The following is a 56171-nucleotide window of genomic DNA, read 5'->3' on the forward strand; positions in this document are numbered from 1 at the left end:
TGCTGCGCAGGCGTGGCAGTCCGGTTCGGGCCGTCCACTGGATCGGCGGACCCCGACTGGGGCTCCGCCAGACGTATCTCTCGCATCTGGAGCGATGCGGCATGGTGCATGCCGTGGAGGGCCAGATGTGCGGGGTGTTGCCGACGACTCGCTACCAGGCGACGGACACGGCGATCAGTCGGGAGATCCGTTCCCGGCTGGACAGTGCGATCCGCACCGGCGTACCGCCGGACCCGCGGACCGCGGCGCTTGCCGCGCTGGCCCACGCGGTCGGACTCGGGAAGCACCTCTACCCCGGAAACGAAGGACGGTCGTCGCGGTCGAGGCTGCGCGATCTGATCCGGCACGACCCGATGGGCGGACTCGTGGCGCATGCCGTGATGGACGTCCAGAACGGCGCGGCGGCACAGCCGCGCCGGAGCGCCGCGGGTGTCCCGGCGCAGCCACACGGCGGCAGCATGGCCCGCGTGGCGGCGCACTAGGCACCGGCGAGGGCCTGGGCGCAGGCACTTCGCGCTCCACCTCGCACGAACCCCACCGGGAGCCGCACAGGTGTGCGGGGCGGTCAGGACGGCCGCCCCGCACATGTGCGTTCCCGGACGCATATGTTGTGGTCGTTTTCCAGCGCACACCCGACCATTGGTGGCAGTCTGCCAAGCGGTAGATACTCACAGCTACGCAGCAGACAGCCGGAGGTGCAGTTTCCGTGGCGTCCAACGTCAACCCCACAGTCAGGCGACGCCGATTGGGCCAGGAGCTGCGAAGGCTCCGGGAAGCGAAGAACATGACGGCGGAGCAGGTCGCCGAGCGTCTCCTCGTCTCCCAGTCCAAGATCAGCCGGCTGGAGAACGGCCGCCGTTCGATCAGCCAGCGCGATGTCCGTGACCTCTGCGGCGTGTACGAGGTCGAGGACGAGCGCATGGTCGACTCGCTCATGCAGATGGCCAAGGACTCGCGCCAGCAGGGCTGGTGGCACGCCTTCGGCGACATCCCGTACAGCGTCTACATCGGCCTGGAGACCGACGCGGAGAGCCTGCGGATGTACGAGCCCCAGATCATCCCCGGACTGCTGCAGACGCACGCGTACGCCGAGGCCGTGATCTCCGGCGCGCTGCCGGAGTCGACGCCCGCCGAGATCGAGAAGCGGGTCACGGTCCGCACCCGCCGCCAGGAGCGCATCCGGGACGAGGAACGGCCGCTGCGCCTCTGGGCGGTGATCGACGAGGGTGCGCTGCACCGGCTCGTCGGCAACCGGCAGCTGATGGTGCAGCAGCTGGAGCACCTGATCGAGCAGTCGCACCTGCCGCACGTCACCGTGCAGGTGCTGCCGTTCGACATGGGCGCGCATCCCGGGATCAGCGGGCAGTACTCGATCCTGGAGTTCCCGGACACCTCGGACTCGAGCGTCGTCTACATCGAGGGCGTGACGAGCGATCTGTACCTGGAGAAGGCGCAGGACGTGGGCAAGTACAGCGTCATGTACGAGCACCTCAGGGCGCAGGCGCTGAACGCCGAGCAGACCAGGGACTTCATCGCGGAGATGGCGAAGAAGCACGCCAAGGGCTGAGCACCGTACACCTCGGACTCGCTCCCACGGAAGCTCAGTTGGAATATGCCACTCGGACGTGTGAACGCCGGTCCCGCCGGAGGGGACCGGCGAGTAGCGTCGATCACGCCGGCAAGAACGTTGGCGCGACACCACTGGCAGAGCAGAACCGGAGCTGAGCAGCATGGCGATTATTCAGGGTGGCACGGACACCTGGACGAAGTCCTCCTACTCCGGAGGGAACGGGGCCTGCGTCGAAGTGAAGTCCCCCCTCGTGACCGCTGTCGCGGTGCGGGACTCGAAGGCCCCCGAGGGTCCGTCCCTCTCTTTCGGACCGGGAACGTGGACCGCGTTCGTCGGCGAGGTGAGCAACGGGGCCCTCTGAGCCCCGCCGCTCAAGCCGTCACCGGCACCACTCGCACTCCCCGCACGACCAGCACCACCTGCACCACCAGCACCACCAGCACCACCTGCACCACCTGCACCACCTGCACCACCTGCACCACCAGCAGTACCTGCACGACCTGCAGTACGAATGAGCCCCTTCGACCGGTCCGCCGTCCTGGCCGAGGGGGCTCGGCCTTTGCCCGGAACGGACCGGGGAGGGGGCAGCTCAGCGCAGCTCGTCCACGTACCGGTCCGTCCCCGGCACCGTCGGGATGAACGGCGCCACCAGCTCCACCCGGCCGCCGGCCCCTCCCCCGCCCGAGGAGCCCAGCGACTCCAGGTCCGCGAAGTGCTCCGACCAGCACTCCCGGGGGTCCCGCTCCAGGAACCACAGCAGGGTCAGCCGGGTGTCGACGCCCTCGACCTGCTTCACGTACGTCATGCGGTCACCGGGCAGCGGGGTCGGCCGGAAGACGGTGACCATCGCCGCCGGTGAACCGGCGAGCCGCCGGGGCAGCTCCCGGTTCCGCAGCCGGTCGAGCAGCGCGTCCCGTTCCTCCGGGCCCTCGGCGTCGATCACCTGGAGGATCAGCCCGGCGTAGGGGTGGTCGAGGGCGTGGAAGTCGCGCGGGCCCGCCGCCCCGTCCCGGTAGACGGTCGCCGCGTGGTCCTGGAACGCGGTGAAGACATGGGTCCGTTCCTGGTGGACGCGGGCGTCGCGGTTGAGCCGCTTGTTGATGCCGACGGTCCACTTCATGTGGTCGTCGTAGCGGCCCTCGGTGATCCAGTACGTGGAGAGGTAGCAGCCCGTGGTGACCGGCCGGGCGACGGCGGACTTCTCGGGGCCGCGCAGGTCCTGGAGCTCGCGGGTGGCGACCCAGCGGCGGCCGGCGTACATCCAGGGCATCGCCATCGCGCCGGCGTAGTAGTGGTCGTCCTCGTACCAGCGGTTGTAGGCGTACTCGTGGCCCGGGTGCGGCTCGACCATGGTGATCAGCGCGTGGCCGGGCCGGACCCCGTACGGGCCGACGGACGCCAGCTCCGCGTACGTCTCGCTGCGGGTCTCCTCGCTCACTCTCGTACCCCTCTCCCAGGTGTTCCCAAGTCGGTGACAGGGACCTACTCTGACGGGCCGTCAGATGATTGGCCAGGGTCGGGAAGGGGTCGGATGATGCTGCTCCAGGGGAAGACGGTCGTCGTGTCGGGGGTCGGGGCGGGGCTCGGGCACCGCATCGCGGAGACGGTCGTACGTGACGGGGGCAACGCCGTGCTCGGCGCGCGCACAGGGGCCAACCTCGCCAAGTCCGCGGCGGAGATCGACCCGGAGGGGAGCCGCACCGCCCACCGGGTCACCGACATCACCGACGAGGCGCAGTGCGAAGCCCTCGCCGCGCTCGCCGTCGAGCGCTTCGGCGGGATCGACGCGGTCGTCCACGTGGCCGCCTGGGACTCCTACTTCGGGGGCCTGGAGGACGCCGACTTCGCGACCTGGCAGGGGGTCCTGGACGTCAATCTGCTCGGCACGCTGCGGATGACCCGGGCCTGCCTGCCGGCACTGAAGGAGCGCGGGGGTTCGGTGGTCCTGATCGGGACGCAGTCGGCGGTGGCCGCGCCCACGCAGGTGCGGCAGGCGGCGTACGCGGCCTCGAAGGGGGCGCTGACCTCGGCGATGTACTCGCTGGCGCACGAGCTGGGGCCGCACCGCATCCGGGTCAACACCGTGCTGCCGGGCTGGATGTGGGGGCCGCCGGTGCAGGCCTTCGTCCAGTTCACCGCGCACACCGAGAAGGTGCCGGAGGCCGAGGTGCTCGGGCGGCTCACCGAGCGGATGGCGCTGCCGGAGCTGGCGACGGACGGGGACGTGGCGGAGGCGGCGGTGTTCCTCGCCTCCGACCGGGCGCGGGCGATCACGGGGCAGTCGCTGCTGGTCAACGCCGGGGAGCTGATGCGCTGAGCCGCCCCCGCCCCACCGGGGCAAGTTCACGGACATGAACGAGGGTCAGCAAGCCGAACGATTTTACTGCCCCTTGACCCTCCCCTGCATTGTCCGCGCCTTCCAACTCCCCACACCATGAACCGCGTTCACAAGGCGGACCGGACCTCAGGGAGGGCGCAATGAACAGTCTCGACTGGGCCGTGCTCATCGGCTATTTCGGCGTCATGGTCGCGATCGGAGTCTGGTCCCACAAGCGCGTCGACACCGTCTCCGACTTCTTCACCGCGGGCGGCCGGATGCCCTGGTGGCTCTCCGGCATCTCCCACCACATGTCGGGCTACAGCGCCGTGATGTTCACCGGGTACGCGGGCATCGCCTACACCTACGGCGTCACCTCCTACGTCACCTGGTCCTTCCCGATCGCCATCGGCATCGCGATCGGCGCCCACCTCTTCGCGCCCCGCCTCAACCGGCTGCGCTCCCGCCTCCGGGTCGCCTCCCCGCTCGAGTACCTCAAGGACCGCTACGACCTCCCCACCCAGCAGGCCCTCGCCTGGTCCGGCGTCCTCCTGAAGATCGTCGACGTCGGCGCCAAGTGGGCCGCCATCGCGACCCTGCTCTCGGTCTTCACCGGCATCTCCCTCAACCAGGGCATCCTCATCACCGGCGTCGTCACCGGGATCTACTGCACGGTCGGCGGCCTCTGGGCCGACGCCCTCACCGAACTGGGGCAGTTCGTCATCCAGCTCCTCGCCGGCGTCGCGATGCTCGTCGCCGTCCTCGGCAGGCTCGGCGGCTTCAGCGCGTTGTGGACCGTGTGGGACCGGCCCGAACTCCAGGGCCACACCGCACCGACGGCCGGCCCGTACACGATGACGTTCCTGCTCGCGTACCTCTTCATCAAGACCTTCGAGTACAGCGGCGGCATGTGGAACCAGGCCCAGCGGTACATGGCCACCCCGTCCGCCCGCGAGGCCACCCGCTCCGGGCGGCTCTCCGCCGTGCTCTGGTTCGTCTGGCCGCTCGTCCTCTTCTTCCCCATGTGGTGCGCGCCGCTGCTCGTCGACCCGAAGAAGCCCGACGGCTCCGACGCGTACGCCCTGATGACCGAGCAGCTGCTGCCGCACGGCCTCCTCGGGCTCGTCGTCGTCGGCTTCTTCTCGCACACCATGGCCATGTGCTCCTCCGACGCCAACGCCATCGCGGCCGTCTTCACCCGGGACATCGCGCCCGTCCTCAGCAAGGCGGCCCGGAGCTGGACGCAGCGGGCCGGGCTGCTCGCCGCGCGCTGGTCGACGATCGCCTTCCTCGGCCTGTCGATGGCGGTCGCCACCCAGGTCAACTCCCCCGCCTTCAAGGACATCATCACCGTCGTCATCAAGTGGGTCGCCGGGCTCATGGGCCCGATCGCGATCCCCTTCATGCTCGGGCTGCTCCGCGCCTTCCGGAAGTCCGGCCCGACCGCGGCGCTCGTCTCCTGGGCCGCCGGGCTCTTCGCCTTCTGGCTCACCAACTACGGCCTCGACGGCGTCGAGCTCCAGATCCAGATCGTCGCGCCGCTCGCGACCTCGCTCGTCCTCTACGTCCTCATCGGGTACGTGAAGCCGGAGGACACCCCGGAGCGGGACGCGCTGCTGGCCACGATCGGCTCGGACGGGGGCGGGGACGGGGCGGACGGCGCCGCCGCTCTTCCCGCCCAGGCGGGCGAGCGGACCGATCAGCCGCTCGCCTGAACCGGGCCCCCCGGCCCCTCGTCCCGGGCGCCGAGCGGACCGGTCGACCCCTCGTCCCGGGCGCCGAGCGGACCGGTCAGCCCCTCGGGTAGCGCGCCAGCCAGCCCGGGGAGGACTCCGCAGGGCCGTGCAGCGCGGCGCCCTGGGTCATCTCCATCGAGAAGTCGTCCGCGAGCTCCAGGACCGTGGCACGGCCCTCCAGTTCGGCCAGCCAGGCCGGCGGGAGGGCCGTCTCGCCGTGCAGGGCCCCGAGCAGCGCGCCCGTGAGGGCCCCGGTGACGGACGAGGGCCCGTCGTGGTTCACCGCGAGCCGCAGCCCGTGCCGTACGTCCTCGCCGACGAGCGCGCAGTAGACCGCCGCCGCCAGCTGCCCCTCGGCCCGGTCCTCCGCCGCGCCGAGGGCCGTCACCCGCTCCGGGTCCGGAGCCCCCTCCCGTACGGCCGCGAGGGCCCGGCCCAGCGCCTCGGTGACCGGCTCGTGGCCGGGGCGCGCCGCCAGCTGCTCCCGGGCCAGGTCGACGGCCGCGCCCACGGAGGCGCCGCGCGCCAGGCCGTGGACGGTGACGGCGAAGGCGCCCGCGGCGAGGGCGGCGGCGGGGGCGCCGTGGGTCTGCGCGGCGCACTCGACGGCGAGCTGGCAGACGAGCTGCGGCTCCCAGCCGACGAGGAGGCCGAAGGGGGCCGAGCGGACGAGCGCGCCGGAGTCGGCGGCGGTGGGGTTCTTGGGCTTGTCGAGGGTGCCGAGAACGTCGTCGCCGAAGCCGGTGAGGCAGGCGCGGGGCGGGTTGCGGCGGGCGTAGAGCCATTCCTCCCTGGCGAGCCAGCCGTTGTCCTTGCGGCGCTCGTCGGGGCCCCAGTCGCGCTGGGTGGCGGCCCAGCGCAGATGCGCCCGGTGGACGTCGGTGGGCGGGTGCCAGGCGCCGGTGTCCCGGCGGACCTGGGCGCGGATCAGGCCGTCGACGGTGAACAGGCCCATCTGGGTCGCGGCGGTGACGGCGCCGCGCCGGCCGAAGGCGGGTGCGGGCTCGGTGAGTCCGTCAGGTCCGTGGGCCTCGTGGACCTCGTGGAGGGTGAGTCCGTCGGCGGGCGCGCCCAGCGCGTCGCCGAGGGCGCCGCCGAGCAGACAGCCCCGTACGCGGGCGCGGAAGTCCTGCTGTTCGGCGCGGCCCCACACGGCCGCGGCTGTCGTGGCCACTTCGTGCCCTCCCCCGTAGACCGGTCTGCGCAGCACTGTAATGGACCGGGTACGTCGGTTCGGGGGCCGGAACGTTATGTGATCCGACGCCCTTCAGGCCGCTTTTGACCGCAGTTCACCCAAGGTTCGATCACGACTTGAACGATCCGCGTCATGAACCCCGTGACACGAGTCAAGTCCCTCTCCGCCGCGGTCGTCGCCGCCGCCCTGCTCACCGGGCTCACCGCCCCGGCCGCCTCCGCCCGCGGCCACCAGCACCACGGCGGGCAGCGCATCCCCTTCACCGCCGCGACCGTCACCGAGAACGCGGGCGGCACCTTCACCGTCACGTGGTCCGCCCCCGGCACCCGCGGCGTCACGGTCCGCACCGGCGGCCGTACCGTCGCCCGCGGCGGCGCCACCGGCTCCGTCACCGTCACCGGCCTCGCCGCCGCCGACCGGCGCTGGTTCGACCTCGTCCCCGACCGGGGCGCCCCGCTCCACCTCGCCGACCGGCTGATCCGCCTCCAGGGCACCGTTAACTTCCGTGACGCGGGCGGCTACCGCACCTCCGACGGCCACTGGGTGAGGATGGGCGAGGTCTACCGCTCCGACGCGCTCGACAGGCTCACCGACGCGGACCTCGCCGAGCTGAGGCGCCTCGGTGTCCGTACGGTCTTCGACCTGCGCATGGAGTCCGAGCGGAGCACCGCGCCCGACCGCGTCCCGGCCGGCGCCTCCCGGGTCGTCGCCGACGTCCTCGCGGGCTCGGGCACCTTCACCGGCCTGCCGAGGACCCCCGGCGAGGCCGAGGCGATGATGGTCGAGGGCAACCGCTTCATGGTGAGCGGCGACACCGCCCGTACCGCGTACACCGCCGTCCTCGACGGCATCGCCGACGACGACCGGCGCGGCGTCCTCTTCCACTGCACGGCCGGCAAGGACCGCACCGGCTGGTCGAGCGCCGCCCTGCTGACCGCCCTCGGCGTGCCCGAGGAGACGGTCATGGCCGACTACCTGGCCAGCAACACCTACCGGGCCGCCGCCAACGACGCCGTCCTCTCCCACCTCCCGGCCGCGCAGGCCGCCGTCTACAAGCCGCTCCTCGACGTCCGGCCCGCGTACCTCAACGCGAGCTTCGACGAGGTCGAGGAGGAGTTCGGCTCCTTCCGCTCGTACCTGCGCGAGGGCCTCGGCATCGACAACCGCGAGCTGAAGGACCTGAAGAAGGAACTGCTGGTCGGCTGAGCCGGAAGCCCGGACGCGCGGAGCCGGGAAGCCCGGGAACGCGGAGAGTCCGGACGCCCGGACGCCCGGGAACGCGGAGAGCCGGGGCGCCCGCACGCGGGTGCCCCGGCCGTTCACTTCACCCGCGGTCCGTCAGCGGCGGACCTGGTAGGCGCGCGTCACCGTCTGGTCGACGGAGTTGCCGTCGGCGTCGGTGGCGGTGACCCGCAGCGAGACGAAGCCCGCGGTCGCCGGGTTGGCGACGCTGCCGTTCAGACGGTCGTCCAGGCGGACCTGCCGCCAGGTGGCGCCGTCGTCGTACGAGGCCCACAGCTTCACCCCGGTGACCGCCGGGCCGGCCAGGCCCTTGGGGTGCCGCACACCGAGGCCGACGGTCGTCCGGGAGCCGGTCCGGGCGCTGTTGGCCAGGTCGGTGCCGAGGCGGTAGTCCACCGACAGGACGGGCAGCAGGGTCCGTCCCTCACCCTGCGCGGAGTGGAAGCGCCAGTCGGTGCGCACCTTCGTGGAGGTGCTCCAGGAGGGATCGTCGCGCTGCACGTCGGCGACCACGCGGTACTCGGCGCGCTCCGGGACCACCGGGAAGGCGACGCTCGCGGAGGGCGCGGTACCGAGCAGCACACCGTCCCGGTAGACCGTGGTCAGCTCCTTGTCGGCGCCGTCGCGCATCACGGCCCACTGCCCGGTGGAGCTGTCGAGCAGCCCCGCCGCACCGATCCCGCCGACACCGCCGTCACGGACGGCCGCGAAGTCCAGGCCGTCCGGCAGCGCGGTGCGGACCACGGCCTTGTTCCAGTCGCGGCGCACCTGCTGGCCGGGGGCCAGCGTGGTGGGGGCCGTGATCTGCCAGCTGCCGCCCGCCGACCACACGGGGCCGATCTTCATGGCCTCGTAGGTCCGCACGCCCGCGGTGACGTACTCGGTCAGGGTGCGCTGGAGCGTCATCCGCCCGAAGGCGAAGTTGGCGACCGGCTGCATCGGCGAATGCATCAGCCTGCTGTATCCGGCCTCGGCCCCGGCGGTCGCGCCGTGGAACCTGGACTCGACCGTGGCCAGTTCACCGGCGCGGACGCGGTAGCGCTGGTCGGCCGGGACGGCGCCGGCGCGGTACTCGACCAGCTCGTAGGCGTACGGGCTGACCGCGGTGCCGGAGAAGGTGATCCGGGCGCCGGACAGGGCGAGGAGCCGTGCGCCCTCGGCGCCGGAGACCGTCATCGCGGGGATGCGGGTCTCCTTGGAGCTCCAGTTGCCCGCCAGCCAGCCGCCGGGGGTGTCGTTGAAGACGAGGACGGCCAGCGCTCCGGCGTCGGCCGCCGCGTCGACCTGTGCGTACGTGGTGGTGTCGGGGTCCCGCTTCACCAGCGCGAGCTTGCCCCGGACGTCCTCGCCCGGCCGGGCGACCCGGAGGGTGCGGCTGCCGTCGAAGCGTGCGGAGCCGGTCCAGCCCTGGAAGTAGGAGACGTCCAGGGCGCGGCCGCCGGGGCCGGCGAGCCGGGCCGAGAGCGCGGGGGCGCCGAGCGACCAGCCGACGCGGGACTCGAAGAGGGCGGGGTCGGCGGTGGCCGACGGCACGGAGTAGACGGCCGTCTCGCCGCCCAGCCACATCTCGCGGTCGTGGACGAGGGCCAGCGAGGAGGGGCGGGAGGCGATGCCGACGCGGAGGCGGTTCGTCTCCGACGGGCGGGGCGTGCTCATGCTGACCCGGCTCGCCCGGGAACCGTCGAAGGTGAAGGTCCGGTCGGAGTCGATGAGCGTGCCCGGCTGCACCGCGTAGGTGTACTCGCCGAGCAGGCTCCAGTCGGGGCTGTAGTGGAAGATCTCCGCGACGAAGGAGTGCTCGCCGCGCGGGAGCCGCACCACGACGGTGCCGTCCTCGCCGACCGGGTACGTCTCCGGGACGACCGCCTTGTCCAGGGTGGTGTCGGTGACCGCGGCGATGCCGCGGGTCGGCCTGCCGTCGCGGTCGAGGACCTTCAGCGTGACGTCGAAGCGCTCCACGTCACGGCCGAAGCCGATCGCGGTCACCGCCGTCGTCCCGTCGGTGGCACGGGCGGTGACGTGCGCGCCGTGCGAGCCGGTGGTGACGCCGGCGCTGTCGAGGGTGACGGCGACCTCGGCGGTGCCGTGCGCGGGGACGGTCACCGAGTCGGCGCCCAGGGCGAGGGTGCCGGCCGGCAGTGCCTCGCCGGCCTCGTCCAGGGAGAGCGCCAGCGTGACGGGGGCGTCGCCGTCGTTGACGTACGCGATGCTCTTCTCGACGGTGGCCCGGTCGTCCCAGCCGCGCAGGCCGAAGTCGACGGTGCCGCTCGCGGACACCGGCTGGCGGACCGCGCGGGCCACGTCGACCCGGCCGGCGCCCTGGGCGTACACGGAGGTGTCGGCGGTGGTCCTCGCGGTGCTGATGAGCCCGCTCTTCAGCCGGGCGGGCGACCAGTCGGGGTGGCGCTGGGCGAGGATCGCCGCCGCGCCCGCCACGTGCGGCGTCGCCATGGAGGTGCCGCTCGCGGTGGTGTAGAGGTCGCCGACCGGGGTGCCCATGGTCGTGCCCGCCGCGCGGGCCGCGACGATCCGGACGCCCGGGGCGGTGATCTCCGGCTTGAGGCCGCCGTCGCCGCGCGGGCCCCGGCTGGAGAAGCTCGCGACGGCGTCGGCCGCGTCCACGGCGCCGACCGTCAGGGCCGCGGCGGCGGCGCCGGGGGTGCCGACGGTCCGCGCGCCGGGGCCGCTGTTGCCGGCGGCGATGGTGAACAGGACGCCCGTCTTCGCGGTGAGTTCGTTGACCGCGAGCGCCATCGGGTCGGTGCCGTCGGCGCCTTCGCCGCCGCCGAGGCTCATGGAGACGACCTTCGCGCCGGAGTGCGCGGCCCACTCCATGCCCTCGATGATGCCGGACTCCGAGCCGGAGCCGCCGTCGTCGAGGACCTTGCCCACGAGCAGCTTCGCGCCGGGGGCCACGCCCCGGTACTTCCCGCCGGAGCCGGCGCCGCTGCCGAGGATCGTGGAGGCGACGTGGGTGCCGTGGCCGTGACCGTCGCGCGCGGTCTCGCCGGGGACGAAGCTGCGGCTCTCGACGATGCGGTCGGCGAGGTCGGGGTGGGTGGCGTCGACGCCGGTGTCGAGCACGGCGACCTTGACGCCGGTGCCGTCGTATCCGGCGGCCCAGGCCTCGGGGGCGCCGATCTGCGGGACGCTCTTCTCCAGGAGCGCCTTCACCTTGCCGTCGAGCCAGAGGCGCTGGATGCCGCCCGAGAGGCGGGCTCCGGGGGTTCCGGCGCGGGCGCTGTCGTCGTCGACGGCCTCCCAGAACGTGTCGCCCCTGGACTTGTCGGCGGTGACGGCGGCGCCGCGGACGCCAGGGAGCTCGCGGGTGAGCCGGGCCCCGCCGGGGGTGGCGGCGGTGGTGGAGTCGTAGCGCACGATCAGCGGGGTCGACGCGCGGTGGGCGTCGTCGAAGCCCTGGGCGACGAGCTGGGTGACGTTGAACAGGCGCTTGTCGACCCGGCCGTTGTGGATCAGCGGCTCGACCTCCCGGGGGATCACGTACACGTCGGTGCCGACGGTGTACGTGCGGAGTCCGGCGGCGCTGCCCCGGAACGGGGTGACGTCGACGGCGAGGGTCCTGCCCGCCCGGGTGGCCACCGTCACCTTGTCGCCGGTCACCAGGGTGACCGTCGCGGTGCGGACGGCGTCGCGGGGCGCGGCGGTCACCGCGTCCTCCCCGGCGGCCGCCGGGAGCGGGGCCGCGCCGTACGCGAGACCGCCGGCGGTCATGGTGGCCGTGAGGGCGAGGCCGAGCAGTGCGGTTCTCCGTCTGCTGCGCATGCTGAGGGCACTCCTTCCGCCGGCGGAGGGGGATCCGTGTCCGGCGGAACCAAGAGTCAACAGAAACGATCACCTTCGCTACGGGCTGCGACTGACGAAGAAGCGACATGTCCACTCGCCGCCACCTTGCGCCGCGCACGCGCCCGGTCCGGGGCCCGCGTGGTAATGCGGACCCTCGTTTCCGACGGTCCTGATGTGGTTTGATCACGCCGGGTACGGGGGTGGTCACGGCAACCGGGGTGGGGGAAGGCGTCGTGGGAGAAGGCCACATGTTGGAGGCGGCGGGGGTCGGCGCCGTGGAGGAGCGGGTGTACCGCTTCCTCGTCGGGGTGCGGGAGGCCGACGCCGCCGGAATCTCCGCCCAGTTGGGCCTCGACGTGGCACGGGTCCACTGGCTGCTCGCCTCGCTCCACGACAAGGGCCTGGTGGGGCGGGTCGCCGAACCGCCGGAGGGCGGACCCGAACGGTACGTCGCGATGGCACCCGACGCGGCGCTGCGCCCGCTGCTGCTGCGCGGGCACGAGGCGCTCGAATGGGCGCGGCGGGGTGTGGAGCAGCTCGCCGAGGAGTACCGGGCGGGCGGGCGGCGGCACGACGCCGGGCAGCTCGTCGAGGTGATCACCGGGGCGAGCGTGATCCGGCAGCGGCTGCGGCAGATGGCGTACGGGGCGGGCGAGATGCGCTGGCTCTGCAAGGCCCGCCCGGTGGCGCTGGCGGCGGCGGAGAACGACGAGGAGTGGGAGCTGCTCGCCCGGGGCGTGCGGTACAGGACGATCTACGAGCGCGAACTCCTCGAAGGCCCCGGGATGGTGGACAACGTCGCCCGGAGCATCCGGGCGGGCGAGCAGGCGCGGGCCGTCGGGACGCTGCCGGTGCGGCTGGTGATCGCGGACAGCTCGATGGCGATCTGCCCCCTGGTGTACGAGAGCGGGGAGGACGGCGATCCCGTCGGCGGGGCGGGTCCGGCGGACCGGGTGGGCGAGCCGACGGCCGCCGTGGTCCACAGCAGCAGTCTGCTCGACGCGCTGATCGCCCTGTTCGAGAGCCAGTGGGCGGCGGCGACCCCGCTGCACGTGACCGACTCGGGCGAGCTGGCCGATGTCGACGGCGGCGGCCCGCGCCCGGCGGTGCACCTGGCCGACGACGAGCGGTATCTGCTCTCCCTGATCGTCGCCGGGGTCGCGGACAAGGCCATCGCCTCCCAGCTGTGGGTCAGTCAGCGCACGGTGCAGCGCCGGATCCAGGCCCTGATGCAGCGCGCGGGGGCGCTGACCAGGACCCAGCTGGTGTGGCAGGCGGCGCAGCGGGGGTGGCTGGCGTAGGGCTCGTCCGGCCGGGTGCCGGGCCCCGGCCGGACGCGGTCGCCCGTACGCGTGAGCCCCCGGCCGGACGCGGTCGCCCGTACGCGTGAGCCCCCGTCTCCCCTCAGGCGCCGCCCTCCTGGGGAAGGACCGGCAGCAGCTCCGGGAGGTGGCCGTCCGAGGCGCGGGCGGCGCGCTGCCGCTCCTCGGGGACCTCGCCGTACAGCGTCGTCCGGGGCTTCGCCGGGCGGCCCGCCGCCTCCGCGATGGCCTCCAGGTCGCGGATCGAGCGGTACGAGCCGTAACTCGACCCCGCCATGCGGGAGATGGTCTCCTCCATCAGCGTGCCGCCGAGGTCGTTGGCGCCCGAGCGGAGCATCTCGGCGGCGCCCTCCGTGCCCAGCTTCACCCAGCTGGTCTGGATGTTCGGGATGTACGGGTGGAGCAGCAGCCGGGCCATCGCGATGACCGCGCGGTTGTCGCGGGTCGTCGGGCCGGGGCGGGCGATGCCGGCGAGGTAGACCGGGGCGTTGGTGTGGATGAAGGGGAGCGTCACGAACTCGGTGAAGCCCTGCCGCCCCGACTCCAGCGCGGCCTGCTGGATGCCGGCGAGGGTGCGGAAGTGGCCGAGCCAGTGCCGGGGCTGGTCGACGTGCCCGTACATCATGGTCGAGCTGGACCGGATGCCGAGTTCGTGGGCGGTGGTGACGACCTCGATCCAGGTGGCCGTGGGGAGCTTGCCCTTGGTGAGGACCCAGCGGACCTCGTCGTCGAGGATCTCGGCGGCGGTGCCGGGGATCGAGTCGAGCCCGGCCTCCTTGGCGGCCGTCAGCCACTCGCGGATGGAGAGCCCGGTGCGGGAGGCGCCGTTGACGACCTCCATCGGGGAGAAGGCGTGCACGTGCATGCCGGGGACGCGCTTCTTCACCGCGCGGGCGATGTCGAAGTAGGCGGTGCCGGGCAGGTCGGGGTGGATGCCGCCCTGCATGCAGACCTCGACGGCGCCGACGTCCCAGGCCTGTTCGGCGCGGTCGGCGACCTGGTCGAGGGAGAGGGTGTACGCGTCGGCGTCGGTGCGGCGCTGGGCGAAGGCGCAGAAGCGGCAGCCGGTGTAGCAGACGTTGGTGAAGTTGATGTTCCGCGTGACGATGTAGGTGACGTCCTCGCCGGACACCGACTTGCGGACGTCGTCGGCGATCCGGGTGAGCGCGTCGAGCGCCGGCCCGTCGGCGTGCAGCAGGGCGAGCGCCTGGGCGTCGGTGAGCTCGGTCGGGTCGTCGGCGGCCGTCCTCAGTGCCTCGCGGACGTCGGCGTCGACCCGCTCGGGCACCATGCCGGGCGCGGCGGCCTCGCGCAGCGACTCCCAGTCGCCGTACACCTCGTCGAAGTCGTCGCGCCGGTCGTGGGTGCGGCCGGTGGTGTCGATGGTGGCGTGCAGATCGGTGCGGCCGGCGGCGGTGAACGCCTCGTCGGGCTCCTGCCAGGGCAGTCCGCGCACCGGCGCGTCGGGGTTCGCGAGGCCGGTCTCGGGGTCGGCGAGGGCGCGGACGTGCGGGAGGAGCCGGGGGTCGAGCCAGGGTTCGCCCCGGGTGACGAACTCGGGGTAGACGCAGAGCCGTTCGCGCAGTTCGAAGCCGGCGGCGCGGGACCGCTCGGCCAGCTCCTCGATCCGGGGCCAGGGGCGCTCGGGGTTGACGTGGTCGATGGTGAGCGGGGAGACGCCGCCCCAGTCGTCGATGCCGGCCGCGATCAGCCGCTCGTACTCGGCGTCGACGAGGTTCGGCGGGGCCTGGAGGCAGGCGGCGGGGCCCATGATGTGGCGGGCCACGGCGACGGTGGCGACGAGGTCGTCGAGTTCGGCGTCCGGCATCCCGCGCATGGCCGTGTCCGGCTTGGCGCGGAAGTTCTGGATGATGAGTTCCTGGATCGAGTGGTACGCCCTCGACACCCGGCGGAGCGCGAAGAGGGACTCGGCCCGCTCCTCCAGGGTCTCCCCGATGCCGAGCAGCAGCCCCGAGGTGAAGGGGACGGAGGAGCGTCCCGCGTCCTCCAGGACCCTGAGGCGGACGGCGGGTTCCTTGTCGGGGGACCCGTGGTGGGGGCCGCCGGGCTCCGACCAGAGGCGGGTCGCGGTGGTCTCCAGCATCATGCCCATGGAGGGCGCGACGGGCTTGAGCCGCTGGAAGTCGGTCCAGGACAGCACGCCGGGGTTGAGGTGGGGCAGGAGGCCGGTCTCCTCCAGGATGCGGATCGCCATGGCCCGTACGTACGCGAGGGTGTCGTCGTAGCCGTGCGCGTCGAGCCACTCGCGGGCCTCGGGCCAGCGGTCCTCGGGCTTGTCGCCGAGGGTGATGAGCGCTTCCTTGCAGCCCAGTTCGGCGCCGCGCCGGGCGATGTCGAGCACCTCGTCCGGCGACATGAACATCCCGTGCCCGTCCCGGCGCAGCTTGCCGGGGACGGTGACGAAGGTGCAGTAGTGGCACTTGTCGCGGCAGAGCCGGGTGAGGGGTATGAACACGCTCTTCGAGTACGTGATGACCCCGGGCCGCCCGGCCGCCGCGAGCCCGGCGTCGCGCACCCGCCCGGCGGAGGCGACCAGATCGGCCAGGTCCTCCCCGCGCGCCCGCAGCAGCACGGCGGCCTCGCCGACGTCGAGCGCGACCCCGTCCCTGGCCCGCTTGAGGGCACGGCGCATGGCGTTCGCGGTGGGGCGGGCTTCCTGGTGATCCGTCATGAAACGAGCATACGAGCGGGTAACCCGGGGAGGGTTCGGGTCCCCGCAGGAAGGCCGGTCAGTCGGTGTCCTTGGGATGCCGGGGTGCGGCGTGCACGAGGTGCACGGTCCTGCGCGGCTCGTCGACGAGATACCGGACCCGACCGCCGGACGTCACCTCGTACTCCCACTGCGGATGGACACGCCCACCGAGGACCCCGGTGGCAAGACGGCCGCGCAGCCTGTGCTGCCGGTCCGGGTCGTCCTGCCGGAGCGGATCGCGGCGCAGGGCTTCGAAGCAACGCCGGGTGTTTCCGGGAGCTTCGGCGGCAAGTTCACCCCAGCCCTTGGCCGCCTCGTTCGTCGCGAAGCGCAGACGCCACTCCTCACCGACCGGTGGTGGGGCGACGTCGTCGCCGCGCTTCGGCGTCACGGGGCGGTCACCTCTCCGTGGTCCTCATCGGGGAGGGGCCGGGTGAGCCGGGCGGTGAGTGACGGGTCGGCGAGGATCCGTGCCGTCGCCCGCCACTCCACGATCGTGCGGTGGAGGGTGGCGTGGACATCCAGCTGCGCGGCGTCGTGCGTCGCGTCCACCAGGTCCTTGAGGAACTCGCGCAGTTCGCCGGAGGACAGGTGCCGCACCCAGGGGAAGACCGACGGGAGGGCGCGCCCTATGACCCGCGCACCGTCGTCGGCGGCGAGGAGCGCGGCGAGAAGACGGGCCGTGACGTCGGCCGTCTCCTCGCGGTCCTGGTCGTAACCGGCGGTGGTGAGGTAGAGGTCCTGCCCGTCCCTGCGCGTGACGAGCAGGCGGTGCGAGCTGTCGAGCCGTTCGGCGACCCGCTTCGAGTTCTTGGAGAGCTCGGAGAAGGAGACAGTCTGGGTCAGCATGCATCGACGGTACTTCGGAACGTATTCCGAAGTCAATCGTTCAGAGGTACCGGGCGTACGCGTCCAGCACCCCCAGCACCTCCTTCTCACCCCCCGGCGGCAGCTGCAGGACGATCTCCTCGCAGCCCAGTTCCGCGTAGTGCGCCACCTTGCCCGGGCTCGGCAGGACCGCGTACGGGACCAGCTGGAGGGCCTTCGGGTCGCGGCCCGCCGCCTCCCAGGCCGTGCGCAGGACCGGGAGCGACTCCGTCAGGCCCCGGCCGCCGATCGGCATCCAGCCGTCCGTCTGCGCGGCGATCTGCGCGAACAGCTTCGGGCCCGCCGCGCCCCCCAGGAGGATCCGGGGCGCGCCGCCGGCCGGCTTCGGCCAGGCCTCGGAGGCGCGTACGGAGTCGCCGAGCGCCCCCTCGTACGCCGTCGGCTCCGGCGCCCACAGCGCCTTCATCAGATCGAGCCGTTCGCGGCCGAGCTCCCGGCGGGCCGGCCAGGCGACGCCGTGGTCGGCGGCCTCCTCGCGGTTCCAGCCGAAGCCGACGCCGAGGGTGAAGCGGCCGCCCGAGAGGTGGTCGAGGGTGGCGATCTGCTTGGCGAGGGCGATCGGGTCGTGCTGGGCGAGCAGCGTGACCCCGGTGCCGAGCAGCAGGCGTTCGGTGACGGCGGCGGCCTGGCCGAGGGCCACGAAGGGGTCGAGGGTGCGGCCGTACTCCCGGGGCAGCTCGCCGCCAGCGGGGTAGGGCGTCTCCCGGGAGACGGGGATGTGGGTGTGCTCGGGCAGGTAGAGCCCGCCGAAGCCGCGCTGCTCCAGCTCGCGCGCGAGCCGCACGGGGGTGATGGTCTCGTCGGTCAGGAAGATCGTGGTCGAGATCCGCATGACGGCACGGTAGGGCGTACGGCCCGGATTTCCGAGGGGTCCGGCACGGGCGCGTACCGCCCCGCCCCCGCCCGGCCCGAAATCCCCGGGCGTCCGCCCGGCCCTCCGCCTACCGTGGCCGGGTGCTGAAGCAGATCGAGACGTACTACGACGCCGTCCCCCGTTCCTCCGCCCGCGCCGAGGCGTTCGGGCCGCTGACCCTCTTCGTGCAGGAGGGGCAGGGCTGGCCCTATTACGCCCGCCCGGCGCTCGGGCACGAGGGCGGGGTGCCCGTCGACGCCGTGGAGGAAGTGCGCTCCCGGCAGCGCGCGTTGGGGGTTCCCGAGGCCTTCGAGTGGGTGGCGGAGACGACACCGGGGCTGCGGGCCGCCGTGGAGGCGACCGGGCTCACCGTGCACGAGCACCCGCTGATGGTCCTGGCGGGCGAGCCGCTCGCCGTACCGGGACCCGAGGGCTTCGCCGTACGGATGGTGGGCGCGGACGACCCCGCGCTGGAGACCGCCGTCGCCGCCCCGTACGCCGCCTTCGGGGCGGAGCCGCAGCCCGGCACCGCCGCGCGGATCGCCGAGCGGATCACGGGCGGCCTGACCCGGCTCGCGGCGGCCCTCGACGGCTCCGGGAACGCCCTCGCGGCCGGACAGCACCAGCCCGTCGGAACGGTCTCCGAGGTCGTCGGCGTCGGCACCGTCCCGGCGGCGCGCCGCCGGGGCCTCGGGCTCGCGGTCACCGCCGCCCTCGTCGCGGACGCCCGCGCCCACGGCACGGAGCTGGTGTTCCTGACGGCCTCGGACGCGGACGTGGCCCGGCTCTACGGCCGGCTCGGCTTCCGTACGGTCGCGACCGCCCTGATCGCGGAGGCCCCGGACGCTTGACCTTGACACGGTGACAAGCTCTTCACTGGGCGCCGAGGAGGTGCTCCCGATGAGCATGCGAGCAGAGGACACGGCCGGGGCGCGGGCGCTCCGGGGCCTGGCGGACGGCAGTGCCCCGGTGCGGCTGCGGGCCGCGCTGGAGGTCGGTACGCGGCCGGACCCGGCGTACGTCGGGGAACTCGTCGAGCGGTGCGCGGTCGAGCCGGACTTCTCCGTGCGCGAGACGCTGACCTGGGCGCTCACCCGTCACCCGGCGGCGGTGACGGTGCCGGCGCTCGTCGACGAGGTCCGCTCCGGGCGGACGCAGGCGCGGAGCCAGGCCCTGCACACCCTGTCCAAGATCGGGGACCGCCGGGCCTGGCCGGTGATCACCCCGGCGCTGCTGTCCGACGCCGACGACGAGGTGGCGCGGTGCGCCTGGCGGGCGGCGGTGGTCCTCGTACCCGAGGGTGAGGAGTACGCGCTCGCGCGGGTCCTCGCGTCCCAGCTCGGTCGGGGCCCGCGCGCCACGCGGCTCAGCCTCAGCCGGGCGCTGGTCGCGCTCGGCGAGGTGATGCTGCCGGTGCTGGACGCCGCCGCGGACGGTCCCGACCCCCGCGCGCGGGCGCACGCGCTCGCCACGGACCGGCTGTGGCACGACCCGGACGCCGGGTTCGAGAGCGCGGTCGAGGAGGCGAAGCGGATCGTGGCCCTCGGCGGGGACGGCCGGTAGGGGCCGGTGGACGGCCGGGAAGGGCCGAGGACGGTCGGGAAGGGCCGGTGGACGGCCGGTGAGGGCCGAGGACGGTCGGGAAGGGCCGGTGGACGGCCCGCAAAGGCCAGGAAGGGCGGTGGGCGTTGCTGATCGGCGAGGTCGCGCGGCGGTCCGGGGTGAGCGCCCGCATGCTCCGGCACTACGAGCGGCTCGGCCTGGTGCGGCCCACCGGCCGTACAGGGTCCGGCTACCGGGAGTACTCCGAGGAGAACATCCGGCGCGTCTTCCACATCGAGAGCCTGCGCTCGCTGGGGCTCTCCCTGCACGAGGTGGGCCGCGCGCTCGACGACCCCGGGTTCGCGCCCGCGCGGCTCGTCGACGACCTCGTCCGCCGCACCCACGAGCGCATCGCGGCGGAGACGGAGCTGCTCACCCGGCTGCGCCGGATCGACGCCTCGGAGCCCGCCGGCTGGGAGGACGTGCTCCGGACGGTCGCGCTCCTGCGGGGGCTGGGGTCGGCGAGCCCGGGGACGCGGCAGCGGGCGGCCCTGTCCTCGGCCGAGGACGTGCCCGTGCCGGCGGAGGCGCTGGTCGAGGCGGTGCTCGGCGAGCCGGACCCGATCGTCGCGGGGGCCCTGCGCTGGGCGCTGGCCCGGTCGGGCGGGGACGTGGCGGCGCTGCTCGCGGAGGGGCTCGGCTCGCCCGTGGCGGAGGTGCGCGCGCGTGCCGTCCTGTCCCTCACGGAGATCCCCGGGGAGGAGGCGACCGCACTGCTGCGGGAGGCCCTCGCCCACCCCGACGCGGCGGTCCGGGCGTGCGCGGCTCCGGCGCTCGGGGCGCGGGGGGTGGCCGAGGCGGTCCCCGCGCTGCTCGACATGGTCGTCGCGGAGCGGAACGACGCCGACGCGGCGGACGCGCTGGGCGTGCTGGCGGGCGATCCCGCGCTCGCGGAGGAGATCGCCGCCGGGCTGGTCGGCCGCCTCGCCCGCGCCGCGGCGGAGCCGTCCGCCCGCCGCCGGCTGACGCAGGCGCTCGCGGAGGTCCCGGGGCCCACGGCGTCCCGCGCCCTCGCGGAGCTGGCCCGGGACGAGGACCGCGCGGTCGCGCTCACCGCGGCGTACGTCCTCACCCTGCGGAGCCCGCCGGAGGCCGGACCGGCCTTCTGAGAAAACTTCCCGGAACCTGTCACACGTTCCGCGCGCGCTCCGTCAGTGCAGTGAGAGCGACGGACGAACGAGAACGAACGACACCGAGGAGCGATCACCATGGCGCACGAGACCAAGGCCCGGATGACCAACCCCGCCTACGTCCTTCCCGAGGCCGGCCCCGCGATCCAGAACCTGATCAAGGCCACCCGGCAGGGCGGGGTTCCGGAGTCGACCCTGGAGCTGGTGCACCTGCGGGCCAGCCAGATCAACAACTGCGGCTTCTGCGTCGACTACGGCGCGAAGAGCGCCCGCAAGAGCGGTGTGAGCGACGAGAAGCTGTTCGCCGTCGCCGCCTGGCGCGAGGCCCCGTACTTCTCCGACGAGGAGCGCGCGGCCCTCGCCCTCGCCGAGGCGGCGACCCGGCTCGCCGACGCCTCGGACGCGGTGCCGGACGACGTCTGGGACGCGGCGGCCGACCACTACGACGAGAAGCAGCTCGCCGCGATCGTCCTGATGGTCGCCGTCACCAACCTGTTCAACCGGCTCAACGTCACCGTGCGCCAGCCGGCCGGCGTGGGTCTCTGACCGCGCCCGTCACAGCCGGTCCCGTGACGCGGGACGGGGAGACCGACGAGCGGCTGCACGCGGTGGCGGCCTGGCGGGAGAACCCGTACTTCACCGGGGCGGAGCGCGCGGCGCCGGCCCTCGCCGAGCACGCGACCCGGCCGCCGACCGCCGCGACCTGGCGGTCGTAACCGGATCCGCTCCGTCCGCGTTGGTGCGGGCATGAAGAAGATGCTCACCGCAGTCGCCCTGACCTGTTTCGCCGCGACCGGCGGCCTCTCCGCCGCCGGTACGGCCGCCGCCGACACCGGTGGCGTGAACCTGCCCTCGGTGGTGCCGCTCAGCGGCGTCCTGACCCCCAAGGCCAAGCCCGCGGCCGGCACCCCCCACCTGCCGCCCGCCAACACGGCGGTGGAGCGCCTGCTCCCCGGCCACTGAGCCGTACGCGGGGAATGACGAAAGCGGCGGACCCCCCACGGGCCGCCGCCTTCGCGTCTCTGTGACTCAGGAACTCACGGACTCAGGAGCTCACGCCTCCGGATCGCCTCAGTCGGCGACGACCAGCGACGGCGTCTCCTTCGTCAGGACCTCGCCGCGGAAGAACGCGGGGCTCCTGCGCTGCATGACCAGCATGATCACCACGCCGAGCAGCAGCAGGCCGACGCCGATCACGAAGACCGAGCCGACGCCGAGGACCGCGGAGCCGGAGCCGTACGCCGGGTCCCACATGTCGTACAGCGTCTTGCCGAAGACGGCGGTGAGCATGAGCCCGCCGAGCGCCGGGAGGAAGCCCTTGAAGGCGAAGTCGCGGGCGGTGCGGAACAGCTCGCCGCGGAAGTACCAGACGCAGGCGAAGGCCGTGAGCGCGTAGTAGAAGCAGATCATCAGGCCGAGCGCGTAGATCGTGTCGACGAGGACGTGCTCGCTGACCAGGGTCATCACCGTGTAGAAGACGCCGGTGGCGACGCCGGCGACGACGGTGGCCCTGCCGGGGGTCTTGAAGACCGGGTGGACCTTGGTGAAGGACTTCGGCAGGGCCTCGTACGTGGACATCGCGAGCACCGTACGGGCGACCGGGATGAACGTGGTCTGGAGGCTGGCGGCGGCCGAGGCGAGGACCGCGACGAAGAGCAGGATGCCGAGCGTCGGGCCCATGACCGGTCCTGCGAGGGCGGCGAAGACGTTGTCGGAGGTCTCCGGGTTGGCGAGGCCGAGGCCCTTCTCGCCGGAGCCGACGACCATCTGGGCGGCGACGCCGGTGGCCAGGTAGGAGCCGACCAGGACGACCATCGCGATGAGCGCGGCGCGGCCGGGGGTCTTGGCGCTGCCAGTGGTCTCCTCGTTGGTCGCCATGCAGGCGTCCCAGCCCCAGTACATGAAGATCGAGAGGGAGAGACCGGCGGTGAAGGCGGCGAAGGACTGGACCGCGAAGGGGTTCATCCAGGACCAGGAGAAGTCGACCGAGGTCTCGAAGGAGCCGGCCTTCGACAGGGCCATGCCGACGAAGACGGCGAGGACGACGAGTTGGAGGCCGACGAGGGTGTACTGCACGCCCTTGGTGGCCGTCATGCCCCGGTAGCTGATCGCGGTGGCCGCGGCGATGAGCGCCAGGCAGGTGACGATGTGGACGGCCTTGTTGTCGTCCAGGGCGGCGATGGACTCGCTGCCGCTGATCTCCCCCGCGAGGAGCCAGAAGTAGGAGGTCGCGACGCCGGCCAGGTTGGACAGCACGATGATCGTCGCGATGACGAGGCCCCAGCCGCACATCCAGCCGATCTTCGGCCCGAAGGCCTTCACGGTCCAGGTGAACGAGGTGCCGCAGTCGGGCATGACCTTGTTGAGCTCCCGGTACGCGAAGGCGACGAGGAGCATCGGGAGGAAGCCCGCGAGGAAGACGGCGGGCATCTGCAGTCCGACCTCGCCGGCGGTGGAGCCGAGCGTGGAGGTCAGGCAGTAGACGGGGGCGACGGTCGAGATGCCGATGACGGCGCTGCCGAGGAGGCCGACGGAGTTCCCGCCGAGGCCTTTGGTGCGCACGCCGTTGGCGTCGCCCGGGGCGTCGACGCCCCTTACCGTGTCTCCGGCCTGGGGCCGGACTTCCACCTGAGTCATGAACAGGACGTTAAATGCTGCGGTTTCCACATCCGGAAGATCAGAGTCCGCTCACTTGATCGATCATCGCCTTGCATTGCGAGGCGAAAACCGGCCATCGGCCAATGATTGAAAGATCGACCACCTCGGCCGACCGACCAACTGGTAGGTCGGTCGCCGGGTGTCCGATATGCGGGAACCGCAGTCGCGCCCCAAATGTCCGTTTCCAAATTTTCCCGAGGAATTTTCCGGAGGCGCCCCCGGACGCCTCCGCGCCGGGCTCAGCCCGGCCACACCACCGCCTGGAGCTCGCTGTAGGCGTGCAGCGCGTACGAGCCCACGTCCCGTCCGACACCGCTCTTCTTGAATCCGCCGAACGGCGCCTCCATGTTCCGGCCGATCGTGTTCACGCCCACCCCGCCGGCCCGCAGCCGGGCCGCGACCCGGAAGGCGCGGGCCACGTCGCCCGACCACACGTAGTCGATCAGGCCGTAGTCGCTGTCGTTGGCGAGCGCGATCCCCTCCTCCTCCTCGTCGAAGGGGACGACCACCACGACCGGGCCGAAGATCTCCTCCCGGACCACCCGCATCTCGTTGGTGCAGTCGGCGAGCAGCGTCGGGGCCACGTAGAAGCCCCGGTCGAAGTCCGGGCGCTCGCCGCCCACCACGACCCGCGCCCCCTCCTTGCGGCCGAGCTCGACGTACGACTCCACCCGGTCGCGGTGGGCCGCCGAGATCACCGGGCCCACCACGGTGCCCTTCGCCGCCGGGTCGCCCACCTTCATGAAGGCCAGATAGCCGGTGAGCTTCTCGATCAGCCGCTCGTAGATCCCGCGCTGCGCGAGCACCCGGGTCGGGGCGGTGCAGATCTGTCCGCTGTAGAAGGCGAAGGTCGTACCGATCCCCATGACCGCCGAGTCCAGGTCGGCGTCGTCGAAGACCAGCGCTGCCCCCTTGCCGCCCAGCTCCATCAGCTGCCGCTTCAGCGAGCGCCCGCAGACCTCGCCGATCGCCTGGCCGACGGCCGTGGAGCCGGTGAAGGACACCATGTCGACGTCCGGGGAGTCCACGGCCGCCTGCCCGGACTCCACCGAGGACCCGGTGACCACGTTGACCACGCCCGCCGGGACCCCGGCCTCCGCGAGCGCCCGGGTCATCGCGTACACCGAGAGCGGGTCCTGCGGGGCCGGCTTCACCAGCACCGTGTTGCCCATCGCGAGCGCCGGGGCGATCTTGCCCGCCGGGTTCGCCCAGGGGTTGTTGTACGAGGTGATGCAGGTGACCACGCCGACCGGGCGGCGTACCGCCACCGCGCCGAACACCCCGGCCTTCCCCATCGGGCCGGCCTCGTTGATCTGCGGGGGGAGCGCCTGCTCCACCGGCTCCATGGCCCCCCGCGCGTACCGCCGGAAGCGGGAGGAGCCGACCGCGACCTGCATCCCGCGCGCGGTCCCGGTCGTCGCGCCCGTCTCGGCGCGGGCGAGCAGGGTGTTCGCCTCGGCGTCCCTGGCCATCAGGTCGGCGGCCCGGTCGAGGATCGCCGCCCGCTCCTCCGGTTTCGTGCGGGACCAGGTGGCGAAGGCCTCGCGGGCGGCGGCGGCCGCCTCGTACACCTGGGCCCGGGAGGCCTCGGGCGCGAGGCCGACGACCTCCTCGGTGGCCGGGTCGATCACCTCGTAGTGGCCGCCCTCGGGCTCGACCCACTCGCCGCCGATGAAGAGCTTCTCGGTTCTCACGTCGCCGGTCATCGCGTCGCCACCGTCCTCGTGTCGCGGCCGGAGCGCAGGACCTTGCCCGGGACCGCTCCGGTCACCTCGTCGTCCCGTACCGTCTCCACGCCGTTGACCCGCACCGACACGATCCCGACCGCCCGCGAGTCGAGCCGCGGGCTGTCCCCCGGCAGGTCGTGCACGAGGGTCGCCGGGCCCGCGTCGATCCGCTCCGGGTCGAAGAGGACCAGGTCGGCGTGGAAGCCCTCGGTGATCCGGCCGCGCTCGCGGAGCCCGAAGAGCCGGGCCGGGTCGTCGGTCAGCATCCGGACGGCCCGCTCCAGGGGCACCAGCTTCCGGCCGCGCAGGCAGTCGCCGAGGAAGCGGGTCGTGTACGGCGCGCCGCACATCCGGTCGAGGTGCGCGCCGGCGTCGGAGCCGCCGAGCATCACGTCCTCGTGGTCCCAGGTCTCGCGGCGCAGCGCCCAGGAGGCGGGGTCGTTGTCGCTGGGCATCGGCCACAGGATCGTCCTGAGCTCGTCGTTGGCGCAGATCTCGACGAGGCACTGGAAGGCGTCCTGGCCGCGTTCGGCCGCGATGTCCTTCACGACCCGGCCGGTCAGGCCCTCGTTCTCCCGGCTGTACGTGTCCCCGATGACGTAGCGGCCGAAGTGGGCGAGGCGCCGGAAGACGCCGGCCTCCTTCGAGTCGGCGCGCCGCAGCATCTCGGCCCGCACCTCGGAGTCGCGGAGCTTCGCGATCCGCTCGGGGACGGGGAGGGCGAGGACCTCGCCCCAGCCCGGGATGAGGTTGAGCGCGCAGAAGGTGCCGAGGGACATGTTCATGGGGGTGAGGATCGGCATGGTGAGCGCGACGATCCGGCCGCCGGACTTGCGGGCCCGCTCGGAGGCGGTGAGCTGGCGCGGGACGCGTTCGGGGACGGTGGCGTCGATGGTGAGGACGTTCCAGTTGAGCGGCCTGCCCGCCGCCGCCGTCATCTCGACGAAGAGGTCGATCTCGTCGTCGGAGAACTGGTCGAGGCAGCCCGCGAGGATCGCCTCCAGCTGGGTGCCCTCGTGCTCGCCGACCGCCCGGGAGAGGGCGATCAGCTCCTCGGGGCGTGCGTGCCGGGAGGCGACGGGGGCGCCGTCGCCGTCGGAGTGGGTGGCGGACTGGGTGGTGGAGAGCCCCCAGGCGCCGGCCTCCATGGCCGCCTTGAGCAGGGCGACCATGGCGTCCAGCTGCTCGGGCGTCGGCTGCCCGCCGACGGCGTCGGCGCCCATCACGTAGCGGCGCAGGGCGCAGTGGCCGACCATGAAGCCGGCGTTGACGGCGATCCGCCCGTCGAGGGCGTCCAGGTACTCGGCGAAGGACGACCAGCTCCAGTCGACGCCCTCCTCCAGGGCCTTCAGGGCCATGCCCTCCACCTTGGACATCATCCGGCGGGTGTAGTCGGCGTCCTCGGGCCGGTCCGGGTGGAGCGGGGCGAGGGTGAAGCCGCAGTTGCCGCCGGCGACGGTGGTGACGCCGTGGTTCATGGAGGGGGTGGCGTACGGGTCCCAGAACAGCTGGGCGTCGTAGTGGGTGTGCGGGTCGACGAAGCCCGGGGTGAGGACCAGGCCGGTGGCGTCCTGGGTGGTCCGGGCGCGCTCCTTCGTCGTGCCGGGTTCGGCGACGAGGGCGATGCGCCCGTCGCGGATGCCGACGTCGGCGGTGAAGGCGGGGGCGCCGGTGCCGTCCACGACGGTGGCGCCCGTGATGAGGTGGTCGAGCATGACGGTCCCTTTCACTTCTGCGCTGGACGCGGGGCGCCCTGCGCCCTGACGTGCCCGGACCCGGGGGTGCGGTTCCGCGCGGGGTGCGGGCACGCCCGCGCCCCGGTGTGCCCGGACGCGGGCGTGCCCCGGCCGCGGGCCGCCGCGGTCGGGGCATCTGCGGGCGGCGGTCCGGGAAGACGCCGCCCACGTGGGGGTACCCCCCTGGTCGAGGACCTCGGGGGAGGTCCGCTACTCCCCTGCGGCCTGCCGGAAGCGGGTGGTGCGGTGGACGGGGTCCGTGTCGATCTCGGGGATCACGTGCTCGCCGATCAGCTTGATCGAGTTCATCGTGTCCTCGTACGAGATCCCGATCGGGATGCCGAAGGAGAGCTGGTCGGCACCGGCCGCCTCCCAGCGCTTGCACTGGGTGAGGACCTCCGAGGGGTCGCCGCAGATCATCAGCTCCTCCTGGATGAGGAGTTCGATGATCTCGGCCGAGTACTCCGGGAGCAGCTCGGGCCACTCGGGGATGCCCTCGGGCCGGGGGAAGGTGTCGTGGTAGCGGAAGAGCAGCGACTGGAGGTAGTTGAGGCCGCCGGAGACGGCGATCTCGACGGCCTTGTCGTGGGTCTCCGCGCAGATCGCCGTGGAGGTGACCATGACGTTGTCGTTGACGAAGTCGCCGACCGCCTTGGCCTCCTTGATCGCGGTCTTGTAGGACTCGACGACCCACTCCATGTCGGAGACCTTCTGCACGCTGAAGCCGAGGACGCCGAGGCCCTTCTTGGCGGCCATCGCGTACGAGGAGGGGGAGCCGGCGGCGTACCACATGGCCGGGTGGGACTTCCCGTACGGCTTGGGGAGGATCTTGCGAGGCGGCAGCGACCAGTGCTTGCCCTGGAAGCCGACGTACTCCTCCTGGAGCCACATCTTGGGGAACTCGGCGATCGTCTCCTCCCAGATCTCCTTCGTGTGGTTCATGTCGGTGATGCCCGGCATGAACCCGAGGATCTCGTGGGAGCCCGCGCCGCGGCCGGAGCCGAACTCGAAGCGTCCGCCGGAGAGGTGGTCGAGCATGGCGACCTTCTCGGCCACCTTCACCGGGTGGTTGACGGGGGCCAGGGGGTTGAAGATGCCGGAGCCGAGGTGGATGCGCTCGGTGGCGTGGGCGAGGTAGCCCAGGTAGACGTCGTTGGCGGAGATGTGCGAGTACTCGTCCAGGAAGTGGTGCTCGGATGCCCAGGCGTACTTGAACCCGGACTTGTCCGCCTGGATGACGTACTCGGTCTCCTCCATGAGCGCCTTGTGCTCGGCCTCGGGATCGGTCTCGGCGCGCTTGCCGACGTATCCCTGTACGAAGATCCCGAATTCCAAGGGGGTTCACCGTCCTCGTGAGTGTCTGACGGAGTTTCTGACGAGCCGTCAGATTCGTGATGTGCCCGACTGTCGCACCGTGCGGCAGGTGCGTCAATACCTGATGAGTCGTCAGCTGGTGGTCCGGGCGGCTCTCAGAAGAGGCTGACCCCGGCCAGCCAGCCGCCGTCGATCACGAACGGCTGGCCCGTGATGTACGCCGATTCCTCCCCGGTCAGGAAGAGCGCGAGCGCCGCCACCTCGTCCGGGCGCCCGATCCGCCCCAGCGGCACGAGCTTCCGGTACAGCTCGGCCGTGGCCGCCGGGTCCACGCCCTCCGGGTTGCTCATGGCGGTGTCGATCGCCCCCGGGCAGACCGCGTTCACCCGGATCCCCTTCGCGGCCAGCTCCAGCGCCGCGACCCGGGTCAGCCCGAGGACGGCGTGCTTCGAGGCCGCGTAGGCGCCGACCCCGGCCATCCCGGTGAGCCCCGTGTACGAGGCGGTGTTGACGATCGTGCCGCCGCCGGCCGCCTCGATCTCGGGCGCGACCGTCCGGATGCCGAGGAAGCAGCCCGTCTGGTTGACGGAGACGATCGCCTGGAACTCCTCCAGCGGGGTGGAGAGCAGTTCGTTGAAGCGGAGGATGCCCGCGTTGTTGACCAGCCCGTCGATCTTCCCGAACCGCTCCTTGGCGAAGGCCGCAGCGGCGGTCCAGTCGGCCTCCTTCGTCACGTCCAGGTGGACGTACCCGGCCCGGTCCTCCCCCAGCTCCTTGGCCAGCGCCTCACCGGCGTCGTCGAGCACGTCCGCGAGGACGACCCGGGCCCCTTCGGCGGCGAACAGCCGCGCCTCCTGCTCGCCCTGCCCGCGCGCCGCCCCGGTGACGAGGACGACCCGCCCGTCCAGCTTGCCCATGTCCGTACTCCCTAGAGAAGCGGGGCGACCTCCGTGCCGAAGGCCGCCATCTGGTCGATGAGTTCGGTACGGCTCCGGGAGCGGAACCGGACCTGGATCTGGTGCACGCCCATCTCCCCGTACGCGCGCAGGGACGCGGCGATCTCCTCCGGCGCGCCGGTCAGGGCGCGCCGGCCGACCCGCCAGGCGGGCGTGCCGACGTACAGCGGCTCGGCGATGGCGCCGATGGTGATCGGATCCGCGATCCCGGCCTCGGCGCGGAGCCGCAGCAGCTTCCGGATCTGCTCGGCGAGCTGTTCGCGCGGGTCGCCCTGGGGGAGCCAGCCGTCGCCCTTGAGCGCGGCGCGGCGCACGGCGGCCGGGGAGGAGCCGCCCACCCAGAGCGGGACCCGCACCTGTGCCGGCCGGGGCCGCTGGCCCAGGTCCTTGAAGGCGAACCGCTCCCCCAGGTGCTCCGGGAACTCCTCGGGGCCGAGCGCGGCCCGCAGCGCGTCGACGGTCTCGTCGAGCACGGCGCCCCGCCGCGCGAAGTCCACGCCGAGCGCCTCGAACTCCTCCTGGACGTGCCCGGCGCCGACCCCGAGGACCAGCCGGCCGCCGGAGAGGTGGTCGAGCGTCGCGTACGCCTTGGCCGTGACCAGCGGATGGCGCAGCCCGACGACGGCGACGTGCGAGAGGAGCCGGACCCGCCGGGTGGCGGCGGCGAGGAAGGAGAGCGTGGCGACCGGGTCGTACCAGACGGTGCTCATGGCCTCGGCGAGCCGGCGCGGGATGGCGACGTGGTCGCAGCTCGCGAGGTAGTCGAAGCCGTACTCCTCGGCGGCCCGCGCGACGGCCAGCAGGTCGGCGGGCCCGGCGTCCGCCTCCCAGGGCTCGGCGTAGATCGCGCTCTGGGACTGGACGGGCAGCTGCATCCCGTAGACCACCATGGGACCCTCCTCGACACCGATGCCTGACGGACCGTCACTTCACTGGGCGGGGCCCATGCTCGTACCTGACGGTCCATCAGACAAGGGGTGGGAGCCTACCGGCCCGGCACCCTTCGGATCAGGGCACCCAGAGGCCCTCCGGGCTCAGGCCCAGGAGGTCGATCGCGTTGCCCCGTACGATGCGCTCCACGACGTCCGGGGCCAGGTGGCCCATCTGTGCCTCGCCGACCTCCCGCGACTTCGGCCAGGTCGAGTCCGAGTGCGGGTAGTCCGTCTCGTACAGGACGTTCGCCGCCCCGATCGCGTCGAGGTTCCGCAGCCCGAAGGCGTCGTCGAAGAAGCAGCCGAAGACGTGCCCGGCGAACAGCTCCGACGGCGGGCGCAGCACCTTGTCCGCGACCCCGCCCCAGCCCCGGTTCTCCTCCCAGACCACGTCGGCGCGCTCCAGGATGTACGGGATCCAGCCGATCTGCCCCTCCGCGTACATGATCTTCAGGTCGGGGAAGCGCTCGAACTTGCCGCTCATCAGCCAGTCGACCATCGAGAAGCAGCAGTTGGCGAAGGTGATCGTGGAGCCGACGGCCGGCGGGGCGTCGGCCGAGGTGGACGGCATCCGGCTGGACGAGCCGATGTGCATGGCGATGACCGTGCCGGTCTCGTCGCAGGCCCGGAAGAAGGGGTCCCAGTGGTCCGTGTGGACCGAGGGGAGCCCGAGGTGCGGCGGGATCTCCGAGAAGGCCACCGCCCGGACCCCGCGCGCGGCGTTGCGGCGGACCTCGGCGGCGGCGAGTTCCGGGTCCCAGAGCGGGATGAGGGTGAGCGGGATCAGCCGCCCGTGGGCCTCGGGCCCGCACCACTCCTCCACCATCCAGTCGTTGTACGCCCGGACGCAGAGCAGCCCCAGCTCGCGGTCGCTCGCCTCGGTGAAGGTCTGCCCGCAGAAGCGCGGGAAGGTGGGGAAGCAGAGCGCGGACTGGACGTGGTTGACGTCCATGTCGGCCAGCCGGTCGGGCACGGAGTGCGAACCGGGCCGCATCTGCTCGTACGTGATGACTTCGAGGCGTATCTCGTCCCGGTCGTAGCCGACGGCGGTGTCGAGCCGGGTCAGGGGCCGGTGCAGGTCCTCGTAGACCCACCAGTCGCCGACCGGGCCCTCGTCGCCCTTGGCCCCCATCACCGGGGCGAACTTCCCGCCGAGGAAGGTCATCTCCTTCAGCGGGGCGCGGACGATCCGGGGGCCGGTGTCGTGGTAGCGGGACGGAAGCCGGTCCCGCCAGACGTGCGGGGGCTCCACGGTGTGGTCGTCCACCGAGATGATCCTGGGGAAGGTCCCGGTGCTCTCCGTGCTCTCCATGCTCTCCATGGCTTTCACGGTAGCGCCCATCTGACGGTCCGTCAGCTGTCGTGCCGTACAACGGTCGTACAACGGCCTCGTACCGGCCCTGCCCCGGGGCCGACCCGATGCTGACGGACTCCCTCCGGACAAGGCAGACTGTCCTGGGCGAAACCAGCGGTACGGGCAGGGGGAGCTATGGAGCGTGAAGACGGGCCGCGCGTTCCGGTGCAGCGGGCTCCGAGGAAGGGCACGGGGCCGGATGCGGGACCGGCCTCGGATTCGGGTTCCGACGTGGACGTGAGCACGGGTTCCGCCGCCGAGCTGCGGTTCGGCGTGCTCGGCCCCGTCCGCGCCTGGCGCGACGGCGCGGCCGTCCCCACCGGCTCCCCGCAGCAGCGCGCGCTGCTCGCCGCCCTGCTGCTCCGCGGCGGGCGGACCGCCACCGCGCACGAGCTGATCGACGCGCTCTGGGGCGAGGAGCCCCCCTCGCAGGCGCTCGCGGCGGTCCGTACGTACGCCTCCCGGCTCCGCAAGGCCCTCGACCCGAAGGTCCTGGTCAGCGAGTCCGGCGGCTACGCCCTGCGGACCTCCGCCGACGCGCTGGACCTCACCGCCGCCCAGGAACTCGCCGCGGAGGCCGAGAAGCTGCGCGCCGCCGGGGACCGTGCGGGCGCCCGCGCGCGGCTCGCGGAGGCGCTCGACCTGTGGGACGGCGAGGTGCTGGCCTCCGTACCCGGGCCGTACGCCGAGACGCAGCGGACCCGCCTGGAGGAATGGCGGCTCACCCTCCTCGAAACCCGCCTGGACATCGACCTGGAGGTCGGCGCGCACGCGGAGGCCGTGTCCGAGCTGACCGCGCTCACCGCCGCGCACCCGCTGCGGGAGCGGCTGCGCGAACTCCTCATGCTGGCGCTGTACCGCAGCGGACGGCAGGCGGAGGCGCTCGCCGTGTACGCCGACACGCGCCGGCTCCTCGCCGACGAGCTGGGCGTCGACCCCACCCCCGAGCTCTCCCGCCTCCAGCAGCGCATCCTCCAGGCCGACGCCGAGCTGGCCCGCCCGGTCGAGGAGGCCGCCCCGGCGGCGGCGCCCGTCGCACGCCCCGCCCAGCTCCCCGCGACCGTCCCGGACTTCACCGGACGGGACTCGTTCGTACGGGAACTCGGCGGCCGGCTGGCCACCGCCGAGGGCCACGTCATGGCGGTCTCGGCGCTCGCGGGCATCGGCGGCGTCGGCAAGACGACGCTCGCGGTGCACGTGGCGCACGAGGCCAGGCCGCACTTCCCGGACGGGCAGCTCTACGTGGACCTCCAGGGCGCGGGCTCCCGCGCCGCCGCGCCGGAGACCGTCCTCGGCTCCTTCCTGCGCGCCCTCGGCACCCCCGATTCGGCCATCCCGGACTCGCTCGACGACAGGGCGGCGCTGTACCGCTCGACGCTCGACGGCCGCCGGGTCCTGGTCCTCCTGGACAACGCCCGTGACGCCGCCCAGATCCGCCCGCTGCTGCCCGGCACGGCCGGCTGCGCGGCGCTCGTCACCAGCCGCATCCGGATGGTCGACCTGGCGGGCGCGCACCTGGTGGACCTGGACGTGATGTCCCCGGAGGAGGCGCTGCGGCTGTTCACCCGGATCGTGGGCGAGGAGCGGGTGCGGTCGGAGCGCGAGGCGGCCCTCGACGTGGTCGCGGCCTGCGGATTCCTGCCGCTCGCGATCCGTATCGCGGCCTCCCGTCTGGCGGCCCGGCGCACCTGGACGGTCTCGGTCCTGGCGGCGAAGCTGGCGGACGAGCGCCGCCGGCTCGACGAGCTCCAGGCGGGCGACCTGGCGGTCAAGGCGACCTTCGAACTCGGCTACGGGCAGCTGGAGCCGGCCCAGGCGCGCGCGTTCCGTCTGCTCGGCCTGGCCGACGGCCCGGACATCTCCCTGGCGGCGGCGGCAGCGGTCCTGGACCTGCCCCAGTGGGACACGGAAGACCTGCTGGAGGCCCTGGTCGACACCTCGCTCCTGGAGTCGGCGGCCCCGGGCCGCTACCGCTACCACGACCTGGTCCGCCTCTACGCGCGTGCGTGCGCCGACCGCGACGAGCAGCCCCCGTCGGAGAAGGAGGCGGCGATCTCCCGGCTCCTGGACTTCTACCTCTCGACGGCGGCGCGCGTGTACGCGATCGAGCGGCCCGGCGACCGGCTGGTCGACCACCTGGAGCCCACGGCGTACGAGGGCCTCGCCTTCACCGACCGCCACGAGGCCCAGGACTGGCTGTACGCGGAGGCGAACTGCCTCCTGGCCACGGTCCGCCAGTCCGCGGCGTCCCCCGGCACCCTCCGCCGGGCGGTGGACCTGCTGTGGGCGTCGCTGGACCTGGCGGAGTCGGGCGCGAACTCGAAGGAGTACGAGGCGGTGGCGACGGTGCTGCGGGGGGCGGCGGGCGAGGCGGGTGACGTGCGGGCCGAGGCCCGCGCGGCCAACACGCTGGCCTATGTGCACCACTACCAGGGCCGCTTCGACCAGGCCGGCCGCGAGGCGGAGGAAGTGGCCCGTGCGGCCCGGTCCGTGGACGACCCCCTGCCCGTCTGCTGGGCGCTGAACGTGATGGGCGCCATCGCGCTCTACCAGGGGCGGCACGAGGACGGGGACACGCACTTCACCCTGGCCATCACCGAGTTCCGGGCCTCCGGGGACCGCGCCGGCGAGGCCTCGGCCCTGTGCAACCTCTCCCGGCTGCGGCTCGCCGCGGGCCGCAAGGACGACGCCGTCCGCATGGCCCAGCAGGGGTCCGACATGTACGACGACATGGGGCACGCCCTCAAGGGCGCCAACGGGCGGTACGCGCTCGGCCTCGCGCTCACCGAGAGCGGGCACCTCACGGCCGCCGCGGAGCGGCTCCGCGAGGCGCTGGACGTCTTCGTGGACAGCCGCCAGCGGCTGTGGGAGGGCATGACCCTCTTCCGTATCGCCGAGGTCGACATCAGGGCCCAGCAGTACGGTGCGGCGGCCGCCGGGGCCGAGAAGGCCCTGTCCGTGCTCCGCGGCATCGGGGGCGACTGGCGGCGGGGCAACGTCCTCACCGTCCTCGGCCGGGCCCTGCACGCCATCGGGCAGTCGGGCCGAGCGCAGATCTGCTGGCAGGAGGCCCTCGACATCTACGAGGAGCTGTCCTCGCCGGAGGCCGCCGAGGTCAGGGCCCTGCTGGCGCCGCTCGCGGCGGCCTGACCCGGACCCGGCCGTACGCGTTCATCATTCGTTTATCGCCCCCCGGCAGACTTCATCTCATCGATCCGTCGTGTCGGGGGGCAGACGGGTCGCCGGTGAGGTCACCACCCGGACGCACTAGGGTGATCGGCCCGAAGGAGCCCGTCCGACCGTCCACGGGGGAACAGCCGGACGGGCTCCGCCCACCAGCACACGAAGCCACCACCAGGAGGGGATCACCATGGGCGACACCACTGCCAAGGACCCGGTCATCACGCCGGAGAACCTGCACGTCACCGGTACGGAGACCGAGCAGATCGGCACCAAGAACCTGCACGTCACGTCCGAGCCGGCCGACGCCATCGCGGACAAGGTCCTCGGCGAGGGAGCCCCCGCCGAGAACCTCCACGTCACGACCGAGCCGGCCAACTAGGCCATTCCCGACGGGGAACGGTCACGGCGGCGACTTCGGGGGAGCCGCCGGGACCGACCGCGGAGGACCGGTCGACGGGGGAGCACACGGGCCCGGGGGACGCCGGGAGGGATCCAGGGGGAATCCATCCGGCAGGGCCCGTGCGCAACGCGATCGGACCACCGCACACAGAAGGGGCCGGGCACACGCCCGGCCCCTTCGGCGTGCGCGCCGACCCGCTCTCACGCCCGCCCCGCCCTCACTTGCCCGCCCGCAGCTCCCCCTTCACCACCTTCCCGCTCGCGTTCCTCGGGAGTTCCGTCACGAACTCGACCTCCCTGGGGACCTTGAAGTTCGCCATCTCCCGGCGCGACCAGGCGATGAGGTCGTCCGCCGTGACCCGGGAGCCCGGGCGGCGGACCGCGAAGGCCTTGCCGACCTCGCCCAGGCGGGGGTCGGGGATGCCGATGACGGCGACGTCCGCGATGTCGGGGTGGAGGCCCAGGAGTTGTTCGATCTCCGCCGGGTAGGCGTTGAAGCCGCCGACGATGAACATGTCCTTCAGGCGGTCGGTGATGCGGAGGTTGCCGGCCTCGTCGAGGACGCCGATGTCCCCGGTGTGCAGCCAGCCGTCCGCGTCGACCGCCGTCGCCGTCGCCGCCTCGTCCTCGAAGTACCCGCGCATCACGTGGTGGCCGCGGACCAGGACCTCGCCCGATGCGGAGAGGCGGAGCTCGGTGCCGGGGATCGGGCGGCCGGAGGTCGTGGCGATCGTCTCGTCGGGGTCGTCGCGGCGGCACATGGTGACGATGCCGCTCGCCTCGGAGAGGCCGTACGCCGTGAGGACCGTGCCGACGCCCAGCTCGGAGCGGAGGCGTTCGACGAGCCGGAGCGGGACCACGGCCGCGCCGGTCACGACCAGGCGGAGAGTGGAGAGGTCGTGGGCGGCGCGGGCCGGGTGGTCCAGGAGGGACTGGTGGAGGGTGGGCGGTCCGGGCAGGACCGTGACGCGTTCGGCGGTGATGTTGGCGAGGACGGTGTCCACGGTGAAGACGGACTGCGGGACGATCACCGCGCCCCGCATCAGACAGGCGAGGATGCCGGCCTTGTAGCCGAAGGTGTGGAAGAAGGGGTTGACCACGAGGTAGCGGTCGCCCTCCCGGAGCCCGGCGAGATCGGACCAGATCGCGTAGCAGCGCAGGGTCTGGGCATGGCTGATGACGGCGCCCTTGGGGCGGCCGGTGGTGCCGGAGGTGTAGATGATGTCGGAGGGGGCCTCGGGGTCGATGCCGTCGGCGCGGGCGCGGACGCGGGCGGCCGGGACGGCGTCGCCCTCGGCGAGGAAGGCCTTGAGGGTCGTCCAGCCCGCTTCGTCGGGGGCGGTGTCGCCGAGGACGACCACCCGTTCCAGGTCCGGGAGTTCGATCCCCGAGCGGCGCAGGGAGGCCACGTACGAGGTGCCGAGGAAGGTGCCGGTGACGAAGAGCAGCCGGGCCCGGGAGCGCTGGAGGATGTGGGCGGCCTCGGTGCCCTTGAAGCGGGTGTTGAGGGGGACGAGGACGGCGCCGGCGGTGACCGCGCCGAGGGCGGAGACGATCCAGTCGAGGGTGTTGGGGGCCCAGATCGCGACCCGGTCCCCCGCCCGTATGCCGGTGGCGAGGCAGGCGGCGGCGGCCCGCTCGACGCGTTCGCCGAGTTCGGCGTAGGTGACGCGGACGCGGCCGTCGACGACGGCCTCCCGCGGTCCGTGGCGCTCGGCCGCGGCCCGGACGAGCCCGGGGATCGTGCCCCACTCCAGGTCGCCGCGCAGGTCCCTCGCCGGGTCCATGTCCATACCCCACCTCCCGTAGCTGACTATCCGTCAGATTAGTTGTAACCTGACGCGCTGTCAGCAGTGCTGCCCCATGAGGAGGTTCGGTGCTCAAGGACGCCACGGCCATCGTCGGAATCGGACAGACCGCCTTCGCGAAACAGCTTCCCGAGACCGAGAAGGCGCTCGCCTGCCGGGCGATCCTCGCCGCTCTCGACGACGCCGGGATCGACCCTTCCGAGGTCGACGGTTTCGCCTCGTACACGATGGAGGAGACCGACGAGGTCGAGGTCGCCAAGGCCATCGGCGCCGGCGACGTCACCTTCTTCTCCAAGGTCGGCTACGGCGGCGGCGGCTCCTGCGCCACCGTCGGCCACCTCGCCGCCGCCGTCGCCACCGGGCAGGCGAACGTCGGCGTCGCCTGGCGGTCCAGGAAACGGGGCTCCGGCCCCCGGCCCTGGAAGAACACCGCCGTCCAGCTGCCCACCCCCGGCCAGTGGACCCGCCCCTTCGGGCTGCTCCGCCCCGCCGACGAGATCGGCATGCTCGCCCGCCGCTACATGCACGAGTACGGCGCCACCCGCGACCACCTCTTCAACGTCGCCCTGGCCTGCCGCAACCGCGCCAACCAGAACCCCGCCGCGATCATGTACGACCGCCCGCTGACCCGCGAGATGTACATGACCGCCCGCTGGATCAGCGAACCCCTCTGCCTCTTCGACAACTGCCTGGAGACCGACGGCGCCCTGGCGTGCGTGATCGTCTCCGCCGAGCGGGCCCGCGACTGCCGCCAGAAGCCCGTCTACGTGCACTCCGCCGCCCAGGGCCTGCCCTCCCAGCACCACGGCATGGTCAACTACTGGAACGACGACCCGCTCTCGGGCCCCGCCTGGACCGCCGCCCGGCACCTGTGGAAGCAGGCCGACTTCGGCCCCCAGGACGTCGACGTCGCCCAGATCTACGACGCCTTCACGCCGCTCGTCCCGCTCTCGCTGGAGGGCTACGGCTTCTGCGGCCGGGGAGAGGGCGCGGCCTTCACCGAGGGCGGCGCCCTGGAGATCGGCGGCCGGCTGCCCCTCAACACCGGCGGCGGCGGACTGAGCGAGGCGTACGTCCACGGCTTCAACCTCATCAACGAGGGCGTGAAGCAACTGCGCGGCACCTCCACCGCCCAGGTCCCCGACGCCGCGACCTGCCTGGTCACGGCGGGCGAGGGCGTCCCCACATCGGCCATCCTGCTGAGGAGCTGAATCCAGATGCTCACACCGGTCATCGACGAGGACGGCGCCCCCTTCTGGGACTACACCGCCCGGGGCGAACTCCGCGTCCAGAGCTGCGCCGACTGCGGCGAACTGCGTTTCCCGCCCCGCCCCTGCTGCCCGCACTGCCGCTCCTTCGCGAGCGAGTGGCGCCTGATGTCGGGGCGCGGCCGGATCTGGTCGTTCGTCCTGCCCCACCCGCCCCTCCTGCCCGAGTACGCGGCCCAGGCCCCGTACAACGCGGTGCTCGTCGAACTCGCCGACGCCCCCCACATCCGGCTCGTCGGCAACGTCGTCGCCACCCCGCACGCCCCCCTGAACTCGGTCGACCCGGCCCGGCTCCGGATCGGCGCCGCCGTGAAGGTCGCCTTCACCGAGACCGGCGGTCTCACCGTCCCCCGCTGGATCCTGGAGCGCGGATGAGCATCCGGGTCGACCGCGACAAGGAGACCGGGGTGGCCGTCGTCACCCTCGACCGGCCCGAGAAGCACAACTCCGTCACCCTGGAGATGGCCCGCGAACTCACCGCCGTCTGGCGGGGCTTCCGCTACGAGGACGAGATCCGCGCGATCGTCGTCACCGGGGCCGGCGGGCGGGCCTTCTGCACGGGGATCGACCGGGACGCCGCCGGGAACGTGCCCCAGCCGTCCTCCCCGTACACGATCGACGACCCCCTCCTCGCCCTCGGCCCCAAGGCGAACGACCTGTGGAAACCGGTGATCGCCGCCGTCGAGGGGATGGCCTGCGGCGGCGCGTTCTACCTGCTCGGCGAGTCCGAGTTCCTGGTCGCCGCCGAGGACGCCACCTTCTTCGACCCGCACACCACCTACGGGATGGTCAGCGCCTTCGAGACCGTCCACATGGCGCTGCGGATGCCCCGCGGGGAGATCGCCCGGATGGCGCTGACGGGCAGCGCGGAACGGATCTCCGCCCGGCGGGCGTACGAGACGGGGCTGGTCTCCGAGCTGACCCCGCCCGGCGGGGCGCTGGAGGCCGCCCGCGCGGCCGCCGCCGTCATCGCCTCCTACCCGACGGAGGCCGTCCAGGGCACGGTCCGGGCGCTGTGGTCCGTGCACGAGGCGGCCAGGGCGCAGGCGCTGGCGCACGCGCCGCACCTGGTGACGCTCGGGAACCTGCCGGCGGACCGGCAGTCCGAGCTGTTCACCGGGAGGGCCGGCGGATACCGGCTGCGCTGACGCGACGGGCCCCGCTACTGCTCGGTCACGCTGTCGACCGTGCAGCTCTTCACCCGGGCGAGGTCCTTCGCGTCGCGCACGAAGGCCTCGAACTCCTTCTCGGCGCCGTTGACGGTGACGTCGACGATGTCCGTCTCCACCACCATGCCCTTGACGTCCTTGAACTTCACGGTGACCACGAACGTCCCCCGGACCTGGAGGTCGTTCGGGGTGATCCTCAGGGTCGCGCTCGAGTCGGCCGCGCGGGCCGGCTTGCCCTTGCGCTTCTTCTGGGCGGGCTTCACGCAGTCGACGACCACGACCTCGGCCCGCGCCGTGGCGGACGGCGACGGCGTGGGGTCCGTCGTGTACGAACCGGAGCCCGAACCGGAGCCGGAGCCGCCCGAACCGTCGTAGTCGTCGTTGCTCTTCTCGTCGCTGGAGCAGCCGCCGCCCGAGTCGTCGTCCGAGTGGCCGCGGCTCTTGCTCTTGCCGCTCTTGCTCTTCCCGCTGCCGCCGCCGCTGCTGCTGCCGTGGCCGCTCTTCCCGGTGTGGAATCCGGTCAGCGCCAGCACCACGATCGTGAGCGTCGCCGCGAGCTTCAGGCGTGTGCGTACCATCGCCGCTCCCCGTTCCTTCTGTCGTGTCCGCGCCACCATAGCGCCGCTCCGGTGCCGCCTGGCGGGCCCCCCGCACCCGGCGTAGCGTCGGGAACGAGAGCCGGACCGGCAAGGAGGCCGCAACGATGATCCGCAACGTGGCCGGTGCGGTGCTGGCTCTCGTCGGAGCGACGGCCGCCGTCTGGAGCCCCTTCCGTGCCTGGTACGACGGCCGTCACGGCCGTGACTACGCCATCGACGAGCTGTTCACCGGCATCACGGACGCCAAGTCCGACGTGCTCGGCTCGATCCTGGCGCCGTTCCTCTTCGCCGCCCTCCTCACCGTGCTCGGTGTGGTGCTGCGCTCCCGCCTGCTCGTCGCCCTCGCCGGGGTCGTCGTCCTCGGCTTCACCATCCTCTGGATGGTGCGGGTCGGGCAGGCCGAGGGGCAGCTCACCGTCGGCGGCGGCGGTACGGGGCTCGGCGACGGGGTCGCGAACGCCCTCGGCGGCGGAATCCTGTTGCTGCTCGGCGCGCTCGTCATGTCGGGCAGGTCCCACGCGCCGCACCGGGTGGACCGGGCCCCCGGGCCCACCCACCCGACGCCGGCCGGCCCGCCGCCGGAGAGCACGCCGGAGAGCACGCGGGACCGGACGGCGGACGCGCCCACGAGCGAGTACCCGCGCCCGGACCCGTACGGGAAACCCGACCCCTACGGGAATCCCGACCCCTACGGGCCGCCCGAACAGCCGGACCGGCCGCCCGAGCAACCCCGGCCCTAGGCCAGCGGCTCAGGGCTCAGCGCCCCGCCGAACCCCGTCCCGTGGCCGTGCCCTTCACCGCGTCCAGCGCGTACACGCAGCGGTCCTTGCTGCACGCGTACACGACCCCGCCCCTGGCCACCGGCGAACCGGTGATCTCGCCGCCGGTCGCGAGCTTCCAGCGGAGCTGGCCGCCGGTCGCGTCCAGCGTGTAGAGGACGTGGTCGGCCGAGCCGAAGTGCACCCGGCCGTCGGCGACCACCGGGGAGCCGACCAGCTCGCCGCCCGCCGCGAACCGCCAGCGGGGCGTGCCGGTGACCGCGTCGAGGGTGTACAGCGCGCTGCCGCTGCCGACGTGCACGTTGCCGTCGGCGACGAGCACCGGCTCGGTCGACTGCCGCGGCTCGGTCGCGATCCGCCAGCGGTCCTGGCCGGTGGTCGCGTCGAGCGCGTACACCGTGCCGAGGTGGTCCGAGAGGTACACCCCGCCGCCCGTGACCGCCGGGCCCGGCGCGAACGCGGGCGGCGAGACGAAGACGGCCGGCGCCTCGAAGTGCCAGCGCACGTGACCGGCGGCGATGTCGATCGACAGGACCCGCGTGCCGGCGGACACGTACACGCAGCCGTCCTCGGCCGGGGCCACCCGGACGGGCACGCCCGCGCAGGAGGCGGCGTCGCCGATCGGGTACGACCAGCGCTCCACGCCCGTCCGGGCGTCGAGGGCCTGGAGCCGGGCCTCCCGCCACACGTACACGGTGTCGCCGTGCACGGCGGGCCCCGCCTCCGGGGTCTCGAAGTCGGTCTGCGCGCCGGTGATCTCCCACAGCTTCGCGCCGTTGGAGGCCTCCCAGCCCTGCACCCCGCCGCCGCGCGTGCCGGTGACGACCGTGCCCCGGTCGACCTGGAGGGAGTACACCCAGGCGTCGGTGCGCAGCCGCCACCGCTCGCCGCCGTCGGTGGCGTCGAGGGCGTAGAGCGTGGGTCCGTCGGAGGCGTGGATGCGGCCCGCGGCGACCGCCATCGACCAGGCCACGTCCCGGGTCTTGAACTGGCGCCGGCCGCTGCCGGTGTCCAGGGCGTGTACCTCGAACGAGGTCACGTACAGCAGGTCCCCCTCCACGACCGGGGTACCCCACACGTCGTTCGACATCCGGAAGCGCCAGGGCCGCCAGGGGCCGGGCTCCGGGGGCGCGGTGTGGTCGGGTCCCTGCCCGGGGACGTGGACCGGGCGGGCACCGGGCTGCGGGCCGGGCTCCCCGGCGTGCGAGCCGTGGTCCGCGCCGTGCGGGCCGCCGCCGGGCGGACGGATCCAGCCGGTGGCCGGGCCCGCGTCGGCGCCCCGGCCGACGGCGAGCGCGGCACGGGTGTCGGCGACCCGGGGGCCGGGGCCGATCGGGACGGTCGCGCCGCCCAGGCGTACGGGTCCGCCGGCGCTCTCGGCGGGGCCGGCGTGCCGTCCGCCGCCCGGGCCGCCGACAGGGGCCGGCTCGGGGAAGCGGGGGTCGCCGGGCGGCAGGGGCGGCGGCGGGGGCGTGCGCCGCGCCACCGGTACGCCGACGGGGGCCGGACGGCGGCCGCCCCGACGGGTCTCGATCATGGCGGTGGCGCTCGCCGGCAGCCAGGCCGAGGCCGTCCCGCTGTCGTCGCTGCCGGGGCCGAAGAGGTGCGGGGCCAGCTGCGCCTGGAGGTCGGCCGGGGTGGGCCGGCGGCTGACGTCCATCTGCATGCAGGACTCGATGAGGGGCCGCAGCTCCTCGGGCAGGCCCTCCAGGTCGGGGCCCTCGCGGAGCAGCATGAAGACGGTCTCGACCGGGTTCGCTCCGTGGAAGGGCGCGTGGCCGGTGGCGGCGAAGACCAGCATCGAGCCGAGCGAGAAGACATCGCTCGCGCCGGTGACGCTGCGGGAGTCGCGGGCCTGCTCGGGAGACATGTAGGCCGGGGTGCCGACGGCGACGTTGGTCATGGTCAGGCGCGTGTTGGAGACGCCCGACGCGATGCCGAAGTCGATCACCCGGGGGCCGTCCTCGACGACGAGGACGTTGGAGGGCTTGAGGTCGCGGTGGACCAGACCCGCGCCGTGGATGGACTGCAGGGCCTCGGCGACGCCGGCGGCCAGCCAGCGCACGGCCTGGGCCGGGAGCGGTCCGCACTCGTTCACTATCTCTTCGAGCGAGGGCGCGGGGACGTAGGCGGTCGCCAGCCAGGGCACGGCGGCGCGCGGGTCGGCGTCGACGACGGCGGCCGTGTAGAAGCCGGAGACCGCCCGCGCGGCCTCCACCTCTCGGGTGAAGCGGACCCGGAACAGCTGGTCCTCAGCGAGCTCCGTGCGCACGGTCTTGATCGCCACGCGCCGGCCCGATGCCGAGCGCGCGAGATAGACCAGGCCCATTCCGCCCGCGCCGAGCCGGCCCAGCACCTCGAAGGGCCCGATACGTCTCGGGTCGTGCTGCGTCAGCTGTTCCACTTGCCTGCCACCTCCCCGTACGGGCCATGAGGGTACGGCCCTGGCCCTGATTCTTCCTGTCCGAGGGCCCGGTTGCGAACCCGGGGGCGGATCGGGGTGTCACAGGTCATATCAGACGGGGGGTGCGGCGGGCTCCGTCAGGCAGTGGCGGCGGGCTCCGTCAGCTCGCGTCGGCGGGTTCCGCGAGGACCGCGAAGCGGGCGCCCTGGTTGTCGTGGAGGACGGCGATGCGGCCGTGCGGGGTGTCGAAGGGCGGGGTGGCGACCCGGCCGCCGAGGCGGGTGGTGATCGCGCAGGCCTCGTCACAGTCCTCGACGGCGAAGTAGACGAGGACGTGGCCGGGCATCGCGGCGGGGAAGTCGTCGGTGATCACGGCCCGCCCGCCGAAGGAGCTGTCGTCGCCGGGCCGGGAGCCGGGGGGCGACCAGACGCGGTAGTCGAAGCCCGCGTCCCTGCCCTCCTCCTCGGGGTCGGCCTGGCGGCCGAGGTAGCCGAAGACGGTCGCGTAGAAGGTGTCGACGGCCTCGGGGCGGCGCGTGTACACCTCCATCCAGCAGAAGGCGCCCGGTTCGTTCGTGGTCTCGAAGCCGTCCTCGTCGCCCTGCTGCCGGAGTCCGAAGACGGCGCCGCCGGGGTCGGCGGCGAGCGCCAGGACGCCGAAGGGGCCGACGGGGTAGGGCTCCATGACCATCTGGCCCCCGGCGGCCCTGATCCGGGTGGCGAGGGTGCCGGCGTTCCCGGTCGCGAGGTAGAGCGTCCAGGTGGTGGGCATGCGGCCGTCGCTCTTGGGGAGGAGACCGGCGACCCTGCGCCCGTCGAGGAGCGCCTCGTCCCGCTCGGGGTCGAAGGTCCAGCCGAAGAGCTCGCCGTAGAAGCGCTTGCCCGCTTCCAGGTCGGGGAGTTGTGCGTCCACCCAGCAGGGGGTGCCCTCAATGCGTACGGCCATGGGATCACGCTAGGTCCGGGACGGCGGTCCCGCACGCCCCGACATACGAACAAAAGGACGATTTATCGGCGCACAACCCTTGGGGCTCTTGAGTTGTCCACCGAAGTTGTCCACAGGCTGTTCATAAGCCTATTCGGGTACGGGGCTCCCGCCGCCGCCTCCACCACCCCTGGGGAGTGGCGCGATCCCACCCCTCCCCCACGGCACTCCCTCCCCGGAGACACGCGTGCCGACCTCGTAGAACACGGGCGGACGGGGGGTGCACCCCATTTGCAGTCGGCCGAATCGCGCGCCGACACCCCCTCGGTAAGCTGACGGCATGACAGGACAAGTACGCACCGTCGACGGCCGCGTGGCCGGACGACGCGGCCAGGCGACGCGGCAGAAGCTGCTCGACTGCCTCGGTGAGATGCTCAGCTCCTCGCCCTACCGGGACGTCAAGGTCATCGATGTGGCCCGGAAGGCGGGTACTTCACCCGCGACGTTCTATCAGTACTTCCCGGACGTCGAGGGCGCGGTTCTCGAGATCGCGGAGGAAATGGCCAAGGAGGGCGCCGGGTTGACCGAGCTGGTCTCCGGCCGCTCCTGGGTCGGCAAGGCCGGCTGGCAGACCTCCGAGGAACTCGTCGAAGGCTTCCTGGACTTCTGGCGGAAGCACGACGCGATCCTCCGGGTCGTGGACCTCGGCGCCGCCGAGGGCGACAAGCGGTTCTACAAGATCCGCATGAAGATCCTGAACTCGGTCACCAACTCCCTCACGGACGCGGTGAAGGAGCTCCAGGCCAAGGGCAAGGTCGACAAGGAGGTCAGTCCGGCCGCCATGGCGGGCTCCCTGGTGGCGATGCTGGCCTCGGTCGCCGGCCACCAGAAGGGCTTCACGACCTGGGGCGTGAAGCAGGCCGAACTCAAGCCCAACCTCGCCCTGTTGGTGCATCTGGGCATCACCGGAAAGAAGCCGACCAGATAGCCCCACCCACTCCTTCACCCGTCCTGTCGTCGACGCCGACGGCGGCCCGCCCCCAACGGACCGCCGTCGGCGTCGCCGTGTCCGGGGGCGTACGGGGACGGGGGCGTACGCCTTCCCGGGCGGAGTACGCCTTCCCGGGACCCGTACGCCGAAGGGGCGGCGTTCCCCGACCCTGGTCGGAGTACGCCGCCCTCTGGCGGTACGGGTGCGGGAGGTGCCCGCGCTCATGCCGGTTACTGCGGGTCGCGCTTGAAGGAGGCCGTCGACCAGCGGTAGCCGAGGGCGGCCAGGGCGATCGACCAGCCGACCGCGAGCCAGCCGTTGTGGCCGATCTCGGTGCCGAGCAGCAGACCGCGCAGGGTCTCGATGGCCGGCGTGAAGGGCTGGTACTCGGCGATCGGCTGGAACCAGCCCGGCATCGCGTCGATCGGGGTGAACGCGCTGGAGATGAGCGGCAGCAGGATCAGCGGCATCGCGCTGTTGCTGGCCGCCTCCGCGTTCGGGCTGGCCATGCCCATCCCGACCGCGATCCAGGTGAGCGCCAGGGCGAAGAGCGCGAGCAGGCCGAACGCGGCCAGCCACTCCAGGACCGTGGCGTCCGTGGACCGGAAGCCGATGGCGACGGCGACGGCGCCGACCAGGACCACGCTGGCGACCGACTGCAGGACGCTGCCGACGACGTGCCCGATGAGGACCGAACCGCGGTGGATCGCCATGGTGCGGAAGCGGGCGATGATGCCCTCGGACATGTCGGTGGAGACCGAGACGGCCGCGCCGATGACGGTGCTGCCGATGGTCATCAGCAGGATGCCGGGGACGACGTAGGCGATGTAGGCGGAGCGGTCGGCGCCGCCGCCCGCGATCCCGGCGCTCATCACGTCGCCGAAGATGTAGACGAAGAGCAGCAGGAGCATGACCGGGGTCAGCAGCAGGTTCAGGGTCAGCGACGGGTAGCGCCGGGCGTGCAGGAGGTTGCGGCGCAGCATCGTGGACGAGTCGCGGACGGCGAGGGCGAGAGTACTCATCGGGCGTTCTCCTTGGTCGGGTCGTGCTGGGCCGGCACGTCGGCGCCGGTCAGGGCGAAGAACACGTCGTCCAGGTCGGGGGTGTGCACGGTCAGTTCGTCCGCCTCGACGCCGGCCGAGTCCAGCCGGTCGAGGACGGCGCGCAGTTCGCGCTGGCTGCCGCCGCTGGGGACCTGGAGGGACAGGGCCTCGTCGTCCCCGGTGGCCTCGCCGAGCGCGAGGAGCGCGGAGCGGTAGGCGGCCGGGTCGGTGAAGCGGAGCCGTACGTGTCCGCCGGGGACGATCCGCTTCAGTTCGTCCGCGGTGCCCTCGGCGGCGATCCGGCCGCCGTGGAGCACGGCGATGCGGTCGGCGAGCTGATCGGCCTCCTCCAGGTACTGGGTGGTGAGGAAGACGGTGACGCCGCCGGTGACGAGTTCGCGGATGATCCCCCACATGGTGTGGCGGCTGCGCGGGTCGAGGCCGGTGGTGGGTTCGTCGAGGAAGATGATCCGCGGGTCGCCGACCAGCGTCATCGCGATGTCGAGGCGGCGCTTCATGCCGCCGGAGTAGCCGGCGGCGGGCTTCTTCGCGGCCTCCACCAGGTCGAAGCGCTCCAGGAGTTCGGCGGTGACCCGCCGCCCCTCGCGCCGGGACAGATGGTGCAGGTCCGCCATCAGGAGCATGTTCTCCTCGCCGGTGATCAGACCGTCGACGGCGGAGAACTGGCCGGTGACGCCGATCGAGGCGCGGACCGCCTGCGGGTCGGCGGCGAGGTCGTGGCCGCCGACGCGCAGGTCGCCGCCGTCGGCGGAGACGAGGGTGGAGAGGATCTTGACCGCGGTGGTCTTGCCGGCGCCGTTCGGGCCGAGCAGGGAGAAGACGGTGCCTTCCGGTACGGCGAGGTCGATGCCGTCGAGCACGACCTTGTCGCCGTAGGACTTGCGCAGCCCGTTCGCCGCGATGGCCAGGTTGCTCATGGGAGGTGTTCCTTCCGAGGGGGCGGGCGGGGTCACAGGCTGCGGGCGGTGATGTCGCCGTAGGCGGTGGTGGCGTGGATGGTCAGGGTGGCGCCGGCGCCCTCGCTGTTCCGGAGCGAGTTGTGGATCCGGCCGTAGCCGGTCCCGGCGTCCAGCGAGGCGGAGACGCCGCGGGCGGCGCCGACCGAGATCTCGCCGTGGGAGGTGCGCAGGGTGACCGCGCCGCGCACGGCCTCGGTGACGCGGATGTCGCCCTTCTGGGTGGTGATCTCCGCGGGGCCGTTCAGGCGTCCGGCCGAGATGTCGCCGGCCTGGACGGTGAGGCGGGTGGTCGCCGCCTCGTCGATCTTGACGGTGGCCTGCGCGCTCTCGAAGTCGATGTCGCCGAGGCGTCCGACGACCCGGAGTTCGGCGCTGGCCGTCCTGGCCTCGACGCGGGAGTCGGCGGGCAGCTGGACCGTCACCTCGACGGAGCCGGGGTTGCCGAGGACGCGGTTCTTCGGGGCGGGGGCCTCGATGCGGAGGACTCCGTCGCCGTAGACGACCTGGATCTGCTCGGCCGCCTTCACGTCGCGGCTCTTGCCGGCGTCGGCGGGCAGGACCTCGACGGTGGTGTCGGCACGGTCGGCGGCGATGAGGCGGATGCGGCCGGCGGGGATGTCGAGGACGGCGGTGACGGGGGTGGTGGTGGCGAACTTCTGCATGGTGGCTCTCCTTGGATCCGTTCTTTCCGATGAGGGAAAAGCTACGTTGCGTTTCCAAGTCGAGCAACACCCTTGATGCGCAAGAACCCCGAAATTGCAGGTGAGATGGGCTAATTCATTGCAACGGTTCTGGAGCTAACGCAACGACAGATCGCACCTTCGTTGCAATGGACTGAACGTGAACGCTATGCTGGGCCGTCACGGACCACAGAGGAGGCCCCGATGCCGGGCGGCAGGCTCACCCAGCAGGAACGTCGGCAGATCGCAGGGGGGCTGACCGACGGCCTCGCCTACGCGGAGATCGCCCGTCGGCTCGATCGCCCCACCTCGACGATCACGCGCGAGGTCATGCGCAACGGCGGACCCACCGGCTACCGCGCCGACCAGGCCCACCGCGCCACCGAGAACCGCGCCCACCGGAGCAAGCAGGCCGCGCCGAAGGCGGCCGCGGCCGCGCCGGAGCAGCCGCACGGGCGGGACGCCGAGTCCGTCCGCGCGTACGAGGAGGTCTTCACGGCCGTCATGCTGCAGTCGGGCATGCCCCCGATGGCGGCCCGGGTGATGGCCGCCCTCTGTCTGACCGACTCGGGCAGCCTCACCGCGGCCGACCTCGTCCGGAACCTCCAGGTCAGCCCGGCGTCGGTCTCCAAGTCGATCGCGTTCCTGGAGAGCCAGGGCATGGTCCGCCGGGAGCGCGACGAACGCCGCCGCGAGCGCTACACCGTCGACAACGACATCTGGTACCAGTCGATGCTGGCCAGCGCCCGGGCCACCGCGCAGATCGTCGAGACCGCGCGGCAGGGCGTCGGGGTGCTCGGCGCCACGACCCCGGCCGGCGCCCGCATGGAGAACATCGCCCGCTTCCTGGACTTCGTCACCGAGAGCACGATCAGGGCGGCGGAACAGGCCCGCGCGATCCTGACGACGGAACCGGCGGCGACGGCGGGGCCGGTGGCGCCGCAAGGGGACGCGGAACCGGAAGGGGACGCGGAACCGGACGCGACGGAGGGGCCCGACCCGACGGCGTGAGCCCCGGTCCGAGCCCCCTCCCTCAGACCCCGCCCTCCCGCCGCGTCAGCCGGAAGAGTCGGATCTCGCGGTCCACCCGCGCCTGGTACGTGGCGTACGGCGGCCAGAACTCCAGCGCCGCGCGCCAGGCCTCCGCCCGCTCCTCGCCCGCCAGGAGTTCCGCCCGTACGGGTACGTCCTCGCCCCGCCAGTTCACCTCGACGTCCGGGTGGGCGAGCAGGTTCGCCGTCCACGCCGGGTGGCCGGGGCGGCCGAAGTTGGAGCCGATGAGCAGCCAGCGGCCGTCGGGCTCGGGCATGCAGGCCAGCGGGGTCACCCGGGGCTGCCCGCTCTTCGCGCCCCGCGCGGTGAGCACGACCCCGGGCAGCATCTGGGCGCTGAGCAGCACCTTCCCCCGGGTCAGCCGGTGCACGGCCTTGTCCATGGCGGGCACGACGTGCGGGCCGATCCGGGCGAAGGTCCGGGTGGAGGACATCTTCTGCATGAGCTTGCGTCCGACGGGCATAAAGGGCCTTTCGTTGGGATCTGGCCGGATCAGGGAGCGGGGCCTGGTGTCGTGGATCGCAAGGCGGAGGAGGGAGTCATGGCGGAGCCATGCCGACCGACGACAACGCGGCGAGGCGCGGCGCCAGGCCCCGCGAGCCCGGCCGGATCCCGACGAAAGGCCCTACGCGGCCACCTCTCCGAAGAGTCCGGTCCGTTCCGCCGCGCGGGCGCGCAGGCGTCGCACGGGGCCGAAGAGCAGTTCGTCGGAGGCGGCCCGCTTGAAGTAGAGGTGCGCCTCGTGCTCCCAGGTGAAGCCGATGCCGCCGTGCAGCTGGATGGACTCCCCCGCGGTGGCGCGCAGTGCCTCCAGGGCGTGGGCGAGGGCGAGTGGCCCGCTGTCGGGTCCGGGGTCCGGCTCGCGGGCGGCGCAGTAGGTGAGCGAGCGGGCGGCCTCGACCTGGACGTACAGGTCGGCGAGGCGGTGCTTGACCGCCTGGAAGGAGCCGACGGGCCGGCCGAACTGTTCGCGCGAGCCGACGTGGGCGACGGTCCGGTCGAGGGCCTCGCGGGCGGCGCCGACGGCCTCGGCGGCGATCATCACGGCGGCGGCCCGGCCGGTGGTGGCGAGGGCGCCGAGCACGTCGGCCGGTTCCTCGCCGAGGAGTTCGGCCTCGGTGTCCCGGAACTGGACGGTGGCCTGGGCCCTGGTGAGGTCCAGGGTGGGCTGCCGGGTCCGTACGAGCCCGGGGGCGCCCTCCTCCGCCCGTACGAGGAAGAGCAGGGTCCGGCTGCGGGCGAAGCCGCCGGTGTGCGCGGCGACGAGCAGCAGTCCGGCGCTGTGTCCGTCGACGACCTGCGCCGCCTCGCCGTAGAGCCGCCAGCCGCCGTCGGCGGGGCGGGCCTGGACGCCGCCCGCGCGGCCGCCGCCGGACCAGTCGTCGGCGGTGTTGTCGCCGGTCAGGCCGAGGGCGAGGGCGAGGGCGCTGCCGGGGACGGCGAGTGCGCAGGTGAGGCTCCCGTCGGCGAGGCGCGGCAGGAGTGCGGTGCGCTGGCCGGGGGTGCCGAGGGCGGCGAGGAGCGGCGCGGCGAGGACGCTGGTGGCGAGGAGCGGGGAGGGGGCGAGGGCCCGGCCGGTCTCCTCGCAGGCGAGGGCGAGTTCGGCGGGTCCGCAGCCGACACCGCCGTACTCCTCGGGGAGGGCGAGCCCGGCGAGGCCGAGGGTCCCGGACATCCGGGCCCACAGCTCGGGGTCGTACCCCTGGGGGGTGGCGGTGGCCGCGCGGTTCTCGTGCGGCCCGGCCCGTTCGGCGAGCAGGTCCCGCAGGGTGCGGCGGATCTCCTCCTGCTCGTCGGTGAGCGGGGCGGCGAGCGAGGCGGTTCCGGCGGCGAGCGCTGCGCTGTCGGCGGCGTCCATGGGGCTCCCTCCGTATCTGACGGTGCGTCATGCTAGGGCGGGGCGGGGCCGGTTGCCAGAGATGCGCCGGTTCCGATCGCATGAATCTGATGTACCGTCAGATTCATGCCCACCACCATGCGCAGCTCCCGCCGCGTCGCCGTCGTCGGCGTCTCCCTCTCCGACGGCGGCCGGGTCGACGAGGCCACTCCGTACGCCCTGCACGCCCAGGCCGCCCGGCGGGCCCTCGCGGACAGCGGCCTGGACCGCTCCCTGATCGACGGCCTGGCCTCGGCCGGCCTCGGCACCCTGGCACCGGTCGAGGTCGCCGAGTACCTGGGGCTCCGGCCCCGCTGGGTGGACTCGACCGCCGTCGGCGGCGCCACCTGGGAGGTCATGGCCGCGCACGCCGCCGACGCGATCGCCGCGGGCCACGCGAACGCGGTGCTCCTCGTGTACGGCTCCACCGCGCGCGCCGACATCCGCGCCCGGCGCCGCACCTCGAACCTCTCCTTCGGTTCGCGCGGCCCGCTCCAGTTCGAGGTCCCCTACGGGCACACCCTGATCGCCAAGTACGCGATGGCCGCCCGCCGCCACATGCACGAGTACGGGACGACCCTGGAGCAGCTCGCCGAGGTCGCCGTCCAGGCGCGGGCGAACGCGGCGCTCAACCCCGAGGCGATGTTCCGGGACCCGATCACGGTCGACGAGGTCCTCGACGGCCCGATGATCGCGGACCCCTTCACCAAGCTGCACTGCTGCATCCGCAGCGACGGCGGCTGCGCGGTGCTGCTCGTCGCCGAGGAGTACGTCCAGGACTGCCGCACCGCCCCGGTCTGGGTGCTCGGCACGGGCGAGCACGTCTCGCACACCACCATGTCGGAGTGGGAGGACTTCACGGTCTCGCCGGCGGCGGTGAGCGGCCGGCTGGCCTTCGAGCGGGCGGGCGTCCGGCCCGCCGACATCGACCTCGCCGAGATCTACGACGCCTTCACCTACATGACCCTGGTGACCCTGGAGGACCTGGGTTTCTGCGCGAAGGGCGAGGGCGGGCCGTTCGTCGAGAAGGGGCGCCTGACGGTGGGCGGCGGCGGGCTGCCGGTGAACACGGACGGCGGCGGCCTCTCCGCCTGCCATCCGGGGATGCGGGGGCTGTTCCTCCTGGTGGAGGCGGTACGGCAGTTGCGCGGCGAGGCGGAGGGACGGCAGGTGCGGCGGGCGGACGGCTCGCTGCCCGAGCTGGCGGTGGCCTCGGGGACGGGCGGCTGGTTCTGCTCCTCGGGGACGGTGGTGCTCGGCCGGTCGTAGCCCCGGCCCGAGAATCTATACAGGCGTCATAGACAGCCGTGTAGGACATCCGTATAGTCATGTCTGCGGGCAGGGGAACGGCCCGCAGACACCCGACAAGGAGTCCTGCCGTGAACGCCGTGAACAGCACCCCGAAGACCGCCAAGACCGTCCTGATCTCCGGCGCCTCGATCGCCGGCCCCGCCCTCGCCCTCTGGCTGCACCGCTACGGCTTCGCCCCCACCGTCGTCGAGCGCGCCCCCGAACTCCGCACCGGCGGCTACAAGGTGGACATCCGCGGCACCGCGATCGAGGTCTGCCGCCGGATGGGCGTCCTCGACGAGATCCGGGCCAACTCCACCGACATGCGCGGCGGTTCGTACGTCGACGGCTCGGGCCGCACCATCGGCGAGCTGCCCGCCGACGTCTTCGGCGGGCGCGTCGAGGAGGACGACGAGATCATGCGCGGCGAGCTCGCCCGCATCCTGTACGAGCGGACCCGCGACGACGTCGAGTACGTCTTCGGCGACTCGATCGGCTCCCTCACGGAGGACGCCGACGGCGTCACCGTCACCTTCGAGAGCGGCGCCGTCCGCCGCTTCGACCTGGTCGTCGGCGCCGACGGGCTCCACTCCCACACCCGGAAGCTCGCCTTCGGCCCGGAGGAGCGCTACAAGCGCCACCTCGGCGCGTACATCTCCATCTTCACCGCCCCCAACCACCTCGGCCTGGACCGCTGGGAGACCTACCACGCGCTCCCCGGGAAGCTGGTCTGCGTCTACAGCTCGGCCGGCGAGAGCGACGCCAAGAACCTGTTCATCTTCTCCTCGCCCGAGGAACTCGCCCACGACCACCGGGACGTCGCCGCCCAGAAGCGCGCGCTCGCCGACCGGTTCGGCGGCGACGGCTGGGAGATCCCCCGCCTCCTCGGACACGCGGCCGGGGCCGGCGACTTCTACCTCGACTCCATGTCCCTGGTCGAGATGGACAGCTGGTCGAAGGGGCGCGTCGTCCTCCTCGGCGACGCCGCCCACTGCTCCTCCCCCGCCTCCGGCCAGGGCACCGGCCTCGCCCTCATCGGCGCCTACGTCCTCGCCGGGGAACTGGCACGGGCGGGCGGCGACCACACCCTCGCCTTCGCCCGCTACGAGCGGCACATGCGGCCCGGCGTCGAGCAGAACCAGAAGATGGCCGAGGGCTTCGTCAAGGAGATGACCGTCGGCTCCCGGTGGAAGATCGCGCTGCGCATGTTCATGGTGCGGACCCTGCCGAGGACCCCCTGGAAGAACCTCATCGCGAAGAAGATCCGCGACGGCATCCAGTCGGCGGCGAACGCCGTCCCGATCGAGGACTACGCCGCTCCCGCCCGCCCCGCCGGGCCCGGCGCCCCCACCGCCCCCGCACGTCCTACCGTGACCGCATGACCGACTTCCACCACGCCCTGCGCTCCCTGAAGGTCTGGGACACCGAGCTGCCGTCCTTCGACCCGGCGAGCGCCCCGCCCGAGCCGCTGCCGCTCTTCCACGAGTGGTTCACGGCGGCGGTCGCGGCCGGCCAGAGCGAGCCGCACACCCTCTCGCTGGCCACCGCCGACGAGGCCGGACGTCCCGACGTCCGCACCGTGATGCTGCACGACGCGGACGCCCGCGGCTGGCACTTCGCCTCCCACGCCACCAGCGCCAAGGGCCGCCAGCTCGCCGCCCGCCCCGAGGCCGCGCTCGGCTTCTACTGGCCGGTCCAGGGCCGCCAGGTCCGGGTCAGGGGCCATGTCACCACCGGCACCCCGGAGGAGGCGTACGCCGACCTCCACGCCCGTACCACCGGCGCCCTCGCCTCGGCCCTGGTCGGCCGGCAGAGCGAGGTCCTCGACTCCCCCGGGACCCTCGCGGAGGCGAGCGAGGCGGCCTGGCGGCGGGCCGGGGCGGAACCGGACGCCCCCTCCGCCACCTGGACGCTGTACGTCGTCGAACCGGCCGAGGTCGAGTTCTTCCAGGGCGACGCCCGCCGCCGCCACCTCCGCCTCCGCTACCGCCGCGACCCCTCGGCCCCCACCGGCTGGCTGCGCGAGCTGCTCTGGCCCTGAGGGCGCACCATGGAAGAGGAGGTGTGAGCCATGGGTACGTACATGGATGTCCACCGGGGCATGAAGGGCATCACGGCCGAGCAGCTGGACGAGGCCCACCGGGCCGACCTCGCCGTCGAGAAGGACGAGGGAGTCCACTTCGAACGGGCCTGGGCGGACCCCGATTCGGGGACCGTCTACTGCCTGTCGCACGGCCCGTCCGCCGAGGCCGTCCAGCGGGTCCACGCCCGCACGGGCCACGCGGCGGACGAGATCCACGAGGTGTCCCTCACGGTGTGAGGGGCGCGGGGCGACAGACAGGCCCTAGGGTTCCTCCCCCGTCCCGTACATCTCCTCGATCTCCCGCGCGAAGTCCCGCAGCACGGCCCGTCGTCTGAGCTTCAGGGACGGGGTGAGGTGCCCGGACGTCTCGGAGAGCTCGGCGGTCAGGAGCCGGAAGGCGCGGATCGACTCGGCCCGCGAGACGAGGCGGTTGGCGTCGTCCACCGCCCGCTGGACCGCGTCGAGCAGCTCCTCGTCCCGGGTCAGCTCCCAGAGCGCCAGATGGTCCTTGTGCCGCATCCGGCGCCAGTGCGTCAGGCCCTCGTGGTCGAGGGTGATCAGGGCGGTGACGTACGGGCGGTCGTCACCGACGACCACGCACTGGGCGATCAGCGGATGGGCGCGCAGCCAGTCCTCCAGGGGCCCCGGGGCGACGTTCTTGCCGGCCGAGGTGATGAGGATGTCCTTCTTGCGGCCCGTGATCCGCAGATAGCCGTCGGCGTCCAGGGCGCCCAGGTCCCCGGTGGGGAACCAGCCGTCGTCGGTGTACGGGACGGCGGCGCCGCGCGCCGCGTCCCAGTAACCGGCGAAGACATGGCCGCCCTTGAGCCAGACCTCGCCGTCGTCGGCGATCCGGACGGCGGTGCCCGGCAGCGGCCAGCCGACGGTCCCGGTGCGCGGCCGGCGCGGCGGGGTGACCGTCGAGGCGGCGGTGGTCTCCGTCAGGCCGTAGCCCTCGAAGACCTCGACGCCGGCGCCCGCGAAGAACTCGGCGAAGCGGGTGCCGAGCGGGGAGCCGCCGCAGATCACGTAGCGGACCCGGCCGCCGAGCGCGGTCCGGATGCGCCGGTAGACCAGCGGGTCGTACAGCGCCCGCGCGGCCCGCAGCGGGAGCGAGGGCGCGGCCGCCCGCCCGTACCGGCGGGCGATCCGGGCGGCGCGGTCGAAGGCGGCACCCTTGCCGCCGCTCTCGGCGGTGGAGCGGGCCTTGTTGTAGACCTTCTCCAGGACGTACGGGATGGCGAGCAGGAAGGTGGGGCGGAAGGCGGCGAGGTCGGTGAGGAGTTCCTCGCCCTCGACCGAGGGGGCGTGCCCGACACGGACCCGGGCCCGGACGCAGCCGACCGCCACCATTCGGCCGAAGACGTGGGAGAGCGGCAGGAACAGCAGGGTGGCGGCGGGTTCCTTGGTCTCCGAGACGAAGACGGGGTGGAGGAGCCGGACGGCGTTGTCGACCTCGGCGAAGAAGTTGGCGTGGGTGAGGGCGCAGCCCTTGGGCCGGCCGGTGGTGCCGGAGGTGTAGACGAGGGTGGCGAGGGTCTCCGGGGTGAGCAGGCCGCGGCGGGCGGTGACGGCCTCGTCGGCGACCCGGGCGCCCGCCCTGCGGAGCTGGTCGACGGCGCCGGTGTCGAGGACCCAGAGGTGGGTGAGGCCGGGCAGCTGCATCCGCTCGGCGGAGATCATCCGGGCCTGGGCGGCGTCCTCGACGACACAGGCGGCGGCGCCGGAGTCCTGGAGGATCCAGCGGGTCTGGAAGGCGGAGGACGTGGGGTAGACGGGGACGGTGACGAGTCCGGCGGCCCAGGCGGCGAAGTCGATCAGGGTCCACTCGTAGGTGGTGCGGGCCATCAGGGCGAGCCGGTCGCCGGGGCGGAGGCCCTGGGCGATCAGCCCCTTGGCGACGGAGTGCACCTCGGCGGCGAAGCGGGCCGCGGTGACGTCGTACCACTCCCCCTGCGGACCCTTGCGGGAGAAGAGGACGGCCTCCGGGTCCTGGCGGGCGTTGTCGTACGGCAGGTCGGCGAGGGAGCCGCGGCGGATCAGGGGGACGAGCGGGGGCAGGGACACCTCGCGCACCACGCCGTCGACCAGGGTCTTGTGCGGTTCGACCGGTTCGCTCTCGGATACGGCGGTGACGACGGACACGTGCGGCTCCTCGGTCTGCGCGATGAACTGAGGTCGTGCGTCGGTGCGTTGCGCCCAAAGAGCGGCTGACTAGCCGGTAACCTTACTGTGAAGTAACGCTCAACGGGGAGCCCAGCGCTCGTTTTTCATGAGGTTCCCGAGCCCGGACCAGGCGAAGTTCATCAGCGTCGCGGCGGCCTCCTTCGCCGTCACCCCGGCGGTCTCGTTGGCCCAGCTCGCCAGCGACTCGGCGGACCCCACGAGCGCCTGCGCGAGCGCGGCCACATCGCGCTCGGTGATGGCGGAGGCGTCCCGCGCCTCCCGCGCCGCCTCCCCGATCAGCCCCGCCACGAAGGCCGTGATCTCCTCCCGCATCCGGGCCGCCTCCCCGGCGAACGGCTCCCCCTGCGTCCGTGCCTGCCGGCTGAGCACCGCCCAGGAGTCCGGCTGCTCGGCGGCGTACGCGAA

51 protein-coding genes (2 of these 51 running past the window's edge) are annotated in these 56171 nt (G+C 73.0%); 25 read left to right on the forward strand and 26 right to left on the reverse strand.

Annotated elements, in window-relative coordinates; all coding sequences use genetic code 11:
* The 3 genes from ASD33_RS06220 to ASD33_RS06230 all read left to right on the forward strand — a co-directional run.
* Positions 1-482, forward strand: partial view of a GPP34 family phosphoprotein gene (locus ASD33_RS06220; RefSeq protein WP_056554584.1) — the 3' portion only. The gene continues 220 nt to the left of window position 1, outside the view; only the last 482 of its 702 coding nucleotides appear in the window; its start codon lies beyond the left edge, outside the window; the stop codon is at positions 480-482.
* 224 nt (positions 483-706) lie between these two features.
* Positions 707-1567: a helix-turn-helix transcriptional regulator gene (locus tag ASD33_RS06225; RefSeq protein ID WP_056554587.1), complete on the forward strand. Its 861-nt coding sequence runs from the start codon at positions 707-709 to the stop codon at positions 1565-1567.
* Between the two features lie 163 nt (positions 1568-1730).
* The gene (locus tag ASD33_RS06230) at positions 1731-1931 is read left to right on the forward strand and encodes a DUF397 domain-containing protein (RefSeq protein WP_056554589.1); all 201 of its coding nucleotides are present in this window, start codon (positions 1731-1733) and stop codon (positions 1929-1931) included.
* A 10-nt stretch (positions 1932-1941) separates the two neighbouring features.
* Here the strand turns inward: ASD33_RS06230 and ASD33_RS36735 are convergent, their stop codons facing one another.
* Both ASD33_RS36735 and ASD33_RS06235 read right to left on the reverse strand, forming a co-directional pair.
* The gene (locus tag ASD33_RS36735) at positions 1942-2067 is read right to left on the reverse strand and encodes a hypothetical protein (protein ID WP_277922078.1); all 126 of its coding nucleotides are present in this window, start codon (positions 2065-2067) and stop codon (positions 1942-1944) included.
* Between the two features lie 92 nt (positions 2068-2159).
* Entirely contained in the window at positions 2160-3008 is an 849-nt protein-coding gene (locus ASD33_RS06235) for a hypothetical protein (RefSeq protein WP_056554592.1), read from the reverse strand.
* A 93-nt stretch (positions 3009-3101) separates the two neighbouring features.
* Here ASD33_RS06235 and ASD33_RS06240 point away from each other — a divergent pair, with 93 nt between their 5' ends.
* Together ASD33_RS06240 and ASD33_RS06245 are read left to right on the forward strand one after the other, a co-directional pair.
* Positions 3102-3887, forward strand: coding sequence for an SDR family oxidoreductase (locus ASD33_RS06240; protein ID WP_056554595.1), 786 nt, complete (start codon positions 3102-3104; stop codon positions 3885-3887).
* Between the two features lie 161 nt (positions 3888-4048).
* Positions 4049-5602, forward strand: a complete 1554-nt coding sequence (locus ASD33_RS06245) for a sodium:solute symporter family protein (RefSeq protein WP_056554597.1) — start codon at positions 4049-4051, stop codon at positions 5600-5602.
* Between the two features lie 76 nt (positions 5603-5678).
* Here ASD33_RS06245 and ASD33_RS06250 read toward each other — a convergent pair whose 3' ends face one another.
* Positions 5679-6797, reverse strand: coding sequence for an ADP-ribosylglycohydrolase family protein (locus ASD33_RS06250; protein WP_056554601.1), 1119 nt, complete (start codon positions 6795-6797; stop codon positions 5679-5681).
* 153 nt (positions 6798-6950) lie between these two features.
* On the opposite strand from ASD33_RS06250, the gene ASD33_RS06255 reads away from it, so the two are divergent.
* The gene (locus tag ASD33_RS06255) at positions 6951-8024 is read left to right on the forward strand and encodes a tyrosine-protein phosphatase (RefSeq protein WP_056554604.1); all 1074 of its coding nucleotides are present in this window, start codon (positions 6951-6953) and stop codon (positions 8022-8024) included.
* Positions 8025-8156: 132 nt separating this feature from the next.
* Here ASD33_RS06255 and ASD33_RS06260 read toward each other — a convergent pair whose 3' ends face one another.
* Positions 8157-11843, reverse strand: a complete 3687-nt coding sequence (locus ASD33_RS06260; RefSeq protein WP_056554607.1) for a S8 family peptidase — start codon at positions 11841-11843, stop codon at positions 8157-8159.
* A 269-nt stretch (positions 11844-12112) separates the two neighbouring features.
* Between ASD33_RS06260 and ASD33_RS06265 the strand changes: the two genes are divergently transcribed.
* On the forward strand, positions 12113-13165 hold the full coding sequence (locus ASD33_RS06265) for a LuxR family transcriptional regulator (protein ID WP_056554609.1): 1053 nt from the start codon (positions 12113-12115) through the stop codon (positions 13163-13165).
* Between the two features lie 103 nt (positions 13166-13268).
* Here the strand turns inward: ASD33_RS06265 and ASD33_RS06270 are convergent, their stop codons facing one another.
* The 4 genes from ASD33_RS06270 to ASD33_RS06285 are packed head-to-tail and all read right to left on the reverse strand — an operon-like array spanning position 13269 to position 17619.
* Complete coding sequence (locus tag ASD33_RS06270) at positions 13269-15878, reverse strand: bifunctional FO biosynthesis protein CofGH (protein ID WP_056554612.1); 2610 nt, start codon at positions 15876-15878, stop codon at positions 13269-13271.
* Between the two features lie 58 nt (positions 15879-15936).
* Positions 15937-16290, reverse strand: a complete 354-nt coding sequence (locus ASD33_RS06275) for a hypothetical protein (RefSeq protein ID WP_056554615.1) — start codon at positions 16288-16290, stop codon at positions 15937-15939.
* On the reverse strand, positions 16287-16748 hold the full coding sequence (locus tag ASD33_RS06280) for a hypothetical protein (RefSeq protein ID WP_056554618.1): 462 nt from the start codon (positions 16746-16748) through the stop codon (positions 16287-16289). Before ASD33_RS06280 ends, ASD33_RS06275 begins: the two co-directional genes overlap by 4 nt.
* A gap of 40 nt (positions 16749-16788) precedes the next feature.
* A complete protein-coding gene (locus tag ASD33_RS06285; RefSeq protein WP_056554622.1) occupies positions 16789-17619 on the reverse strand; it encodes a TIGR03619 family F420-dependent LLM class oxidoreductase in 831 nt (276 codons plus the stop codon).
* Positions 17620-17741: 122 nt separating this feature from the next.
* Between ASD33_RS06285 and ASD33_RS06290 the strand changes: the two genes are divergently transcribed.
* From ASD33_RS06290 to ASD33_RS06310, 6 genes are all read left to right on the forward strand, one after another.
* On the forward strand, positions 17742-18491 hold the full coding sequence (locus ASD33_RS06290) for a GNAT family N-acetyltransferase (protein WP_056554625.1): 750 nt from the start codon (positions 17742-17744) through the stop codon (positions 18489-18491).
* 49 nt (positions 18492-18540) lie between these two features.
* Entirely contained in the window at positions 18541-19203 is a 663-nt protein-coding gene (locus ASD33_RS06295) for a HEAT repeat domain-containing protein (RefSeq protein WP_056554628.1), read from the forward strand.
* A 125-nt stretch (positions 19204-19328) separates the two neighbouring features.
* Positions 19329-20351: a HEAT repeat domain-containing protein gene (locus ASD33_RS06300; RefSeq protein WP_056554631.1), complete on the forward strand. Its 1023-nt coding sequence runs from the start codon at positions 19329-19331 to the stop codon at positions 20349-20351.
* Positions 20352-20450: 99 nt separating this feature from the next.
* Positions 20451-20918 (forward strand): carboxymuconolactone decarboxylase family protein, encoded by a 468-nt coding sequence (locus ASD33_RS06305; protein ID WP_056554633.1) that lies wholly within the window; start codon positions 20451-20453, stop codon positions 20916-20918.
* 23 nt (positions 20919-20941) lie between these two features.
* Positions 20942-21088, forward strand: coding sequence for a hypothetical protein (locus ASD33_RS35410; RefSeq protein ID WP_157870000.1), 147 nt, complete (start codon positions 20942-20944; stop codon positions 21086-21088).
* Positions 21089-21119: 31 nt separating this feature from the next.
* Positions 21120-21335 carry a hypothetical protein gene (locus ASD33_RS06310; RefSeq protein ID WP_056554636.1) on the forward strand — a complete coding sequence of 72 codons (216 nt, stop codon included), beginning with the start codon at positions 21120-21122 and terminating at the stop codon, positions 21333-21335.
* A 108-nt stretch (positions 21336-21443) separates the two neighbouring features.
* On the opposite strand, the gene ASD33_RS06315 is transcribed toward ASD33_RS06310, so the two are convergent.
* The 7 genes from ASD33_RS06315 to ASD33_RS06345 all read right to left on the reverse strand — a co-directional run bounded on the left by ASD33_RS06315 (position 21444) and on the right by ASD33_RS06345 (position 31016).
* Positions 21444-23009, reverse strand: coding sequence for an APC family permease (locus ASD33_RS06315; RefSeq protein WP_056554639.1), 1566 nt, complete (start codon positions 23007-23009; stop codon positions 21444-21446).
* Positions 23010-23269: 260 nt separating this feature from the next.
* Entirely contained in the window at positions 23270-24736 is a 1467-nt protein-coding gene (locus ASD33_RS06320) for an aldehyde dehydrogenase family protein (protein ID WP_199863460.1), read from the reverse strand.
* Positions 24733-26472 carry a D-aminoacylase gene (locus ASD33_RS06325; protein ID WP_056554642.1) on the reverse strand — a complete coding sequence of 580 codons (1740 nt, stop codon included), beginning with the start codon at positions 26470-26472 and terminating at the stop codon, positions 24733-24735. Before ASD33_RS06325 ends, ASD33_RS06320 begins: the two co-directional genes overlap by 4 nt.
* A gap of 231 nt (positions 26473-26703) precedes the next feature.
* Positions 26704-27828 (reverse strand): LLM class flavin-dependent oxidoreductase, encoded by a 1125-nt coding sequence (locus ASD33_RS06330; protein ID WP_056554645.1) that lies wholly within the window; start codon positions 27826-27828, stop codon positions 26704-26706.
* A gap of 134 nt (positions 27829-27962) precedes the next feature.
* Positions 27963-28724 (reverse strand): glucose 1-dehydrogenase, encoded by a 762-nt coding sequence (locus ASD33_RS06335; RefSeq protein WP_056554648.1) that lies wholly within the window; start codon positions 28722-28724, stop codon positions 27963-27965.
* Positions 28725-28735: 11 nt separating this feature from the next.
* Positions 28736-29653: an LLM class F420-dependent oxidoreductase gene (locus ASD33_RS06340; protein ID WP_056554651.1), complete on the reverse strand. Its 918-nt coding sequence runs from the start codon at positions 29651-29653 to the stop codon at positions 28736-28738.
* Positions 29654-29771: 118 nt separating this feature from the next.
* Positions 29772-31016 (reverse strand): amidohydrolase family protein, encoded by a 1245-nt coding sequence (locus ASD33_RS06345; protein ID WP_056554654.1) that lies wholly within the window; start codon positions 31014-31016, stop codon positions 29772-29774.
* 168 nt (positions 31017-31184) lie between these two features.
* Between ASD33_RS06345 and ASD33_RS06350 the strand changes: the two genes are divergently transcribed.
* Positions 31185-34199, forward strand: coding sequence for a BTAD domain-containing putative transcriptional regulator (locus tag ASD33_RS06350; RefSeq protein ID WP_079044600.1), 3015 nt, complete (start codon positions 31185-31187; stop codon positions 34197-34199).
* Between the two features lie 220 nt (positions 34200-34419).
* Positions 34420-34611, forward strand: a complete 192-nt coding sequence (locus tag ASD33_RS06355; protein ID WP_056554660.1) for a hypothetical protein — start codon at positions 34420-34422, stop codon at positions 34609-34611.
* Between the two features lie 238 nt (positions 34612-34849).
* On the opposite strand, the gene ASD33_RS06360 is transcribed toward ASD33_RS06355, so the two are convergent.
* Positions 34850-36400, reverse strand: coding sequence for a FadD3 family acyl-CoA ligase (locus ASD33_RS06360; RefSeq protein ID WP_056554993.1), 1551 nt, complete (start codon positions 36398-36400; stop codon positions 34850-34852).
* Positions 36401-36507: 107 nt separating this feature from the next.
* On the opposite strand from ASD33_RS06360, the gene ASD33_RS06365 reads away from it, so the two are divergent.
* The 3 genes from ASD33_RS06365 to ASD33_RS06375 are packed head-to-tail and all read left to right on the forward strand — an operon-like array spanning position 36508 to position 38855.
* Positions 36508-37650 carry a lipid-transfer protein gene (locus ASD33_RS06365; RefSeq protein ID WP_056554663.1) on the forward strand — a complete coding sequence of 381 codons (1143 nt, stop codon included), beginning with the start codon at positions 36508-36510 and terminating at the stop codon, positions 37648-37650.
* A 6-nt stretch (positions 37651-37656) separates the two neighbouring features.
* Positions 37657-38082, forward strand: a complete 426-nt coding sequence (locus ASD33_RS06370; RefSeq protein ID WP_056554666.1) for an OB-fold domain-containing protein — start codon at positions 37657-37659, stop codon at positions 38080-38082.
* Positions 38079-38855 (forward strand): enoyl-CoA hydratase/isomerase family protein, encoded by a 777-nt coding sequence (locus ASD33_RS06375; protein ID WP_056554668.1) that lies wholly within the window; start codon positions 38079-38081, stop codon positions 38853-38855. The genes ASD33_RS06370 and ASD33_RS06375 overlap by 4 nt, the downstream gene beginning before the upstream one ends.
* Positions 38856-38869: 14 nt before the next feature.
* On the opposite strand, the gene ASD33_RS06380 is transcribed toward ASD33_RS06375, so the two are convergent.
* Positions 38870-39454 carry a hypothetical protein gene (locus ASD33_RS06380; RefSeq protein WP_056554671.1) on the reverse strand — a complete coding sequence of 195 codons (585 nt, stop codon included), beginning with the start codon at positions 39452-39454 and terminating at the stop codon, positions 38870-38872.
* Between the two features lie 125 nt (positions 39455-39579).
* Here ASD33_RS06380 and ASD33_RS33900 point away from each other — a divergent pair, with 125 nt between their 5' ends.
* Positions 39580-40215 carry a hypothetical protein gene (locus ASD33_RS33900; RefSeq protein WP_079044601.1) on the forward strand — a complete coding sequence of 212 codons (636 nt, stop codon included), beginning with the start codon at positions 39580-39582 and terminating at the stop codon, positions 40213-40215.
* 16 nt (positions 40216-40231) lie between these two features.
* Here ASD33_RS33900 and ASD33_RS06390 read toward each other — a convergent pair whose 3' ends face one another.
* Both ASD33_RS06390 and ASD33_RS06395 read right to left on the reverse strand, forming a co-directional pair.
* Positions 40232-42658: a PQQ-binding-like beta-propeller repeat protein gene (locus tag ASD33_RS06390; protein WP_056554674.1), complete on the reverse strand. Its 2427-nt coding sequence runs from the start codon at positions 42656-42658 to the stop codon at positions 40232-40234.
* A gap of 160 nt (positions 42659-42818) precedes the next feature.
* Positions 42819-43604 (reverse strand): VOC family protein, encoded by a 786-nt coding sequence (locus ASD33_RS06395; protein WP_056554678.1) that lies wholly within the window; start codon positions 43602-43604, stop codon positions 42819-42821.
* A gap of 319 nt (positions 43605-43923) precedes the next feature.
* Here ASD33_RS06395 and ASD33_RS06400 point away from each other — a divergent pair, with 319 nt between their 5' ends.
* Complete coding sequence (locus ASD33_RS06400) at positions 43924-44571, forward strand: TetR family transcriptional regulator (RefSeq protein WP_056554681.1); 648 nt, start codon at positions 43924-43926, stop codon at positions 44569-44571.
* 233 nt (positions 44572-44804) lie between these two features.
* Here the strand turns inward: ASD33_RS06400 and ASD33_RS06405 are convergent, their stop codons facing one another.
* Genes ASD33_RS06405 through ASD33_RS06415 form a run of 3 tightly spaced genes read right to left on the reverse strand, consistent with a single transcriptional unit; the run spans position 44805 to position 47259 of the window.
* Complete coding sequence (locus ASD33_RS06405; RefSeq protein ID WP_056554684.1) at positions 44805-45596, reverse strand: ABC transporter permease; 792 nt, start codon at positions 45594-45596, stop codon at positions 44805-44807.
* Positions 45593-46555 (reverse strand): ATP-binding cassette domain-containing protein, encoded by a 963-nt coding sequence (locus ASD33_RS06410; RefSeq protein WP_056554687.1) that lies wholly within the window; start codon positions 46553-46555, stop codon positions 45593-45595. The genes ASD33_RS06405 and ASD33_RS06410 overlap by 4 nt, the downstream gene beginning before the upstream one ends.
* Before the next feature lie 32 nt (positions 46556-46587).
* The gene (locus tag ASD33_RS06415) at positions 46588-47259 is read right to left on the reverse strand and encodes a DUF4097 family beta strand repeat-containing protein (RefSeq protein ID WP_056554690.1); all 672 of its coding nucleotides are present in this window, start codon (positions 47257-47259) and stop codon (positions 46588-46590) included.
* A 222-nt stretch (positions 47260-47481) separates the two neighbouring features.
* On the opposite strand from ASD33_RS06415, the gene ASD33_RS06420 reads away from it, so the two are divergent.
* On the forward strand, positions 47482-48288 hold the full coding sequence (locus ASD33_RS06420) for a helix-turn-helix domain-containing protein (RefSeq protein ID WP_056554693.1): 807 nt from the start codon (positions 47482-47484) through the stop codon (positions 48286-48288).
* A 22-nt stretch (positions 48289-48310) separates the two neighbouring features.
* On the opposite strand, the gene ASD33_RS06425 is transcribed toward ASD33_RS06420, so the two are convergent.
* Positions 48311-48793 carry a nitroreductase family deazaflavin-dependent oxidoreductase gene (locus ASD33_RS06425; protein WP_056554696.1) on the reverse strand — a complete coding sequence of 161 codons (483 nt, stop codon included), beginning with the start codon at positions 48791-48793 and terminating at the stop codon, positions 48311-48313.
* Positions 48794-48955: 162 nt separating this feature from the next.
* Positions 48956-50188: an acyl-CoA dehydrogenase family protein gene (locus tag ASD33_RS06430; RefSeq protein WP_056554700.1), complete on the reverse strand. Its 1233-nt coding sequence runs from the start codon at positions 50186-50188 to the stop codon at positions 48956-48958.
* Positions 50189-50293: 105 nt separating this feature from the next.
* Here ASD33_RS06430 and ASD33_RS06435 point away from each other — a divergent pair, with 105 nt between their 5' ends.
* From ASD33_RS06435 to ASD33_RS06450, 4 genes are all read left to right on the forward strand, one after another.
* Positions 50294-51475: an acetyl-CoA acetyltransferase gene (locus ASD33_RS06435; protein ID WP_056554703.1), complete on the forward strand. Its 1182-nt coding sequence runs from the start codon at positions 50294-50296 to the stop codon at positions 51473-51475.
* 110 nt (positions 51476-51585) lie between these two features.
* Positions 51586-52878 carry an FAD-dependent monooxygenase gene (locus ASD33_RS06440; RefSeq protein ID WP_242426903.1) on the forward strand — a complete coding sequence of 431 codons (1293 nt, stop codon included), beginning with the start codon at positions 51586-51588 and terminating at the stop codon, positions 52876-52878.
* Positions 52875-53537, forward strand: a complete 663-nt coding sequence (locus ASD33_RS06445) for a pyridoxal 5'-phosphate synthase (RefSeq protein WP_056554706.1) — start codon at positions 52875-52877, stop codon at positions 53535-53537. Before ASD33_RS06440 ends, ASD33_RS06445 begins: the two co-directional genes overlap by 4 nt.
* Before the next feature lie 30 nt (positions 53538-53567).
* Positions 53568-53816 (forward strand): SCO4226 family nickel-binding protein, encoded by a 249-nt coding sequence (locus ASD33_RS06450; RefSeq protein ID WP_056554709.1) that lies wholly within the window; start codon positions 53568-53570, stop codon positions 53814-53816.
* Positions 53817-53840: 24 nt separating this feature from the next.
* On the opposite strand, the gene ASD33_RS06455 is transcribed toward ASD33_RS06450, so the two are convergent.
* A complete protein-coding gene (locus ASD33_RS06455) occupies positions 53841-55724 on the reverse strand; it encodes an AMP-dependent synthetase/ligase (RefSeq protein ID WP_056554712.1) in 1884 nt (627 codons plus the stop codon).
* A gap of 99 nt (positions 55725-55823) precedes the next feature.
* On the reverse strand, positions 55824-56171 hold the 3' portion of the coding sequence (locus ASD33_RS06460) for a TetR/AcrR family transcriptional regulator (protein WP_056554715.1). It continues 297 nt past the right edge of the window; the window shows 348 of its 645 coding nt (coding positions 298-645); the start codon falls outside the window, past its right edge; it ends in the stop codon at positions 55824-55826.

This window comes from Streptomyces sp. Root1304 (assembly GCF_001426405.1).
Taxonomy (GTDB): Bacteria; Actinomycetota; Actinomycetes; order Streptomycetales; family Streptomycetaceae; genus Streptomyces.

Bases quoted from the DNA above. Each gene is read 5' to 3' on its own strand.
- ASD33_RS06410 (WP_056554687.1), bottom strand. From the start codon at position 46,555: ATGAGCAACCTGGCCATCGCGGCGAACGGGCTGCGCAAGTCCTACGGC.
- ASD33_RS06305 (WP_056554633.1), top strand. From the start codon at position 20,451: ATGGCGCACGAGACCAAGGCCCGGATGACCAACCCCGCCTACGTCCTT.
- ASD33_RS06255 (WP_056554604.1), top strand. From the start codon at position 6,951: ATGAACCCCGTGACACGAGTCAAGTCCCTCTCCGCCGCGGTCGTCGCC.
- ASD33_RS06355 (WP_056554660.1), top strand. From the start codon at position 34,420: ATGGGCGACACCACTGCCAAGGACCCGGTCATCACGCCGGAGAACCTG.
- ASD33_RS06310 (WP_056554636.1), top strand. From the start codon at position 21,120: ATGAAGAAGATGCTCACCGCAGTCGCCCTGACCTGTTTCGCCGCGACC.
- ASD33_RS06405 (WP_056554684.1), bottom strand. From the start codon at position 45,596: ATGAGTACTCTCGCCCTCGCCGTCCGCGACTCGTCCACGATGCTGCGC.
- ASD33_RS06335 (WP_056554648.1), bottom strand. From the start codon at position 28,724: ATGGGCAAGCTGGACGGGCGGGTCGTCCTCGTCACCGGGGCGGCGCGC.
- ASD33_RS06425 (WP_056554696.1), bottom strand. From the start codon at position 48,793: ATGCCCGTCGGACGCAAGCTCATGCAGAAGATGTCCTCCACCCGGACC.
- ASD33_RS06420 (WP_056554693.1), top strand. From the start codon at position 47,482: ATGCCGGGCGGCAGGCTCACCCAGCAGGAACGTCGGCAGATCGCAGGG.
- ASD33_RS06265 (WP_056554609.1), top strand. From the start codon at position 12,113: ATGTTGGAGGCGGCGGGGGTCGGCGCCGTGGAGGAGCGGGTGTACCGC.
- ASD33_RS06320 (WP_199863460.1), bottom strand. From the start codon at position 24,736: ATGACCGGCGACGTGAGAACCGAGAAGCTCTTCATCGGCGGCGAGTGG.
- ASD33_RS06295 (WP_056554628.1), top strand. From the start codon at position 18,541: ATGAGCATGCGAGCAGAGGACACGGCCGGGGCGCGGGCGCTCCGGGGC.
- ASD33_RS06375 (WP_056554668.1), top strand. From the start codon at position 38,079: ATGAGCATCCGGGTCGACCGCGACAAGGAGACCGGGGTGGCCGTCGTC.
- ASD33_RS33900 (WP_079044601.1), top strand. From the start codon at position 39,580: ATGATCCGCAACGTGGCCGGTGCGGTGCTGGCTCTCGTCGGAGCGACG.
- ASD33_RS06340 (WP_056554651.1), bottom strand. From the start codon at position 29,653: ATGGTGGTCTACGGGATGCAGCTGCCCGTCCAGTCCCAGAGCGCGATC.
- ASD33_RS06350 (WP_079044600.1), top strand. From the start codon at position 31,185: ATGGAGCGTGAAGACGGGCCGCGCGTTCCGGTGCAGCGGGCTCCGAGG.
- ASD33_RS06345 (WP_056554654.1), bottom strand. From the start codon at position 31,016: ATGGAGAGCATGGAGAGCACGGAGAGCACCGGGACCTTCCCCAGGATC.
- ASD33_RS06445 (WP_056554706.1), top strand. From the start codon at position 52,875: ATGACCGACTTCCACCACGCCCTGCGCTCCCTGAAGGTCTGGGACACC.
- ASD33_RS06270 (WP_056554612.1), bottom strand. From the start codon at position 15,878: ATGACGGATCACCAGGAAGCCCGCCCCACCGCGAACGCCATGCGCCGT.
- ASD33_RS06240 (WP_056554595.1), top strand. From the start codon at position 3,102: ATGATGCTGCTCCAGGGGAAGACGGTCGTCGTGTCGGGGGTCGGGGCG.
- ASD33_RS06245 (WP_056554597.1), top strand. From the start codon at position 4,049: ATGAACAGTCTCGACTGGGCCGTGCTCATCGGCTATTTCGGCGTCATG.
- ASD33_RS06370 (WP_056554666.1), top strand. From the start codon at position 37,657: ATGCTCACACCGGTCATCGACGAGGACGGCGCCCCCTTCTGGGACTAC.
- ASD33_RS06280 (WP_056554618.1), bottom strand. From the start codon at position 16,748: ATGCTGACCCAGACTGTCTCCTTCTCCGAGCTCTCCAAGAACTCGAAG.
- ASD33_RS06315 (WP_056554639.1), bottom strand. From the start codon at position 23,009: ATGACTCAGGTGGAAGTCCGGCCCCAGGCCGGAGACACGGTAAGGGGC.
- ASD33_RS06260 (WP_056554607.1), bottom strand. From the start codon at position 11,843: ATGCGCAGCAGACGGAGAACCGCACTGCTCGGCCTCGCCCTCACGGCC.
- ASD33_RS06380 (WP_056554671.1), bottom strand. From the start codon at position 39,454: ATGGTACGCACACGCCTGAAGCTCGCGGCGACGCTCACGATCGTGGTG.
- ASD33_RS06285 (WP_056554622.1), bottom strand. From the start codon at position 17,619: ATGCGGATCTCGACCACGATCTTCCTGACCGACGAGACCATCACCCCC.
- ASD33_RS06450 (WP_056554709.1), top strand. From the start codon at position 53,568: ATGGGTACGTACATGGATGTCCACCGGGGCATGAAGGGCATCACGGCC.
- ASD33_RS06415 (WP_056554690.1), bottom strand. From the start codon at position 47,259: ATGCAGAAGTTCGCCACCACCACCCCCGTCACCGCCGTCCTCGACATC.
- ASD33_RS06430 (WP_056554700.1), bottom strand. From the start codon at position 50,188: ATGGACGCCGCCGACAGCGCAGCGCTCGCCGCCGGAACCGCCTCGCTC.
- ASD33_RS06325 (WP_056554642.1), bottom strand. From the start codon at position 26,472: ATGCTCGACCACCTCATCACGGGCGCCACCGTCGTGGACGGCACCGGC.
- ASD33_RS06395 (WP_056554678.1), bottom strand. From the start codon at position 43,604: ATGGCCGTACGCATTGAGGGCACCCCCTGCTGGGTGGACGCACAACTC.
- ASD33_RS06230 (WP_056554589.1), top strand. From the start codon at position 1,731: ATGGCGATTATTCAGGGTGGCACGGACACCTGGACGAAGTCCTCCTAC.
- ASD33_RS06400 (WP_056554681.1), top strand. From the start codon at position 43,924: ATGACAGGACAAGTACGCACCGTCGACGGCCGCGTGGCCGGACGACGC.
- ASD33_RS06435 (WP_056554703.1), top strand. From the start codon at position 50,294: ATGCCCACCACCATGCGCAGCTCCCGCCGCGTCGCCGTCGTCGGCGTC.